The following is a 57,671-nucleotide window of genomic DNA, read 5'->3' as shown; positions in this document are numbered from 1 at the left end:
GCGGCCGGGCAAACCCATAGCGGACGGATCATTTTCGCGAGCTTCATCGGCACCGCGATCGAGTTCTACGACTTCTACGTCTATGCGACCGCCGCGGCGCTCGTCATCGGTCCGGTGTTTTTTCCGCATGGGTCGGCAACGGCTCAGGCCTTATCGGCTTTCGTCACGTTCGGCATTGCCTTTGTCGCGCGGCCCATTGGCTCGTTCCTGTTCGGCCATTTCGGCGACCGCATTGGCCGCAAGTCGACACTGGTCGCGTCGCTGCTCGTAATGGGCATTTCGACCACGCTAATCGGCTTCGTGCCTGGCTACGACTCGATCGGCAGCCTTGCGCCGATACTGCTGTGCATTCTGCGCTTTGGCCAGGGCATCGGGCTCGGCGGGGAATGGGGCGGCGCGGCACTGCTCGCCACCGAAAACGCGCCGGCCGGCAAGCGTGGCTGGTTCGGCATGTTCCCGCAACTGGGACCGTCCATCGGCTTTCTCGCGTCCAACGGACTGTTCTTCGCGCTCGCCATGTCGCTCACCGACGAACAGTTCCGTAGCTGGGGCTGGCGCGTACCGTTCCTCGTCAGCGCGGTACTGGTGGCGCTGGGCCTGTACGTGCGCCTGAAGATTGCGGAGACGCCGGCATTCCAGGCCGCTATCGAACGGCAGGAGCGTGTCAAGGTGCCCATCGCGACGCTGCTGTCGCAGCACTGGCTGCCCACGCTGCTTGGCGCACTCGCGATGGTGGTCTGCTACACGCTGTTCTACAACGCGACGACGTTCTCGCTCTCGTACGGCGTCTCGGTGCTGCATATTCCGCGGCAAACGTTCCTCGGGCTCCTCTGCATCGCCGTGGTGTTCATGGCGCTCGCTACGCCGCTCTCGGCATGGGCAAGCGACCGTTATGGCCGCAAGCCGGTGCTGATCGTGGGCATCGTCGCGGCGGTGCTGTCCGGCTTCACGATGGCGCCGCTCCTCGGCAGCGGGCAGACGCCGCTCGTGCTGCTTTTCCTCGTGATCGAGCTGTTCCTGATGGGCGTGACCTTCGCGCCAATGGGCGCGCTGCTGCCCGAGCTCTTCCCCACCAATGTGCGTTATACCGGCGCGGGCGTGTCGTACAACCTCGGCGGGATTCTGGGGGCGTCCGTTGCACCGTATATCGCGCAAATGCTGGCTGCGCGCGGCGGGTTGCCGTGGGTCGGCGCATATGTGTCGATTGCGGCGGCGGTCAGCATGGTCGGCGTGCTGTGCATGCGCGAAACGCGCGACTCGCGCATGATGTGACGGCAGCGCTGCTTGATGCTTGATGCTTGGATGCGTGATGCGCGAGCTTCGGCGGTTATCGCCGGAGTGTCGGCCTGGCGGGGCTTCTGTGAGTGAATCCCCTGCCTTGCCTGCCTTTTTGACTTGCCTATACTCGAATCGAGGAAACCCACGGCAAGCAGGGAGGCCCGGATGAACCTTCATCTTCACAATGCCGACATCGTGATGATCATTGCGCTCGCGCTGGTGTGTTCGCTGCTGCTCGCGCTGCGCTTTCGTCCCGCCAGTTGGAAGGGCATTGTCGTCGAGGCGCTGGCCGCCAATGCGGCGGCCATTACCGCCGTGGTCGCGTTTGAAATGCTGGTCGCCTGACAGGCTGAGATTCCATCCACGTCTTGTGCTGGCCGCGCTTTGCGGTACGCAAGGCCGCCCGCTCAGCGGTCGAAACTGCTGAGCGGCTGAGCGGCTGCGCGGCCCAGCGATCTCACCGATAGTAGTAACCGTGATGGTAGTAGCCGCCACCGCCGTAGTAGTAGCCCGGCGCCGGAGCGACGATACAGCCGCCCAGCATGGTGGCAAGCACAGTGCCGGCGAGCAGGGTGAGGATCAAGCGTTTCATATTGTTCTCCATCGAGTCAGTGTGTTCGAGCCGAGGTCCCGAATGACTCGATTGAACACGACCCGCGCCTGGGAGAACGTTGCCAGTTGTAAGGGAAGATCACGGCGGGGTTACACATTTGCGAAGGCGGCCCGGCCTCGCCGGTCGCGTGACGCCGGGAATTGACATTCAGCGAAACAGCAGCCGAAAACACCGCCTATACTGGCTTGCATGTGCCCGTCGCCTACACGCCTTCTGCCTGTTGCGTTGTGGCTCGACGAAGGTGCAAAGCGCGCCGCGCGTACACGCCTGGAACGCAACTGGGAAGCGGCTCCAAAGCCGCTGACAAGCAGTACGACGGGCCGGATTCATGCCCCGGGCGCGCAGGCGCGGCGGGTGCAGCGAACCTTACGACCAACCAAAAGCGACAGATTTAACAAGCGTGTAATGCATGCGCGGCGCGCAATGAATGCTCCGCTAGCCAGTTGCGAACACTTTACGCGGCATGTTTCACGCAGCAATGCGGCTTCTCTTCGCCCGACGTTCCCCGACGCGGGCGTTTACCGGGCGTCACGCGGCAGGGCCGATCACATCGGCACCGTGCGCGTCACGCCCTTTTTCTTTGAGCAAACGATTGCACCGCGCGTTGCGCTTAAGCCGCTGCCGGGCCTTGCTGCGCGGCTATAGCCTGCGGTTCGAGATGCACGTAGTCGATGGCGTCGAGCACGTCGCTGATGGGCGGCACCGAAAAGCCGTCGCCGACCGAGATCGAGCGGAACGGCGCTTCCACCCCGCAGTGCGACGGCGAAGTGGCCACGAAGACCATCACCGTGCGCTTTTGCAGTGCATGCGCGAGGTGGACGAAACCGGTGTCCGTGCCGACGACCAGCGAGCATGCGTCGATCATTTGCGCGATTTCAGTCACGCTCAGTTTCGGCAGCACCCTTGAGCCTGGCACCTGCGCTGCGATCTGCTCGGCCTCCAGCCGCTCGCTTTCGGAACCCCAAGGCAGCACCACCCGGAAGCCCCGTTCAGCCAGTTCCGCGCCGACCACGCCCCAGTGCGAGGCGGGCCATTTCTTGTCGTCTTTCGAGGTGGCGTGAAAAAGCGCTGCGACGGGCGCGCGCTCATCCGCGAACAGCGGCTTGGCCGGTTCGGGCAATTTCAAATCGTACACAGCCGGGCCTTGCACCTCATAGCCCAGAGCCTCGCCTGCGCTGATGCGCATGCCGTGCCACGCATTGCACAGCGGACGCGGACCGAAGCGCCCGGTGTACGCAAATGCGGCGCCGCGCTCGCCCAGGTCTTGCGACTGATAGCCGATGCGCCGCGACGAGCGGGCCAGAAACGCGATAATCGCGCTCTTATACACGCCGTGAATGTCGATAATGTAGTCGTAGCGATGCGCGCGCAGCTCTGAAATAGACGCCGCAATGGCCTTGAAGTCGGCCCAGCGGCGCGCTTTCTTGAAGCGGCGCAGCGGCGCGCACAGCACACGGTCTATGCCTTTGCACCATTGCGCCACTTCCGCGAATGCTTCGTCCGCGGCCCAGTCGACCTGAACGCCGGGAAATGCGCGTTTGATATCGGCCACGACGGGCAGCGCTTGCACGATATCGCCGAGTGAGGTGACCTTGACGATAAGGACTCGCTTCATTAAGGGCCTTTGGTTGTTCAGACGTCAGAACATTTTAGCCGACGAATGGAATAGTCTTTGCTGAACCGGGCAATATGGGCGCCCGGCAATAATACGGCGCCTTACAGCGAGCGCCTTACGACCTGCCTTTTTACTACATTTCACAAGGCTTTCATACCGTTTGACGGCGTCGGCACGCTTTATACTTCGTCATTTGCTTCCTCAAAGACTCATGCCCCGAGCACAACCTGTCCTTTCCTTCGGGATCGTGCGTCGAGCCAGACGCCTTTGGCGGCAATATGGCATTTTCTGGCTGGGCGCAATCGCGGTCGGGCTCATCGCGGTGCTCTATGCGCGCCTGATCGACTGGGGCTACGGCGAATTCCGCATGGTACAGCGCGAGCATGTGTGGGCGCCGCTCGTCATCACCCCCGCCGTGGCCGCCCTTGCCGTATGGCTCACGCGCAAGTTTTTCCGCGGCGCCGAGGGCAGCGGCATCCCGCAGGTGATCGCTACGCTTCATGCGAAGCCCGGCGAATACGGCGCGCGGCTGCTATCGGTGCGCATTCTGCTCGGCAAGATCGCGGTGTCTTTCCTCGCGATTCTCGGCGGCTTCACAATCGGCCGCGAAGGTCCGACCGTGCAGGTGGGCGCCGCGCTCATGTTCAATCTGCGCAGGCTTTATCCGCGTTCGAATGCGCTGATCGAACGGCAACTGGTGCTGGCCGGCGCGGCGGCGGGTTTGTCGGCGGCATTCAATACGCCGCTCGCCGGCATTGTGTTCGCCATCGAGGAGTTGACGCGCAGCTTCGAGGCGCGCGCGAGCGGCGTGCTGATCACGGCGATCATCATTGCCGGCGTTATCGCGCTCGGGCTGAACGGCAACTACACGTATTTCGGCACGATTCAGATCGGCGCGCACTTTCCCGATCTGCTCGCGCTGGCCGTTCTGCTCACGGCCATCGTCACCGGCCTCGCGGGCGGCGTGTTCGGCTGGTTACTGCTGAACACCGCGCGCTGGATTCCCGCGCCGTTGCGCCAGTTGCACGGCGAGCGGCCGGTTGCGTTTGCCGCGCTGTGCGGCCTCGTAATCGCGGCAGTCGGGCTGATTTCGGGCGGCACCACGTTCGGCAGCGGCTATGCCGAAGCGCGCGGATTGCTCGACGGCAACCAGCAGTTGTCCGTGTTCTACCCGTTCCTGAAGATGATCTCGATGGTCGGCTCGTACCTGCCCGGCATTCCGGGCGGCATCTTCGCGCCATCCCTCTCGATTGGCGCGGGCTTCGGCAATCTGCTGCACATGGTGTTCGGCTCCATGCAACTGCCGATGCTGATTGCGCTTGCCATGGTGGGCTATCTGGCGGCCGTCACGCAATCGCCTATCACGTCGTTTGTGATCGTGATGGAGATGATCAACGGGCACGCGCTCGTGATCTCACTGATGGCGACCGCGCTCATCGCGAGCCGCGTTGCACGCCTGTTTGCGCCGCCGCTTTACGAAGCGCTTTCGGAGCGCTACCTGGCGCCGCTGCCGCGGCCGGCGCCCGCCCCGGTGCCGGAAGTGCCGGAGGTCGAGGCGCCTGAAGCGGTGACGGAAGAAGCCAACGGCGATGGGCCCGAGCCGTCAGGCGACGCGCCAACTGACGCACCTGCGGATCGGCCGCGGTGATCGTTGCGGTAATCCGTTAGGCTGGCGCTATGCGCGGGTGCTTCGCGGCGGTGCTGTGCGCAGGTGCTTCGCGCTGGCGCGCTGGGCAGTGGGCTCGGGCAGGCGCGAACAGATAGATGCATCGGTCGGCCTGTCAGCGCCGCCTGCCCCGCCTGCTCTTCTGCCAGCCCCGCCCGTCAGGTCTGCGGGATCTCTATCTTGACCTCGAGCACTTCGAGATCGTCCTGGCGCTCCAGGCTCACGCGGATGTCGTCATCCGAAATCCGCACGTACTTCGAAATCACGGCCACCAGTTCGCGTTGCAACGCAGGCAGATAATCGGCGGGAGCATGGCCGCCGGCGCGCTCGTGCGCGATGATCAACTGCAGGCGTTCCTTCGCTACCGACGCGGATTTCTTCTTCTCGCCCAGCAAAAACGAAAGAATCGACATAACGTGCGCTCCCCTTACTTGGTGCCGAAGAGGCGCTGCAGCAGCCCGGGCTTCTGGTAATCGATAAAGCGAAGCGACTTCTGCTCGCCGAGGAAACGCGATACGACGTCTTTATAGGCTTCGGCGACGTCGGTGCCGTCCAGATGCACGGCCGGAAGACCCTGGTTCGACGCGTGCAGCACCGCTTCCGATTCCGGAATGACGCCGATCAGGTCGATGCGCAGAATTTCCTGAATATCCGTAAGCGACAGCATCTCGCCTTCGCTCACGCGTTTTGGGTTGTAGCGCGTGATCAGCAGGTGCTCCTTGATCGGCTCCTTGCCTTCAATGGCGCGCTTGGTCTTCGACGAAAGGATGCCCAGGATGCGGTCCGAGTCGCGCACCGACGACACTTCCGGGTTCGTCACGATCAGCGCCTCGTCGGCGAAGTGCATGGCGAGCAGCGCGCCCGATTCGATACCGGCCGGCGAATCGCACACAATGTATTCGAAGTCCATTGCGATCAGGTCGTTAATGACCTTCTCGACGCCTCCCATGGTCAGCGCGTCTTTGTCGCGCGTTTGCGAGGCCGGAAGAATAAAGAGGTTCTCGCACTTCTTGTCCTTGATGAGCGCCTGGTTCAGATTGGCTTCGCCCTGAATGACATTGATCAGGTCGTACACCACGCGGCGCTCGCAGCCCATGATGAGATCGAGGTTGCGCAGGCCGACGTCGAAGTCGATCACGGCGGTCTTGCTACCCCGCAATGCGAGGGCCGATGCAAAACTCGCGCTCGTGGTCGTCTTGCCCACGCCACCCTTGCCCGATGTCACCACAATGATTTTTGCCATTACCCTTACCTTGTGTTCGTCAAATTCGTCAATTATGTGCGGCCGTAGTTCGTGCAAAACGCCGCCTGCCGCGAAGCCTGGGCACGGCGCGCTTCGCGGCGCTTACGTGAGCCGCAATGGTTCGATCATCAACTTTTCTTCTTCGAGCCAGATCTGAACCGGCTTGCCGAGTACGTCGGCCGGCAGCGGGTTTTCGGTGGTCCGATAGATACCCGCGATCGAAATCAGTTCCGGTTCGAGACACGTGCAGAAAATGCGCGCGTCGTGATTGCCTTGCACGCCGGCGAGCGCGCGGCCGCGCAACGGCGCATAGATATGGATATTGCCTTCCGCAATGACTTCCGCGCCGTAGCTCACGAGTCCGAGCACAACCAGATCGCCCTTTGCGTAGATACGCTGGCCCGAACGCAGCGGCTTTTCGACCACCATGGTTTGCGACGAAGTGGCGAGGCGCACGGGTTCGGCGGCGGGCGCAGCTTCGGGCGAGGCGGCTGCGGTGGCGCCCGGCGCGGGGTTCGTGCTTCCCGCGGGGGCACTGCCCGGATTGTCTGCGCCGCTTGCACCGCTTGCACCGCTTGCGCCGCTTGCACCGTGCGCGGCGTCTGTCGCGGAACTTGCCGCGCCGTTCGCCATTGCGCCGCCGTTCGCTGCCGACGCGCTCGCAGCATCGTCATCAGCCGGTTTCGGCGCCGCGCCGCGACGGTCACGCGCTTCGAGAAGCGGCAAGGCCGATTCCGCCGCCCACGACTGCTGCGCCTCTGCGACCACGCCGACCGGCCGCATGCGCACGCTATCGAGCAGTTGCGCGATATCGGCGAGCGGCACACGCTCGTTCTCCGCGAGGCGGCGTACGTCGATCGCGACAACGTCGTTAGCGAAAAATTCGGGGGTCGCCTCGAAGCGCCGGGTCAGCTCGGCACGCATGGCATCGAGGTCGGTTGTCTTGACCACAAAAAGGAGCGTGTCGACGGAACCGCTGCGAAGTTCGAAAAAAGGCGATTTCTTGGGCGACATAGCGTTCGGCAAAAAATTTTGCGTATTTTACAGGCGTCCACGCGCGCGGCGAGATTTTTTGCCGGACAGCGCGGCTGATAATCGCACGCTGTCCACGCAAAAGGATCACGCAGCGCCGCACATGAACGGACGATGCACGACAGCCATCGAGCTACGGGCGCGCAGACGAAGGGAACACGCAAGACATGCAGGACGGGCGGCGAACTGCTGCGCGCCCGGTGGATCACGGGTCAACTGGCGGGGGACGTGGACGGTACGTGGCGGACCAGCAGGCTTTCGGCCTGCTCCTGAGCACGCGCCATGCGCCGATGCTCGCCGGTTGGTCCAAAACCGAGCGCTTCGTAAAAGCGCATGGCGTTGCGATTGGAGTCGGCGACCCACGCATAGATTTCCGTGGCGCCTTCGTTGGCGAGCCAGCCGCTCGCGGTGTCGACCAGCAGCTCCCCACCGCGAAGATGCCGGACCGCCGGCGCCACCCATAGCTCGCAGACAAAGGCACGGCGCCCCGGGACCTCTTCGAAATGCGCTTCGATGAGTCCTGCCGGATGACCCTCGGTATAAAGAATGAAGGTACTGACGGTGAGAGAAACCGCGTGCTTCGCGGCGATCACGTCAAAGCTGGCGGCATCCGCAGACAATGCGTCCTCCAGCGTCGCGCCAAAGGCATAGGGCGCCTCGCGCAGCGACGCAGTACGGAGTTCGCGAAAAACGGCGCCCTGATCAGCGGCGATACGGCGAACGGTCAATGACGGACTCATGCAGACGAAAACCCCTTGAAACCTTAAGGCGTAGCTTTAACCGAACCGGCGTGCGAGTCAAATCATTCTTTGCCGGGCGATCTTATCGCGCGAGCGGGTTCTCGCAAAGCGTGCGACAGGTTCGCAGCATTTGCCGCGCCCGACGCCGTGCGCATCTACCTGTTCGCGAGGAGGTCTTGCAGCCTAGGGCGCCTCGTAGTTGCCGGTGCCGTCCGGCCAGGGCGTAAGGAGTTCGTAGCCGTCGTCGGTGACGGCGATCATGTGTTCCCATTGCGCCGACAGCGAGCGGTCCTTGGTCACTACCGTCCAGCCGTCGCGCATAACGGTGGTGCCGGCGCGGCCCGCGTTGATCATGGGTTCGATGGTGAAGACCATGCCGGGCTTCAGACGCACGCCTTGCCCCGGCTGACCGTAGTGCAGCACCTGCGGCTCTTCGTGATACACCTTGCCGATGCCGTGGCCGCAATAATCACGCACGATCGAGAAACCATCGCGCTGCGCCACCTTCTGGATCGCATGACCAACATCGCCAAGCGTGGCGCCCGGCTTCACTTCGCGGATGCCCGCGAGCATCGCCTCATAGGTCGTGTCGACCAGTTGGCGAGCCACGGGACTCGGCTCGCCGACCACATACATGCGGCTCGTGTCGCCGAAATAGCCGTCCTTGATGATGGCTACGTCGATGTTGATGATGTCGCCGTCCTTCAGCACCTCGTTGCGGTTCGGAATGCCGTGGCACACCACCTGGTTGACCGACGTGCATACCGTCTTCGGAAAGCCAAGATAGCCGACGTTCGCCGGAATCGACTTCTGCGTGTTGACGATGTAGTCGTTGCACAGCGCGTCCAGTTCTTCGGTGGAGACACCGGCCTTGACGTGCTCGCCGATCATGGCCAGCACATCGGCCGCGAGGCGGCCCGAAATGCGCAGCCTGGCAATGTCGTCGGGAGTCTTGTAGGTAATGGCCATGAATTCGGTCGATGGGTTCGAAGGTGGTTCGATCTTCAATCGAACGGCCAATTGTACAGAGGATCATGGAAGGGCCGGCAGCAGGCAGGCGCAATAAGAGCGTAGGCCCGCATCCGCTTATTCGCCGTGGCGCTGTGACTGCACGGTTCGCTTAGGATCGCTTATAAAAGCGGGACACCTGCCCGACATTCAAAGGACTACCGCAATGCTCGACCAGAAACAAAAACAGGCCCCGAAGGGCCTGTTTTCAAAATCTGGCGGAAAGGGTGAGATTCGAACTCACGGTACCCCTAAAGGTACACCGGATTTCGAGTCCGGCGCATTCGACCACTCTGCCACCTTTCCGTGTTTTCCAACTTGGCGCCACTTATGAAGCCGGGCGGTTTTGTCAGATTCAAGCGGGTCGCTGCTTGAGAGAGAAAGATTATAGAACAGCTAATCTGGATTTCCAAGCCCCTCACCCAAAAATTTTCGGAGGGGGCGCGGAGCAACGCAACTCAGGCCGCCGGAACTTCCAGCCGCTCCACACCGCCCAGATACGGCCGCAATGCAGCCGGTACGGTGACCGAGCCATCGGCGTTCTGGAAGTTCTCCAGCACGGCCACGAGCGTGCGGCCGACCGCCAGCCCCGAGCCGTTCAGCGTATGCACCAGTTCCGGCTTGCCCTGGGCGTTGCGATAACGCGCCTGCATCCGGCGAGCCTGGAACGACTCGGTATTCGAGCAGCTGGAAATTTCGCGATAGGTGTTTTGCGCGGGCAACCACACCTCAAGGTCGTAAGTCTTGGTCGCCGAAAAACCCATGTCGCCCGTGCACAGCGTGATCACGCGGTACGGCAGTTCGAGCTTCTGAAGAATCGTCTCCGCGTGGCCGACCATCTGTTCCAACGCGTCGTACGACGTTTCCGGCGCCACGATCTGCACCATCTCGACCTTGTCGAACTGATGCTGACGGATCATGCCGCGCGTATCGCGTCCGTACGACCCCGCTTCCGAACGGAAGCACGGCGAATGCGCGGTCAGCTTGATAGGCAGCGCATTGCCTTCGACGATGCTCTCGCGCACCGTGTTCGTGAGCGAAATTTCCGATGTGGAAATCAGATATTGCGTCACCGTGTTTTCGCCGCCGCCCTTCTCGACGCGGAACATGTCGTCTGCGAACTTGGGCAGTTGGCCGGTGCCGTACAGAATTTCCGGATTCACGATATACGGCGTGTAAATCTCCGTATAGCCGTGCTGCTGCGTATGCGTGTCGATCATGAATTGCGCGAGCGCACGGTGCAGCCGCGCGATCTGCCCGCGCAGCATCGTGAAGCGCGCACCCGAGAGCTTTGCGCCGGTCTCGAAGTCGAGGCCGAGCGGCGCACCCACATCCACATGATCTTTTACTTCGAAGTCGAACTGACGCGGCGTGCCCCAGCGGCGCACTTCGACGTTATCGGCCTCGTCGCGTCCCACCGGCACGCTCTCATGCGGAAGATTCGGCACGCCCAGCAGCAGATCTGACAGACGCTTCTGAATATCGTCCAGCTTTGCCGCCGACGCCTTCATCTCGTCGCCAATGCCGCCTACTTCGACCATCAGCGCCGAGGTGTCCTCGCCGCGCCCTTTCATCGCGCCGATCTGCTTGGACAGGCTGTTGCGGCGTGCCTGCAGTTCTTCGGTACGGGTCTGGGTATCGCGGCGTTCCGCTTCGAGCGCGGTAAAAGCCGCGACGTCGAGGGCATAGCCGCGGTCGGCGAGGCGTTTCGCGACGCCGTCGAGGTCTTTGCGCAGCAACTGGATGTCGAGCATGGGATGGGGCGGGTATTCGTTGTGTGAAGGTGGGATTTTAGCGCACCGGCGCCGCGCGCCGGATAGTCTCAGCCCTTCTTCGGCTTGTTCTCGCTGCGCCATTGCGCGTCGAGTTCGGCAAGGCGCGCCATCTTCTCGCCAATCTTGCCTTCAAGTCCGCGCGGCGTCGGCGTGTACCAATGCGGATCGCGCATGTTGTCCGGCAGATAGGTCTCGCCGGCCGCGTAGGCGTCGGGTTCGTCGTGCGCGTAGCGATACTCGTGACCGTAGCCGAGCTCCTTCATGAGCCGTGTCGGCGCGTTGCGCAAATGCACCGGCACGCCGCGCGACTTGTCCTTGCTGACAAAGCGCCGCGCTTCGTTGTACGCGTTGTAGCCGGCATTGGACTTGGGCGCGACCGCCAGATAGATGATGGCCTGCGCAAGCGCCAGTTCGCCCTCGGGCGTGCCGAGCCGCTCGTAGGTTTCGGCGGCATCGAGTGCGATGCGCGCGGCGCGCGGGTCGGCGAGACCGATGTCCTCCCACGCCATGCGCACGATGCGGCGCGCCAGATAACGCGGGTCCGCGCCGCCGTCGAGCATCCGGCAGAACCAGTACAGCGCGCCGTCCGGACTGCTGCCGCGCACCGACTTGTGCAGCGCGCTGATCTGGTCGTAGAACGCGTCGCCGCCCTTGTCGAAGCGGCGCAGATTTTCGGCGAGCGCGCTGCCGAGCAACGCGCCGTCGATCTCCGTCGTCTTCTGCTGAGAAGCGGCGCGCGCGACGATTTCCAGGTTGTTCAGGAGCTTGCGGCCGTCGCCGTCGGCGGAGCCGATCAGCGCGTCGCGCGCTTCGTCGGTGAATGTCAGACCGCCCAGTTCGTGCTGCGCGCGCGCGAGCAGTTCGCGCAACTCGTCCTCGTCGAGACTTTTCAGCACATACACGGCGGCGCGCGAGAGCAACGCGCTGTTCACCTCGAACGACGGATTTTCCGTTGTCGCGCCGATGAACACGAAAAGCCCCGATTCCACGTGCGGCAAGAACGCGTCTTGCTGACTCTTGTTAAAGCGATGCACCTCGTCGACGAACACCAGCGTCTGATGCCCATTCGCGCGGTGGACCTGCGCGGTCTCGACCGCCTCGCGAATGTCCTTCACGCCGGAGAGCACCGCCGACAGCGCGATGAACTGCGCGTGGAACGCGTCCGCCATGAGCCGCGCGAGCGTGGTCTTGCCGACGCCGGGCGGGCCCCAGAGGATCATCGAATGCGCCTGGCCGGACTCGAATGCGACCCGCAGCGGCTTGTTCGGGCCGAGCAGGTGCTTCTGGCCGATCACTTCGTCGATATTGCGGGGCCGCAGCCGTTCGGCGAGCGGGACATTGGCACGGGTTTCTTCGAACATGACGTTTTGGGGATAATCTCGGCTTTCCGGACGCGCTTCGCGCGACGGTATCTGCGATGGGCCGTGGACGGCGTGCTGCCGGACAAGCGCCAGGCCCGCGCGACGAACACGCGGGCAACGTCCTGCATTATGACAGCCACGGCGCCTTGCGCCAGTGCAGCGCGTTTGCGGACGGCCCGCTGCGCGGCCGACGGGCCGCGCAGCAGCAACAAAACCAGCAACAAAACCAGCAACAAAACCAGCAACAAAACCAGCAACAAAACCAGCAGCGAAACCGGCAACAAAATCGGCACCAGACACACCACGCAGGGACAAGACCCGATGACACAAGCAACACCCGACCCGCTCACCGGCGACGCCGGCTCCACCTACGCACCGCTCACGCCGGTGCCCGACGCGCGGCGCGCGTTTCGCACCGGCGACGCATTTGCCCTCTGGTTCTCGCTCGGCATTGGCCTGCTCGTCGCCCAGGCCGGCGCGCTGCTGGTGCCAGGCCTGTCGCTGCCGCATGCGCTGCTCGCCATCGCGATCGGCAGCGCGATCGGCGTGGTCCTGCTCGCGCTCGCGGGCGTGATCGGCACGGACACGGGACTCGCCGCTATGTCGTCGCTGCGCCCGACGCTCGGCGTGCGCGGCGCCTCGGTGCCCGCGGTGCTGAACGCCGTGCAACTGGTCGGCTGGGGCGCGTTCGAAGTGATCGTGATGCGCGATTCCGCCGACGCCCTCGCGAAGCAGGCATTCGGTTTCTCGACGCCGCTCATCTGGACCATCGTGTTCGGTCTGCTTGCGACGCTGCTCGCGATTAGCGGTCCGCTCTCGTTTGTGAGGCGCTTTCTGCGCAGCTGGGGCATCTGGCTGCTGCTCGCGGGCGCGGCCTGGCTCACATGGAATCTGCTCGCGCAGCACGACCTCGCGGCAATGATGCGCAAGCCCGGCACCGGCGAGATGTCGTTCGGCGGCGCCATCGACCTGGTGGTCGCCATGCCGCTTTCATGGCTGCCGTTGATCGCGGATTACACACGCTTTGGCCGCCGCGCCGGGGAGACGTTTCGCGGCACGCTGCTCGGCTACGGCATCGCGAACCTATGGTTCTATGCGTTGGGCGCGGTCTACGGCCTCGCTGCGGGCGGCGGGGACGCGCTGCTCACGGGCGCGCTCGCGCAGGCGGGCGGCGGCCTCGCGCTGCTGCTGATCCTGATCGACGAAGTCGACAATGCATTTGCCGACATTCATTCGGCCGCTGTGTCGACGGGAACCTTCTGGGCGCGCGGCAGCGTGCCGATGCTCTCGGCGGCATTCGGCGCGCTCTGCACGTTGATCGCGCTGCTCGTGCCGATGGCGAAGTATCAGAACTTCCTGTTGTTGATCGGCTCGGTGTTCGCGCCGCTCTTCGGCGTGGTGCTGGTGGATCACTTCATCGTGCGCAAGCGCCGCATCGAAGCGGCCGCGCTTGCCGACGTGCGCGGCCGTTACGGCTTTTCGGGAGGCTGGCATCTGAGCGCGTTCATCGCGTGGGCGATCGGCATCGCGGCTTATCAGGCGATCAACCAATGGCTGCCAAATCTGGGCGCGACGTTGCCCTCGCTGGTGATCGGCGCGGTGTGCTATCTCGTGTTTATCTCGACGCGCAAGACGGCCTACGCGTAAGCAGTCTCTTTGCGAGCCTATGAGGAAAAGGCCTGCATTTGCAGGCCTTTTCGTTGGGCGTGACGAATTGCGCAGCTTTAGCTTCGCAAAAGGAACTCGCCTCGCGAGCCGGTTCAGCGAGCTACAGGCGTACAGGCGTCCGATATTCGACGCCCGGCAACACGCACAGCAACTCGAACGCAAGGTTGGCGCCGAGCAGCGCTGTCGTGCCGAACGGATCGTACGGCGGCGCGACCTCCACCAGATCGCACCCGACGATGTTCAATCCGCGCGCGCCGCGGATGATTTCGAGCGCCTGCGGCACCGTCAGTCCGGCGATTTCCGGCGTACCGGTGCCAGGCGCGAAAGCGGGATCGATCCCGTCGATGTCGAACGTCAGGTAGACCGGCGCATTGCCCATGCGCTCGCGCACGCGCGCCATCAGCGGCGCGAGCGACTGGTTCCAGCAGGCCTCGGCCTGCACGACCTCGAAGCCCTGGTCGCGACACCAGTCGAAGTCTTCGGCAGCGTAGCCGGTGCCGCGCAAACCGATCTGCACGACGCGCTCGCAGTCGAGCAAGCCCTCCTCCACCGCGCGACGAAACGGCGTGCCGTGGGCGATTTTCTCACCCATCATCGTGTCATTGACGTCGGCATGCGCGTCGACGTGAATCAGTCCGACCTTGCCGTGTTTGCGATGAATCGCGCGCAGGATCGGCAACGCTATCGTGTGATCGCCGCCTAACGTAACCGGCTTGCAATCGTGCTGGAGAATCTCGTCATACGCGGTTTCGATTCGCGCAATCGAGTCATGCAGGTTGTACGGGTTGATCGCCACATCGCCGAGATCGGCCACGCGCAGCGAATCGAACGGCGCCGCGCGCGTCGCCATGTTGTAGGGGCGCAGCAGCACCGACTCGCTGCGAATCTGGCGCGGCCCGAAGCGTGCGCCCGTGCGATTCGAGGTGCCCAGATCGAACGGCACACCGACGAAACAGGCATCGAATCCCGCAGCGGAGCCCACATTCGGCAAACGCATCATGGTCGCAATCCCGCCGCAACGCGGCATTGCATTGCCGGAGAGCGGCTGCGGCCGCTCGCCGGCTTCGGGGGAAATGAAGGAGGAAGTATTCATCGTGGCTCGGCAATGAAAGAAGCGCAGCAGGCGCGAAGCGCGAAACCGGCGCCGAACCGGCACGGAGCAGCGAACGGTCAGGCCGTCTGCACGCCCCTTGCCGGGTGAAGCTTCATTCTTGAGCAAGTTCGGCGATCCTCAAATAGCCGCGCAAAAACCTTCACATCGATTTCGGGCGATGTATCCTGACGCATGTTCTCCCAACTCACCGACATCGACCTGCGGCTCATCCGCGTATTTCTCGCGATTGTCGATGCGGGCGGCGTCTCGTCCGCGCAAGCCACGCTCAATGTCGGCCAGTCGACCATCAGCACGCAGCTCGCCACGCTGGAAACGCGCCTTGGTTACCGGCTATGCGAACGCGGCCGCGGCGGCTTCCGGCTGAGCCCGCGCGGCGAGCAGTTTGTCGACGCCGCTCGCGCGCTGCTCGATGCAGTGGAGAGCTTCGGCGTAGAGGCGCGCAATGTGGGCCGCAAGCTGGTCGGCACGCTGGACATTGGAATGATCGGCCATACGCCGGTGTCGGCGAGCGCGCGAATCAGCGAAGCGATTGGCCGTTTCCGCTCGCGCGATCAGTCGGTGCGATTTTCGATTCTCGTGCGCTCGCCGGGCGAGCTCGAAGAACTGCTGCTCAACGGGCGGATTCAGATCGGCATCGGCTATTTCTGGCATCGCGTGCCGTCGCTCGAATACACCGAGATATTCGCCGAAGAGCAGTTCGCGTACTGCGCGAAGGGGCATCCGCTCTTCAAGCGCGCCGGGCGCGTGACGCCCGCGCAGGCCGCGGCGCACGAATGGGCGTGGCGCAGCTATCCGTTGCCCGAAGCCGAAAATGCGGCGCCTGCCCGCAATGTCACCGCCGTCGCCGACAACATGGAAGCCGTCGCAATGCTCGTGCTTTCCGGACATCACCTCGGCTATCTGCCGGAGCACTTCGCGGCGCCGTTCGTCGAGCAAGGTCTACTGGCTGCATTGGACCCGGCGCTGATGCGCTATCGGGTCGCGTTTCATATGGTCACGCGGGCACGGCGGCAACGAACCGAGATTGTCGAAGCGTTTCTCGACGATATGAAGGCCGCGCATGCGGTGAATGCGAACAGATAGCGCGGCGAGTTTCGCGTCCCCGGTCTGGCATCCCGCCTGGCAACGACGGTTCTCGTATCGGCGTCACGCACATGAGAAAAGCCGCGCATTCAGCGCGGCTTTTTCGCTCATCGACCTCAAACCTACGGCAGCAAAACTAGCCGTTGATCACGTCGGCACCCTTGGGCACCGTGAACTTGAACGCGTCCGCAGGCAGCGGCGGATTCTTCTGGATATTGGAAAACGTCAGCAGCGTCACGTTGCCGAACACGTCGTGCAATTCCATTGCTTGCAGATTTCCGTCCTTGAAGCCGATGCCCACGCGCTGGAATTGCGTGTCCTTCGCTTTCGGCGTGAGTTCGAGCCAGTCGATGCCAGCCTTCACGCCCGCATCGCGCAGCGTGAAGTTCTTGTCCAGATCGTTGCTGCCGAACAGAATGGCCGCCGGGCTCGCGCCGAGCGCGCCGCCGAGGCTTCGCACGGTCACCTGGTTCAGGTCCTTGTCATACACGTACAGCTTGTCGCCGTCCGCTTGCAGCAACTGCGCGTAGGGCTTTTCGTATTGCCAGATGAACTTGCCCGGACGCGCAAACGTGAATGTGCCACTCGACGTGCTGTTCTTGCCGCCGCCGTTGGTAGACAGCACGCCGCTCCCGGCGCTCGGGCCACTCGCCGCCTGCGCCTTGCCCGGCGCGCGCACTTCCTGCTGCACGAAGGTGCCGCGCGCCGAGTGAACCTGCGCGACGAACGTCTTCAATTGCTCGGTACCGCTCGCGAAGGCCTGCGAAGCGACCAGCATCGACGCGCCGACCGCTGCCGCGCCAACGCTGCGCGCCACGGTGCGAGCCAGCCGGGCAAACCGGCCAGGGCCGCTTGACTGGGCATACTGCTGCGCGAATAGCTGCATATGGTTTTCTCCCTTGATTTGAATTCGTTGAACGGCCGCGGTGGTCGCGGCGCGTGGTGATAGCCGTGTTGCTTCCGGCCGCTGGCAAAGCGCGCGAAGCGTGAGGCACGGCGCGATTCGCGGACTGCGGCAGAAGCGCGTGAGACTGCAAGCGCTCGCAAGCGGTCTTAGGGTTTGGACCGCAGCTTAGGCAGCGAGTCTTAAGCGAAGCTTAGGAGCGAACTTCTGGAAACGAACGTTACAGACGGACACGAGCCCATACGCTCAGTCTGCCTCGCGCGCCGGCGCGAGAATCTCGCGATTGCCGTTCGACGACATGGCCGACACCACGCCCGAGTTTTCCATCTGCTCGAGCAAACGCGCCGCGCGGTTATAGCCGATGCGCAAATGCCGCTGCACCAGCGAAATGGACGCGCGTTTGTTCTTCAGCACCACGTCCACGGCCTGGTCGTAGAGCGGGTCCGACTCGCCGTCGCCCGAGCCGGCGCCGCCCGCGCCCGCCGAGCCTTCGTCGCCCTCGCCGGTCACGCCGCCTTCCAGAATGCCCTCGATATAGTTCGGCTCGCCCTGCTCCTTGAGCTTGTCGACGACACGGTGCACTTCCTCGTCGGACACGAACGCGCCGTGCACGCGCACCGGCAAGCCGCTGCCCGGCGGCAGATACAGCATATCGCCCATACCGAGCAGCGATTCCGCGCCCTGCTGGTCGAGAATCGTGCGCGAGTCGATTTTCGACGACACCTGGAACGCCATTCGCGTCGGCACGTTCGCCTTGATAAGACCCGTGATCACGTCGACCGACGGACGCTGCGTCGCGAGAATCAGATGGATACCCGCCGCGCGCGCCTTCTGCGCGATGCGCGCGATCAGTTCCTCGACCTTCTTGCCGACCACCATCATCAGGTCCGCGAGTTCGTCGATCACGATCACGATGTTCGGCAGGCGCGTGAGCGGTTCCGGATCGTCCGGCGTGAGACTGAACGGGTTCGGCAGCTTTTCCTCGCGCTTTGCGGCTTCGTCGATCTTGTTGTTGTAGCCCGCGAGATTGCGCACGCCGAGCTTGCTCATCAGTTTGTAGCGGCGCTCCATTTCGGCGACTGCCCAGTTGAGCGCGTGACCGGCCTGGCGCATGTCCGTGACGACCGGACAAAGCAGATGCGGAATGCCTTCGTAGACGCTCATTTCGAGCATCTTCGGATCGATCAGGATCATGCGCACCTGGTCCGCGCTCGCCTTGTACAGCAGCGACAGAATCATCGCGTTGATACCCACCGACTTGCCTGAGCCGGTGGTGCCGGCCACCAGCAGGTGCGGCATCTTCGCGAGGTCGGCGCACACAGGCTTGCCGCCGATGTCCTTGCCAAGGCCCATGGTCAGCGGCGAGGCGGCGTCCGCATAAACCGCCGAGCCGAGAATCTCCGACAGACTCACGGTCTGGCGGCGCTGGTTCGGCAACTCGAGCGCCATGTAGTTCTTGCCCGGAATGGTTTCGACCACGCGAATCGACACCAGCGACAGCGAACGCGCGAGGTCCTTCGCCAGATTCACGATCTGGCTGCCCTTCACGCCGGTGGCCGGCTCGATCTCATAGCGCGTGACGACGGGGCCAGGATAGGCAGCGACTACGCTCACATCCACTCCGAAGTCCTTGAGTTTTTTCTCGATCAGACGCGAGGTGAATTCCAGCGTATCGGCGGAGATGGTTTCCTGCGCGGCCGGCGCGGGATCCAGCAGCGAAATGGGCGGCAGTGTGGAATCGCCGGGCAGATCGGTGAAAAGCGGCACCTGCCGTTCTTTTTCGACCCGCTCCGACTTGGCCGGCGTGACGACCGGCGGCACGATCACTACCGGCTCGTGTTCCTCGATACGCACGCGGCCCTTCTCGACCTTGCCCTCGCGCTTGACGGCGGCCGCCTCGCCCAGCTTGCGGTCGCGCCCCGCCTCGCGGCGCAGCTTCGCAAAGGTGACGGCCGAGATAATCGACTCGCCGACCTTTTCCGCCACGGAGAGCCACGAGAAGCGGAAATACAGCGACAGGCCGATGGCCAGCACGATCAGCAACGCCAGCGTGCCGCCCGTGAAGCCGAGTGCATGCGACACACCGCGCGCAACAGTCTCGCCGATCACGCCGCCTGGCGCGCGCGGCAATTGCACCTTCAGCGACCACATGCGCAGCGCCTCGATACCGTCGCAGGCGAGCAGCACCAGCATGAACGCGAACGCGTCAGCGAGCCAGGTGGTGTCGCGCGGCGCGTCTTCCGGCAATTCCTCGTGACGGGTAATGCGCTTGTAGTTCGCGGAAATGTGCCGGCCGAGCAGCACGATCCACCAGTAGGCGGACAGGCCGAACAGCAGCAGAAGAATGTCCGAAGTCCACGCGCCCACGCGACCCGCCCAGTTGGCGATGTGATCGACCTGCGCGGCGTGCGTCCAGCTTGGGTCGCGCCGGCTGTAGCTGACGAGCGCCATCAGCAGGAACACGCCGAGCGCGACCTGCAGGATCCAGCGGATTTCGGTGAAGAGGCGCGACATGCGGTGCGGCAATGCCTGCGCGCTCGCGGAATAAGGAGCTTTTGCCATTGATCCTGTTGCTTGTGTGGCCAGTCCGGTGTGCCGGGCCCCGCGCTGCACGGCTGCGGGCACGGCGCCGTCGACCCGAAACTTCGATCCGGCCTATTGTAAACGCAGTGCCCCAAGGCAGGCTGTAAATGACGGTAACCTGGCCGATTGGCCACGCGCGCGCCGCGCGCAGCGATGTGCCGGGCTATCGCTGCGATGGAAAAGCTTCATGGAGCAGGCCGCCGCCCCGCCCTTTATAATGGCCGACTGATGCCCATCTACAGTTTCAGCCAAGTCGCGCTGCCCGCATGGGTGGACGGCGCGCCGTAAAAGGATTTGATCATGCCCGCAACTTCCACGAAACACGCCAAGGTTCTGATTCTCGGTTCCGGTCCCGCCGGCTACACCGCCGGGGTCTACGCAGCGCGCGCCAACCTCGCGCCGGTGCTCGTCACCGGTCTAGCGCAAGGCGGCCAGTTGATGACCACGACCGACGTCGAAAACTGGCCCGCCGACGCCAACGGCGTGCAGGGCCCGGAACTGATGGCGCGCTTCCTGGAGCACGCTGAGCGCTTCAACACCGAAATCATTTTCGACCACATTCACACGGCGAAGCTGAATGAAAAACCGATCCGCCTGATCGGCGACTCGGGTGAATACACCTGCGATTCGCTGATCATCTCGACGGGTGCGTCGGCGCAATACCTCGGCCTGCCCTCCGAAGAAGCGTTCATGGGCAAGGGCGTGTCCGCGTGCGCAACGTGCGACGGCTTTTTCTACAAGCAGCAGCACGTAGCCGTGGTCGGCGGCGGCAATACCGCGGTCGAAGAGGCACTGTACCTGTCGGGCATCGCAAAGAAGGTCACGGTGATCCATCGCCGCGACAAGTTCCGCGCGGAGCCGATCCTGATCGACCGCCTGCTTGCGAAAGAGAAGGAAGGCGTCGTCGAGATCAAATGGAACCATACGCTCGACGAAGTGACGGGCGACCAGTCGGGCGTGACCGGCGTGCGCATCAAGCATACGCAAACCGGCGAGACGACGGACATCGCGTTGCAGGGCCTTTTCGTCGCGATCGGCCACAAGCCGAACACGGACATTTTCGAAGGCCAGTTGGAGATGAAGAACGGCTACATCATCACCAGGGGCGGCCTGAACGGCTTTGCCACGGCCACCAGCGTGCCGGGCGTGTTCGCGGCCGGCGACGTGCAGGACCACGTGTACCGTCAGGCGATCACCAGCGCGGGCACCGGCTGTATGGCCGCGCTCGACGCACAGCGCTATCTGGAAACCATCAACGAGATGGCCGGCGAGCATGCGATGAGCCAGGAAGCCGAGCGTTGATGCGGAGCGCCTGCGCGCCAACGCAACGGTAAAATGGCGGCTGGGCCTGGCCCGGCTGCTCGCTGAATGAAAGGCCGCGGCTCACTCGCCGGCGGCCTTTTTTCATGCGAAGCCGCAGCATGGTTGCGCGAGGCGCCGCGTGACCGGCTTGCCGGCCGATCAGCTCGTTTAGGCCGTTTTTTTCGCGTTTTCCGCGTCCACTATCGCTATGCCGAAGAACCACCCTCATCCGAACGAGCCGAAGCGCGCACGCGCCGCCGCGCCGGCCGCGCGCGAACCGGCGACGCCCGCCGCGAAGCCTGCCATCGAGCCGGCTGCGGGGCTCGCGGGCCTCTCCGCGCTGCGCGACGCATTGAAGATCGACGCGCAAAAACGCGAGCGCGAACGCGCGGCGGCCGCCGCCGCACAGCGCGAAGCAGCCGCGGACGCCGACCTGTTTCGCCGCGAGATCGGCGAGGTTGCGCCTCTCGCGGTGCCGCCGCGTGCATCGTTGCCGCGCAATCCTCCGCCGCCGCTGCCGGTGCAAACCCTCCTCGACGAGGAAGCGGTGCTGCACGAAGCAATCTCCGACGAGTACGACCCGGAAGTACTGCTCGACACCGACGAAACGCTCTCCTATTGCCGCCCCGGCGTGAGCCAGGAAGTCGTGCGCAAACTGCGGCGCGGCGACTGGATCGTGCAGGCGCAGATCGATCTGCACGGCATGCGGCGCGAGGAAGCGCGCGAGGCGCTGGCCGAGTTCATCCGCGAGTCGGTCAAGCGCGGCTTGCGCTGTCTGCGCGTGATTCACGGCAAGGGCTTGGGGTCGATCGGCAAGGAACCTGTGCTGAAGGGCAAAGTGCGTGCGTGGCTCGTGCAAAAGAACGAGGTGATCGCGTTTTGCCAGGCCCGCCCGCATGACGGCGGCGCCGGCGCCGTGGTGGTGCTGCTTCAGCCGGGTGCGGCACCGGCTTCCGCCCGACCTTCGACGGAGCCGCGGTGATCCACCCCAGACTTACGCTCGCGCTTTCCATCATGGAGGCGCTGGCCATCTTCGCGTACGCCATTTCCGGCTTCATCGAGGCAAGGACACGGCGCCTTGACGCGGTCGGCACGTTTCTCGTCGCAATCGCCACGGCTTTCGGCGGCGGCACGCTGCGCGACGTGCTGCTGGAGCGCCGGCCGTTCTACTGGGTCGAGCACCAGGACTACCTGATTGCGATCTTCGCGATGTCGCTATTCGCGCCCACGCTGCTCAAGATGACCTCGCGCCTCTTGTCCGAGCGCGTGCTGCTGGTGGCCGATGCGATCGGCCTTGGCCTTTTCAGCATTGCGGGCACCTCCATCGCGCACGACGCGCAAATGCCCTGGTTCACGTCCGTGATGATGGGCGTAGCCACGGGCGTGTTCGGCGGCGTGATCCGCGACGTGCTGTGCAACGAGGTGCCGCTCATTCTGCGCGATTCGCGGCCCTACGCGACCTGTGCTTTTGTCGGCTGCTGGCTGTATGTGTTGCTGGATTACGTGAACTTCGACACGGTGTATAGCGTGCTGATCGCCACCGGCTTCATTCTGCTCTCGCGCCTCGCGACGTACCGTCTCGACGTGCGCCTGCCGCATTAGCAGGGTTTGGCTTTGCCGGGTGAGCGACCGACTGGGCGACGGACCAAGCGACGAACGCATTCACGCCCGGCGCGGCGTGTCGATTTTCACCGCGCCCGTTCGTCGTGTGTGGACGCCGTGACCTGAGCGGCCCGACCGGGCCGCAGCACACGTCGAACCGTCGAAGGTGATTACGATGAGCCTCAAGCTATACGCCCACCCGTTCTCCTCATACTGCCAGAAGGCGCTGATCGCGCTCTACGAGAACGGTACGCCGTTCGAGTTCCGCATGCTCGCGCATGATAATCCGCAGATCATGGCCGAATTCGCCGAACTGTGGCCAATCAAGCGCTTTCCAGTTCTGGTCGACAGCGGGCGCACGGTGATGGAGGCGAGCATCATCATCGAATATCTTGGGCTCCACTACCCGGGCCCGGTGGCGCTCCTGCCCGCCGACGCCCGCGCGGCGCTCGAGGTGCGCAGCATGGACCGCTTCTTCGACAACTATATTTCGACGCCGCAGCAAAAGGTGGTGTTCGACAGCCTGCGCCCCGAAGCCGAACGCGACAAGCGCGGGGTCGCCGAAGCCCGCGCGATGCTCGATACAGCCTATGCATGGCTCGACAAGACCATGGCGGGCCGCCAATGGGCTGCGGGCGGCACGTTCAGCCTTGCGGATTGCGCTGCCGCGCCCGCGCTCTTCTACGCCGACTGGACTCACCCAATCGACGCACGCTTCGCGCAGGTGCGGGCCTATCGCGAGCGTCTACTGGCGCGTCCGTCGTTTGCCCGTGCGGTGGACGAAGCACGGCCATATCGCCCGCTGTTCCCGCTCGGCGCGCCGGATCGGGACTGAGCACAGCCAAACCCGGCCTGAACGGACATGGCGGGAACGCGCGCGGTGCCGCCGCGGCGCCCACTTGCGGACAACATTAATTCGAGCCTATACACTTCACGTCGAAACCTATTTCCAGCAATTACACATAAGGCCAAACATGGACCGTTTCGAAGCGATGGAGATATTTACGCGTGTGGTCGAGGCGAACAGCTTCACGAAAGTATCCGAGTCGCTCGACCTGCCACGCGCCAAGGTGAGCCGCACGATCCAGGCGCTCGAAGAACACGTCGGCGTACGCCTGTTGAACCGCTCGACGCGCCAGGTCAGCGTCACCGAAGACGGCGCGCTGTTCTACGACCGCTGCGTGCGCATTCTCGCGGAAGTGGCGGACGCGGAGTCGTCGCTGTCTAACAAGCGCGAAAACCCGGTGGGCACGATTCGCGTGGACACCTCGGGCACGCTCGCCCGCGCGCTGCTGTTGCCCGCGCTCGACGACTTCTACCGCCGCTACCCTGAAATCGACGTGCGGCTCGGCCTCGCGGACCGCAACATCGACCTGATTCAGGACGCGGTGGACTGCGTGATCCGCATGGGCACGCCGGAGGAATCGAGCCTCGTTGCGCGGCGCATTGGCCATGCGCGGATCGTGACGTGCGCGTCGCCGGCTTATCTGGAAAAATACGGCACGCCGACCACGCTCGATCAATTGAGCGAGCACCGCGCGGTCAACTATGTGTCGGCACGCACCGGCAAGACTTTTCCGTTCGAGTACGAAGTGAACGGCGAGATCGCGAAGGTCACGATGAAAAGCGTGCTCGCGGTGAACGACGGCTCGGTCTACATTCGCGCGGGCGCGCTCGGCCACGGCATCATCCAGCCGTCGCGCTTCATGGTTGCGCATCTGATCGAGCGCGGCGTGCTGAAGGAGATCCTCACCGACTACACGAGTCCGGGCACGCCGTTGTCGATCCTCTACGCGCATCGCCGCAATCTCAGCTCGCGGCTGCGCGCATTCACCGAATGGGTCACGGAACTCGTGCGCAACAATCCGGACCTGCGCATTCCGGACGCTTGACGCGCGGGGAGCGGGTTCTTCCGAAGCAAACGCACGAGCAAAAGCAAAAAGAAAAAGCCCCTTGTCTCTCGCGAGCCAAGGGGCTTTTCGTTGCACGAACAGACAGTGCGAAATTGAGTCAGAAGTCTCGCCTTAAGCGATCCGTTCTTCGTTCGACGGATCGAACAGCACCGCCTTCGACGTATCGAACAGCAGCGTGGTGTTCGTCAACGGCTGCGGATTCGAGGCCGGGTGCACGCGGCTCACCACGCGCTTGCCGTTGACCTGCGCGAACACCAGCGTGTCCGGACCGGTCGGCTCGATCACGTCGACCTTCACGTCGATCTGCTGCAGCTTGCCGTGGTCGCCATGCGCGCCGCGCGAATCGGTAATGCGCTCCGGCCGCAAGCCGAGAATCACTTCACGGCCGATGTGCGACTTGACCTTGGCCGAGTCGAACGGCAGCAGGAGCGCGGTGCGCGCCACGCCGGTATCCAGTTCGAGGCCCACGCCCGCGCCCTGCTCGACCAGCTTGCCCTGAATGAAGTTCATGGGGGGCGCGCCGATAAAGCCCGCCACGAACAGGTTCGACGGCGAGTCGTAGATTTCCTGCGGCGCGCCGAATTGCTGGACGATGCCGTCTTTCATCACGGCGATGCGGTCGCCGAGCGTCATCGCCTCGATCTGGTCGTGCGTCACGTAGACAATCGTCGTGCCGAGGCGCTGATGCAGCAGCTTGATTTCCGAGCGCATCTCGATACGCAGCTTGGCGTCCAGGTTCGACAGCGGCTCGTCGAACAGGAACATCACCGGGTCGCGCGCGAGCGCACGGCCCATTGCCACGCGCTGACGCTGGCCACCGGACAGTTGCCCCGGCTTGCGATCCAGCAGATGCGTGATCTGCAGCGTGTTCGACACGCGGTCGACAATCTGCGCCTGCTCGCTCTTAGGCACCTTGCGGATGTTCAGGCCGAAGGAGATGTTCTCGCGCACGGTCATCGACGGATAAAGCGCGTACGACTGGAACACCATTGCGATGTCGCGGTCTTTCGGCGACAGGTTATTCACCGTCTTGCCGTCGATCTGGATCTCGCCCTTGGTCACCGTTTCGAGGCCGGCAATCATGTTGAGCAGCGTCGACTTGCCGCAGCCCGAGCCGCCGACGAGAATCAGGAACTGGCCGTCTTCGATGTCGATGTTGACACCCTTCAGAACCGGCACCCCATTCGGGTAAGTCTTGTACACGTCACGGATAGAAAGGCTTGCCATGCTGTGAATCCTCTAGTCTCTGGTACTGCTTGAAAGCGTCTTGTCGGATGGCGGCGGTGCTCATGTGCCCATACGTGCGATGCACGAAGCGCCGCCGCGCTCGGATGTTCTGGCGAGGCGTTAGCCCTTCACGGCGCCGGCCGTCAGGCCGCGCACGAAATAGCGTCCGGCCACGATGTAGACAAGCAGGGTCGGCAGTGCGGCGATGATCGCGCCGGCCATGTCCACGTTGTATTCCTTCACGCCGGTCGATGTGTTCACGAGGTTGTTCAGCGCCACGGTGATCGGCATGGAATCCACGCCGGAGAACACGATACCGAACAGGAAGTCATTCCAGATCTGCGTGAATTGCCAGATCAGACACACCATGAAAATCGGCAGGGACACCGGCAGCAGAATCTTCGTGAAGATCGTGAAGAAACCCGCGCCGTCGATCCGCGCCGCCTTCACCAGTTCAGCCGGAATGCTGACGTAGAAGTTGCGGAAGAACATGGTCGTGAACGCGATACCGTAGATCACGTGCACCACCACCAGACCGGTCGTGGTGTTCGAGAGGCCGAGCGCGCCTTCGAAACGCGCCATCGGCAGCAGGATCGCCTGGAACGGAATGAAGCAGCCGACCAGCAGCATCGTGAAGATCGGATCGGCGCCGCGAAAACGCCAGTGCGTGAGCACATAACCGTTGAACGCGCCGATGATCGACGAAATCAGCACCGCCGGAATCACCATGCGCACCGAGTTCATGAAGAACGGTTGCATGCCGTCGCAGCGCACGCCCGTGCAGGCGCCGCTCCATGCCTTGATCCACGGATCCACGGTCCAGTGCGTCGGCGGCGTGAGCAGGTTGCCGGTGCGCAACTGGTCGATGTCCTTGAACGACGTGGACAGCATCACGTACAGCGGAAACAGGAAGTACAGGGCAAACAGAACCAGGGCCGCGTAAATGACGGCACGGCTGATCGTCATCTTAGGCTGCATTGCGGGTGCTCCTCGATTCCAGATACATGAGCGGCACGAGCACGGCCACGACGGTGGCCAGCATCATCATCGACGATGCCGCGCCGACGCCGAGCTGCCCGCGATTGAACGAAAAGGTGTACATGAAAATCGCCGGCAGCGACGACGAAGTGCCCGGACCGCCCGCCGTCAATGCGACGACGAGGTCGAAGGTCTTGATCGTGATGTGGCAAAGAATCAGCAGCACGGAGAAGAACACCGGGCGCATGCTTGGAATCACGATCTTGCGGTAGATGGTGGGCAGGTTCGCGCCGTCCATCTGCGCGGCCTTGAAAATCTCGCCGTCCACGCCGCGTAAGCCGGCGAGAAACAGCGCCATGACGAAACCGGTGGATTGCCACACTGCCGCGATCACCACGCAGAAAATCGCCTTGTCGGGGTCGCCCAGCCAGCCGAACGAGAAGCTCGTCCAGCCCCAGTCGTGAAAGACTTTTTCGAGGCCGATGCTCGGCGTCATGATCCATTGCCACGCCGTGCCGGTCACGATGAACGACAGCGCCATCGGATACAGGAACACGGCGCGCAGCGCGCCTTCGTTGCGGATCTGCTGATCGAGCAGGATCGCGAGAAAGAGACCCAGGCCAATGCAGATGCCGATGAACGGAATGCCGAACCAGCCGAGATTCGCGGCCGAGGTCCAGAACACGTCGTTGTCGAACAGTTCGCGGTAACGGTCGAGACCGACGAAATCGTAGCGCGGCATGAGCCGCGAGTTCGACATGGACAGATAGCCCGTGATGGCAATGAAGCCGTACACGAAGATCAGGCTGATCACGACGCTGGGTGCGAGCACCAGCTTCGGAATCCAGCGATCGGCAAGGGCCGCCATGGGCGACGCGCGGCGGGCGACGGTAGCCGTTTTCCCGTTTCCGCTGATAGAAGCAGTCACTACTCGACTCCTGCTGAAACTGTCAGGTGAAGCCGCGTGTATCCGTATGCGCGAAGTGCAGGCACCCCACCGCATGGCGCGAATTCACGCGATCAACGGCGCGAAGGGCGCGCCGATACACCGGCGCGCCCTTCGCAACTTCACTTACTTGGTCTTCGCTGCCTTCGCGAGCGCTGCAACCGCGCTCTTCGAGTCCTGCTGCGAGTTCATGAACTTCGTGACGACGTCGGAGATCGCGCCGGCAGCTGCATCCGGCTGAGCCATGCCGTGAGCCAGCGAGGGCACATAGCCGCCCGACTTGATCGCGGTTTGCTCATCCGCGTACGACTTCTTCGCACAGTCGTCGAACTTCGCCATCGACACGCCGAGGCGCACCGGAATCGAGCCCTTGTTCAGGCTGAACTGCTCCTGAAATTCCGGCGACATGATGGTCTTCGCGAGCGCGAGCTGACCCGGCGTGGCCGCCTTCTGGCCTTTCTGCTGGAAGAACACGAACGAGTCGACGTTGAACGTGTACGACTTCTCGGTGCCCGGCACGGCGGCGCAGACATAGTCGGCACCGGACTTCTTGCCTGCGTTGGCAAATTCGCCCTTCGCCCAGTCGCCCATGAACTGCATGCCTGCCTTGCCGTTGATGACCATGGCGGTGGCGAGGTTCCAGTCGCGACCGGTGCGGCCGGTGTCGAAGTAGCCCTGAATCTTGCGGACCGTGTCGAACACGCCGACCATCTTGTCCGAAGTCAGCGTCTTTTCATCGAGGTCGACCAGCGCCTTCTTGTAGAAGTCCGCGCCTTGCGACAGCACGACGTCTTCCCACAGCGTCAGGTCTTGCCACGGCTGGCCGCCCATCGCGATCGGCTGGATGCCCGCGGCCTTCATCTTGTCGGCAACCGCGAAGAACTCCGGCCACGTGGTCGGCACCTTGCCGCCAGCCTTGTCGAGCGCAGCCTTGTTGATGTACAGCCAGTTCACGCGATGCACCGAGAACGGCGCCGCGACGTAGTGGCCGTCCGCGTGCATGATCTTGTCGATTTCCGGCGGCAGGTTCTTCTTCCATTCGCCCGCGACAGAGTCGATCGGCACCAGCACGCCCTGCGAGGCCCAGTCCTGGATCAGCGGGCCCTTGATTTGCGCCGCGCTCGGCGCATTGCCCGAGATCACCTGCGTCTTGAGTGCCGTCATGGCAGCCGCGCCGGCGCCGCCCGCAACCGCGAAGTCCTTCCACGTGTAACCTTGCTTCGTCATGTCGTCCTTGAGGACGCCGACGGCTTTCGATTCGCCGCCCGAGGTCCACCAGTGCAACACTTCGACCGACTCGGCAGCCTGCGCAGCCGACACGCCACACATCAGACCTGCGGCGCACAGAGCGCCCATGATCGCGCGAAATTTCATTGCTTATCTCCTCCAGACACCTGAACAAAAAACAAATGGCCCCTGATGTCGCCAGGGTGCAGTGGTTGGTTCAAAACAGGCAAAACACTGGGCGATCGAGCATGGTCGGGCGCATGCGCAGAGCATGTGCCGGCGGCCGATGTCCGGTCGCTGGAAGCTCAAGAGATGAGTGGTTCGGGATGCAACTGACTGTCTCCTCTTTTGATTTTTGCCCGCCCGCGTCGCGCGGCAGACTCGAGGTGCCTTGCACGTCAACGAGGGGACCGCTCGCCGATGCCGCCATGCGTTGTCCGCCACTTGTCGTTAACATGCAGGGGGCGCCTGCCGATTCGCGAAACGCGCAACCTGCCTGCCAGCGCACGCTTTTTTCATCGAATTAGCGCTACCTCTTGATTTGGATTGTAGTTAAACTACAATTCAGTGTCAAAAAATATTTGATCGGACTACGGTCGCCCTTCCGCGAGCAGTGCGCGGTCCGCGCGGCGGCCTCAGGACATCGACGGAGACTCATGCAAACCGATTCAAGCTTCACCTTCGTTCTCTTCGGCGGAACCGGCGATCTGTCGATGCGCAAGATTCTCCCCGCCCTCTTCGAAGCACATCGTGCGGGCGGCATGCTGGCCGACAGCGGCAAGATCGTCGCGGTTGCGCGGCACGTCGGCGATCGCGGCGAATACCTCCAGTGGGTGAACGGGCACGTCAAGCCGCATGTGTCGAAGAACGGTGTCGACGAAACGGCGTGGGCCAGTTTTCTGGAACGCATCGAGTTCGTGAAGCTCGACCTCGGCAATCCCGAAGACTTCGTGCTGCTGCGCGATGCAGTGCAGGCACTGCCTGGCATCCGCGTGTTTTATCTGGCCACCGGTCCGTCGCTGTTCGTACCGATCTGCCGTGCGCTCGCGTCAGTGGGGCTGAACGAAAACGCGCGCATCGTGCTCGAGAAGCCGCTCGGCTACGACCTGAAGTCGTCCAATGCGATCAACGACGCGGTCGGCGAAATCTTCGCGGAAGAGCAGATCTACCGTATCGACCACTACCTCGGCAAAGAGCCCGTGCAGAACCTGCTCGCGCTGCGTTTCGGCAACGCGCTGTTCGAGCCGCTGTGGCGCCGCGAGTGGGTCGAGAGCATCCAGATCACCATCGCTGAAGAACTCGGTGTCGAAGCGCGCGGCGATTTCTACGACAATACGGGTGCGCTGCGCGACATGGTGCAGAACCATTTGTTGCAACTGCTTTCCATCGTTGCGATGGAGCCGCCTCACTCGATGGATTCCGACTCGGTGCGCGACGAGAAGCTGCGCGTGCTGCGTGCGCTAAAGCCCATCGATCCGCTCGACATCGGCAAGGTTGCGGTGCGCGGCCAGTATCATTCGGGCGTGATTCGCGGCACCTCGGTGCCCGCCTACGCCACTGAACCTGGCGTGAAGCAGAACAGCACGACGGAGACCTTCGTCGCGCTGAAGGTGGAGATAGAGAACTGGCGCTGGGCGGGCGTGCCGTTTTTCCTGCGCACCGGCAAACGGCTGGCCGATCGCGTGGCGGAAATCGTGGTGAATTTCCGCGCGGTGCCGCATTCGGCGCTGGGCGCCTCTGCGTTGCGCGCGGGCGCCAATCGGCTGGTGATCCGTTTGCAGCCGAACGAGACCATTCGCCTCTACTGTCTCGCGAAGCAGCCGGGCGAAGGCATGAACCTCGCAAGCGTTCACCTTGATCTCGCGTTCGACCAGTTCTTCCGCGAAGGGCAGATGGAAGCGTATCAACGTCTTCTGCTCGACGTGATCAACGGTCGTCTCGCGCTCTTCGTGCGACGCGACGAACAGGAAGCGGCATGGAAATGGGTCGAGCCGATCCTGAACGAATGGAAGGCTTCGAACCGACCGCCCAAGCCGTATGCGGCGGGCACGTGGGGTCCCGCGGCCGCCAGCGCGATGCTCGCGCAGCACGGCACCTGCTGGCTCGAAGAAGAGAATTGATTCGCGGCGGTCTTGCGCCGCGCTAACAAAAAAGCAGCACGGAGGAGAAGTGATCGAGCTTCACGCTTTCGACGATCAACGCGCCCAATCCGACGCGTTGGCGAAGGCAGTCGGCGACGCGTTACATGCATCGCTGGCCGCACAGGCGGCAACGTCGGACGCCGGTATTGCCGGCGCATCCACGGCCGGTAACGCAACCGCCGGCGCGCGCCCGGCCCTGCTCGCCGTGTCCGGCGGCAGCAGTCCGCGCCCGTTCCTGCAGACGTTGTCCACGCACAGCTTCGACTGGCCGCGCATAGCCGTGACGCTGGTCGACGACCGCTGGGTGCCCGAGACGGACAGCGCGAGCAATGCGCAACTGGTGCGCGCCACGCTGTTGCAGAGTGCGGCGCAGAACGCGACCTTCTGGCCGCTTGCGGACACGACCCAGGATCTGCATTCGCACGTCGCCACGCTCAACGGCGACCCGCGCTTTGCGAACGTGCCCGACGTCGCGATTCTCGGCATGGGCGAAGACGGCCACACCGCGTCGATTTTCGCGGATGCTCCCGAATGGGACCACGCCATCACGACCGCCGAGCGCTTTGTCGCCGTGCATCCCGGCAGCGCGCCGCATGCACGCGTGAGCTGGTCGCTTTCGGCGTTGAAGGAAATCAGGCATCTGTTTCTGCTGATCGCAGGACCGCGCAAGATGGACGTGCTGAACGCCGCCGCCTCTTCGCTACAAAAAAATGCCATCTCGCAGCTGGCAAACGACAAGGGAGTGAGACTCGATGTCTACTGGTGTGCAAACTAAGGCTGTTCCGGGCGCGGGCCAGCACGCCGACGGACCGAGGCTGCTCGCCGACATCGGCGGCACGAATGCGCGCTTCGCGCTCGAAACCGGACCGGGCGAGATCGGCTCGGTGCAGGTCTACCCTTGCGCGGATTACCCCGGCGTGGCGGACGTCATCAAGAAGTATCTGAAGGACACGAAGATCGGCCGCGTCAATCACGCGGCAATTGCAATTGCGAACCCGGTCGACGGCGATCAGGTCAGCATGACCAATCACGACTGGACGTTTTCGATCGAAGCCACGCGCCGCGCGCTCGGCTTCGACACCCTGCTGGTGGTGAACGACTTCACCGCGCTTGCCATGGCCCTGCCCGGCCTGACGGACGCGCAGCGCGTACAGGTGGGCGGCGGCACGCGCAGGCCGAACAGCGTAATCGGCCTGCTCGGCCCGGGCACCGGCATGGGCGTATCCGGCCTCATTCCCGCCGACGACCGCTGGATCGCGCTCGGCAGCGAAGGCGGCCATGCCACGTTCGCGCCGGCCGACGAACGCGAGGACATCGTGCTGCAGTACGCGCGCAAGAAGTGGTCGCATGTGTCGTTCGAACGTGTGGCCGCGGGCCCCGGCATCGAAGTGATCTACCGCGCGCTTGCGGGCCGCGACAAGAAACGCGTGGCCGCCACCGTCGACACGCGTGAAATCGTCAAGCGTGCGCTCGAGGGCGAGCCGCTCGCGGCCGAATCCGTCGACGTGTTCTGCGGCATTCTTGGCACCTTTGCCGGCAATATCGCGGTGACGCTCGGTGCGCTTGGCGGCATCTATATCGGCGGCGGCGTGGTGCCGCGGCTCGGTGAATTCTTCGCGCGCTCGTCGTTTCGCAAGCGCTTCGAGGCGAAGGGCCGTTTCGAGGCGTACTTGCAGAACGTGCCGACCTACGTGATTACCGCGGAATATCCGGCTTTTCTGGGGGTTTCCGCGATTCTTGCGGAGCAATTGTCGAATCGCGCGGGCGGCAGCTCGTCCGCGGTATTCGAGCGGATCCGTCAGATGCGCGACGCGTTGACGCCGGCCGAGCGCCGCGTCGCCGATCTCGCGCTGAATCATCCGCGCTCCATCATCAACGACCCGATCGTCGACATCGCGCGCAAAGCCGACGTGAGCCAGCCGACCGTGATCCGCTTCTGCCGCTCGCTCGGCTGCCAGGGCTTGTCGGATTTCAAGCTGAAGCTCGCCACCGGTTTGACCGGCACGATCCCGGTCAGCCATAGCCAGGTGCACCTCGGCGACACGGCGACGGACTTCGGCGCGAAGGTGCTGGACAACACTGTCTCGGCGATCCTGCAGTTGCGTGAGCATCTGAACTTCGAACACGTGGAGCGCGCCATCGACCTGCTGAACGGCGCACGTCGCATCGAGTTCTACGGGCTCGGCAATTCGAATATCGTCGCGCAGGACGCGCACTACAAGTTCTTTCGCTTCGGCATTCCGACCATCGCGTACGGCGATCTGTACATGCAGGCCGCGTCGGCTGCGTTGCTCGGCAAGGGCGATGTGATCGTGGCGGTGTCGAAGTCCGGCCGCGCACCCGAACTGCTGCGTGTGCTGGACGTCGCGATGCAGGCCGGTGCGAAGGTCATCGCGATCACGTCGAGCAATACGCCTTTGGCCAAGCGCGCCACGGTCGCGCTGGAAACGGATCACATCGAGATTCGCGAGTCGCAGCTCTCGATGATTTCGCGCATCCTGCATCTGGTGATGATCGACATTCTGGCGGTAGGCGTGGCGATTCGTCGCGCGGCGCCGAGCGCGGACGTCGCGGAGACGGTCGCCAAAGCACGTCAAGGCGCCGACGACGACGCGAGCGCCGTGCTCGACTGGCTCAGTCACGGCGCGGCTTCATCGGCGCGCGACTGAGTCCGCCCGAAGCCTGACCGAGGTCGACATGAAGGCCACGCTGCGGCGTGGCCTTTTCATTGCAACCGACGAAGCACGAGACCGGCCGTCTGTTGAAGCGATAATAGAAACCCCATCGCTCACGGCCAGGCACACCGATGATCATCCGCCCGCACCTCCACTGGTTCCGCATGCTGCTCGCCTGGCGGGGCTCGGTCCTTCCGCAGTTGCTGCCACGGCTCGCGCTCATTTTCGCTATTTCGGTGGTCGCGGTCGCGGCGCACGATCATCTGTTGCCGATCTCGCTGAACCTGAACACCACCGCGCCGTTCTCGCTGGTCGGCATCGCACTCGCGGTGTTTCTCGGCTTTCGCAATAACGCGAGCTACGACCGCTGGTGGGAAGCGCGCAAGCTGTGGGGCCAGTTGCTCAACGACTCGCGTTCGCTGACCCGGCAGGCGCTCACGTTGCGAACGCGGCAGTTGCCGCAAGAAGAACTGATCGAGTTTTGCGCGGCGCTCGGCGCGCTTGCGCATGCGCTGCGCCATCAGCTTCGCAGAACCGATGAGCGCGACGATCTGGCCGCGCGTCTGCCGCCCGCGCTGTTGGAACGCGTGATGGCGTCGCGCTATAAACCGGCTACGCTAATGCTGATTCTCGGCGAATGGGTGCAGCGCCACGCGCAGAGCGGCGCAATTGATCCAATGGCGGTGCTCGCCTTCGACCGCAATCTGAATGGCTTGTCGGATGTGATTGGCGGATGCGAGCGCATTGCGTCCACGCCGCTGCCGTTTGCGTACTCGGTGATGATCCATCGCACCGTGTACTTCTTCTGTGCGTCGCTGCCGTTCGGGCTGGTCGACAGCATCGGCATTTTCACACCGGTGTTCGCGGTGTTCGTTGCGTACACGTTCATGGCGCACGAAGCGATCGCCTCGCAAATCGAAGAGCCGTTCGGCACCGACGACAACGACCTCGCGCTCACCACGATGTCCATGATTATCGAAGACGCGATGCGCGATCTGCGCGGCGAACCGCCGCTTGCGCTGCCGGGTCCGCAGCCGGAGAGCTTTGCGCTCACCTGAGCCTGAACGGAAATGCCGGCATCCGGCATGACGTCGTGCCCGCCGCGGCTCAGGTGTCTAGTCGTTGCCGGCCGTTTCGGCGAGGCGCTTGAGCGTTGCAACCCGCGCGCCGATGATATCGATGCGGCCGCGCTCGTCGACAAGCGGCGTGGCCGCATTCAGATACGCAGTCCACGCCTTCTGCGCGCGCACCAGCGTGGCACGGGAGCGCACCGGCAACTTCGCCCGCAGACGGCGGTAGTAGCGGTTCATGTCGAACATGGCGTGTTCGCAGCGAGCGTCGGCAGTACAGGCGCGCAGACGCTTGGGGCGCGCCGGCTGGCCGGGGCGTGCGTCGGCCACCGCGCCGCGCAGCACGAGCGCACGGTCACGCACCGGCTGCAGTTGCATGTCGGCTTCGGCCAGCACATACATCGTGCCGCGCGTGGTGGCGAAGACCGCCGCGAGCAGTTGTTTGTCGGCGTCGCGCAAAGCCTCCCAGCTTGCCTGACTTTTCTGCCACTGCTTGCGCCGCGCCGGCGGCAACTCCGGCTGCAACTGCTGCCATGCGTTGTCGAGCGCGGTCTTCCAGCCGATGCGCGCCGTCTCCATGCACTGCACCTGCCCCGCTGTCGACGACATATCGCTGCGCGCAAGACACGTGCGCATCGCCGCGTCGATCGGATCGGCAGCGGCGACTTCGGCGCGCGCCGCAAGCGGCGCGGTGCCGAGCACGCACGTGAGCGCGAGTACAAGAAACCTCGTCAGCCGCATTGTCAGACGCGCACGCAATCGACGAAATACTCGATGCGGCCGTTGATCATTTCGCCGACGAGCCCGTGGATGTCCGTGTGGAAGCCCGGGAAGCGCTCGTTGAACTCGCGCGCAAAGCGCAGGTAGTTGACGATGGTCTTGTTGAAACGCTCGCCGGGAATCAGCAGCGGAATGCCCGGCGGATACGGCGTCAACAGAATGGACGTGACGCGGCCTTCCAGCTCGTCAATGGGCACGCGGTCGATCTCGCGATGCGCGAGCTTTGCGAATGCGTCCGACGGCTTCATCGCCGGTTCCATGCTCGAGAGGTACATCTCGGTCGTGAGGCGCGCAATATCGTTCGCGCGGTACACGCTGTGAATCTGCTGGCACAGGTCGCGCAATCCGACGCGCTCATACGTGGGGTGCAGCGCGACGAAGTCCGGCAGCACGCGCCACAGCGGCTGGTTGTTGTCGTAGTCGTCCTTGAACTGCTGGAGCTCGGTCACCATCGAGTTCCAGCGGCCCTTCGTGATGCCGATCGTGAACATGATGAAGAACGAATACAGCCCGGTCTTCTCGACGATGATGCCGTGCTCGGCCAGATACTTCGTGACGATCGCGGCCGGAATGCCCGACTCGCCGAAATCGCCGTTCATGTCCAGACCCGGCGTGACGATGGTCGCCTTGATCGGGTCGAGCATGTTGAAGCCCTCGGCGAGCGGACCGAAGCCGTGCCACGAATCGTCCGGGCGCAGCATCCAGTCTTCACGCGAGCCAATGCCTTCTTCGGCGAACTGCTCCGGGCCCCAGACCTTGAAGAACCAGTCGTCGCCGTATTCCGCGTCGACCTTCGCCATGGCGCGACGGAAGTCGAGCGCTTCCGCAATCGATTCTTCGACGAGCGCGGTGCCGCCGGGCGCTTCCATCATCGCCGCCGCCACGTCGCACGAGGCGATGATCGCGTATTGCGGGCTTGTCGACGTGTGCATCAGGTACGCCTCATTGAAGCGATGCTTGTCGAAGCGGCTGTTCTTCGAATCCTGCACGACGATCTGCGAAGCCTGCGAGATGCCGGCCAGCAGCTTGTGCGTGGAGTGCGTCGCGTACACCATCGCGCCGATGCGCGGGCGGCCCGCGCCGATCGCATGCATGTCCTGATAGAACTCGTGAAACTCCGCGTGCGGCAGCCACGCTTCGTCGAAATGGAGCGTGTCGAGCCATTCGCCCAGCATCTCCTTGATCATTTCGACGTTGTAGATCACGCCGTCGTAGGTGCTTTGCGTGATGGTCAGAATGCGCGGCTTGAGGTTCGGGTTGTTCGCGAGCGCTTCGCGTGCGAACGGATTCGCCGCGATCTTCTTGCGGATGTTTTCCGGCTCGAACTCCGAGCGCGGAATCGGACCGATAATCCCGAAGTTGTTGCGTGTGGGCGTGAGGAACACGGGAATCGCGCCGGTCATCGTGATCGCGTGCAGGATCGACTTGTGGCAGTTGCGGTCCACCAGCACGATGTCGCCCGGCGCCACCGTGCCGTGCCAGACGATCTTGTTCGAGGTGGAAGTGCCGTTGGTCACGAAGAACACGTGGTCCGCGCTGAAAATGCGCGCGGCGTTGCGCTCCGAAGCCGCCACTGGCCCGGTGTGATCGAGCAGTTGCCCGAGTTCGTCCACTGCGTTGCAAACGTCGGCGCGCAACATGTTCTCGCCGAAGAACTGGTGGAACATCTGCCCGAGCGGGCTCTTCAGAAACGCAACGCCGCCCGAATGGCCCGGGCAGTGCCACGAGTACGAACCTTCGTCCGCGTACTTCACGAGCTCCTTGAAGAACGGCGGCGCGAGCGAGTCGAGATACACCTTCGTCTCGCGAATGATATGGCGCGCAACGAACTCCGGTGTGTCCTCGAACATGTGGATGAAGCCGTGCAGCTCGCGCAGAATATCGTTCGGCAGGTGGCGCGAGGTGCGCGTCTCGCCGTACAGGAAAATAGGAATGTCCGCGTTGCGGCGGCGCACTTCGGTCACGAACGCGCGCAGCGCGACGATCGCGGCCGCGAGCTCGGGCGTTTCGCCTTCCACCACGACGTTTTCGACGTAGGGCAGGAGTTCGTCGTCGTCAATGGACAGGATGAAGCACGACGCGCGGCTCGACTGCTGCGCGAACGAAGTCAGATCGCCGTAGCTCGTCAACCCGAGCACTTCCGCGCCTTCTTTCTCGATTGCTTCGGCCAAAGCCCGGATGCCGGAACCCGAGATGTTCTCGGAGCGGAAATCTTCGTCGATGATGACGACGGGAAAACGGAACTTCATGGGCGATTCTCCAAAAAGAACGACCGCTGCATTCTGAAAATTGCAGCGGTCACCCGAATAGCTGGTGGGTCAATGCGCTGCCGACGTCACGTCTTCGGCAACGTGACGCCGTGCTGACCTTGATATTTGCCGCCGCGATCCGCGTACGACGTTTCACAAATCTCGTCGCTTTCAAAGAAGAGCACTTGAGCGACGCCTTCGTTCGCGTAGATTTTGGCAGGCAAAGGTGTCGTATTCGAGAATTCGAGCGTGACGTGGCCTTCCCATTCCGGCTCGAACGGCGTGACGTTCACGATAATCCCGCAGCGCGCGTAAGTGGACTTGCCGAGACACACGGTCAGCACCGAGCGCGGAATGCGGAAATACTCGACCGTACGGGCAAGCGCGAACGAATTGGGCGGAATGATGCAGACGTCGCCCTTGAAGTCCACGAACGATTTTTCGTCGAAGTTTTTCGGGTCGACAATCGTCGAGTTGATGTTCGTGAAGATCTTGAATTCGTCGGCGCAGCGAATGTCGTAGCCGTAGCTCGAAGTGCCGTAGCTGACAATCTTCCGGCCGTCTTCGGAGACGCGAATCTGATCGGGCACGAACGGCTCGATCATTTTGTGCGACTCGGCCATGCGCCGGATCCACTTGTCGGATTTGATGGTCATAGGTGAACGCTGCTCGACGTAATAACAGATGGGTGACGGATAACCGACAGGTAACTGGGTGATCGCTGCGCGGTGTGCGCCGGGGCGCCTGGGTCCAGCCCGCGTGCTCAGGTGTACATGACGGTGCGCCGCATGAAAGGCGCTTATTTTACGCGATAGCGAAGATACTGCCGCAGATCTGCGCCGCGAGCGCCGCCTTAAGCGGGCCGCTCGACGGCAAAGCCCGTGGCGCTTGCGCTCATTGCCCGCTCATCGCCGGATCATTGCCGGATCACGCCGCAAGCGAGCGCCAAACCCGCGCCGTGCTGCGGATACGCGTAGGGGTCGGTGGCGTCGTGATGCAGCAGAACCGCGCGCTGCAGGACCGAACGGATACCGTCGAGCGAAACGTCCGGTGCCACGATGAAGCCGCTTGCCACGCCGTTGGCGTCCGCATGGATGTTGCCGAGATCGCCTTCCACACGAGCACCTGTTTTCAGACGCTCCGCTGCGGGCGAGAACACCTGGCCGGCGCTGGAGGCGTCGGCGGCATTGCAGTCGCCGCGCTCGTGCACTTGCAGCGCGTGATCGCTATTGGGCGGCAAGCCCGCGAGATTGTAGGTGACCTGCACTCCGTCAGAGCGCTCGATGAACGTCACGAGGCCGCGCGCCTGATTGCCCACGGTGGGCAGCAACTGCGCGTCGGCGCGCTTTTCCTGTGGTCTCAGGAAGGCGGTGCAGCCACACAACAGCACACTGCTGGCAGTCAGGACGATGAACGCATGCACCGCCTGCCCGTCGATTCGTTTTCCCATGCGATCCTCTTGCCGGCCTGGCAGCCGCCCCTGCGGCCGCCGAGCCGAACCCGTGAAGTCGACATGATACCGCGAGACATGGCGAAAACAGACGCTTGCGCCCGCCTGCCGCGCCCGGCCGGGCTGCCGCAGTGCGCCGCCCAGCCGATTCGCACGACCTGTCAGGTGTTCTGCACGACGATGTTGGGGAACTTCGAGCTCATGTCGCGCGCCCGCTCGGCGATATGCACCGCCACCTTGCGCGCAATCGTGCGATACGTTTCCGCGATGCGCCCTTGCGGGTCCGCCACCACCGTCGGCCGGCCGGAATCGGCCTGCTCGCGGATCGCAATGTCGAGCGGCAGGCTGCCGAGCAGGTCGACGCCGTACTCCTTGCCCATCCGCTCGCCGCCTCCCGCGCCGAAGATATGTTCTTCGTGCCCGCAGTTCGAGCAGATATGCATGGCCATGTTCTCGACGACGCCGAGAATCGGAATGCCCACTTTCTCGAACATTTTCAGGCCCTTGCGCGCGTCCAGCAGGGCAATGTCCTGCGGCGTGGTGACGATCACGGCGCCCGTCACCGGCACCCGCTGGGAGAGCGTCAACTGGATGTCGCCGGTGCCCGGCGGCATATCGACAATCAGGTAGTCGAGATCGCGCCAGTTGGTCTGCCGCAGCAATTGTTCGAGCGCCGACGTGGCCATTGGGCCGCGCCACACCATCGGGTTGTCCTGCTCGATCAGAAAGCCGATGGAGTTGGCCTGCAGGCCGTGACCCGTCATCGGGTTCATGGTCTTTTCGTCCGGCGACTCCGGGCGCCCCTCGATGCCAAGCATCAAGGGCAGCGACGGGCCGTAGATGTCCGCGTCGAGTATGCCGACCGACGCGCCCTCGCTCGCCAGCGCGAGCGCAAGATTGACGGCGGTCGTGCTCTTGCCGACGCCGCCCTTGCCCGACGCCACCGCGACGATGTTTTTAACGTTCGGCAAAAGTTTCACGCCGCGCTGCACCGTATGCGCGGCGATTTCCTGCGACACCTGCACGCTGGTCTGGGCCACGCCCGGCACGGCGCGCAGCGCGTCGTCGAACTGTTTGCGGATCGCGTCGAACTGACGCATGGCCGGATAGCCGACTACCACTGCGACGCTGACCGTGTCACCCTGCACGACCACGTTCTTCACGTTTCTGGCAGCCGCATACGGCCGGCCGGTGTTGGGGTCAGTGACGGCTGCGAGCGCAGCGTCGACCAATGCCCGATCGATACTCATTGACACTCCGAGGGGAACACCTGCGTCGCGGCGGGATCGAAATCTCGGCCACGCGCCGGAATTTGCAAGAAATTGTTAGTCAGCATTGCGAAAACCATGCATGCCGGGCACGCTTCCGGCAGGCGGATTGCCTTGGGGCCGCATCGCTGCGCGCCAGCCTTCATTGTAGTGGCTAGGGTGAAGCGATGCCGGAAGACCCTTCTTCACTGTCGGACCGGGACGGGCGAGGAAGTCTCTGGGTTCCGCCCAGATCTGCCGGCGGGTTATCCGGCCTGACGGCACAAGGCTGTTGCTGTAGCGAGCGACGCTCGCTGTCAAGGCACAACGTCGCGCAATGCTTTACCTGCGCGCTTTATGCGCGTCATTCGCATCAATCGAGAGGAATCAAAAATGAACGCAAGACTCATGACTCGCCTGGCCGCTTTCGCCGTTGCCGGCTCCGTGCTGGCTGGTTGCGCCAGCCAACAGGGTACTAACACGGCTGTCGGCACGGGCGTGGGCGCCGGCACCGGCGCGGCGCTCGGCGCGATTTTCGGCGGCGGCAAGGGCGCGGCAATCGGCGCGGGGGTCGGCGCTGCGGTGGGTGGCATTACCGGCTACAACTGGCAGGCAATTCACAACAAGCTGTCGGGCGCAACCAAGGGCACCGGTACGCAGATCACCGAGCAGCCGGACGGCTCGCTCAAGCTGAACATTCCAAGCTCCGTGACGTTCGACACGAACAGCTACGCGATCAAGCCGTCGTTCGCGCCGGTGCTCGATCAACTGACGCAGACGCTGCAGCAGAATCCGGAAGTGATCGCGCAAGTGGTCGGCCATACTGACAGCACCGGACAACCGGCCTATAACCAGACGCTGTCGGTCAATCGCGCACAGAGCGTGGTGGGCTTCCTCGAGCAGCGCGGCGTTGCGGCGCAGCGCCTGTCGGCACAAGGCATGGGCCAGAACCAGCCGATCGCCGACAACAACACGGAAGCCGGCCGCGCCGCCAACCGTCGCGTGGAAATCTACCTGCGCGCCACGGCTCAGCACGCCACGCAGTAAGCACGGCGCGCGACAGTACGGAGAAAGGCGGGCGCGCGCAGCGCCCCGCTCGGCGCAGGGTGCTCAGGGTGGTCTGAAGGCGCGGTTTATCGCGCCAGAGCCAGCTCTGGGCCCGTCAATCAGCCTTGCAACATCGTTGCGGTCGGCCTGCGGCGCAGCGTGAAAAATGCGCCGTGGGAATTCTCGTACGGGAACGAAAAAAATTTCGAACTCTCACGAAAATCCGCTGTCTGTCTTTACGGTACGTGGCTGGCGAAGCCGCCGCGTCACCATTCTCCTCTTGTCGTTGTTGCTCCGGGGTTAATCGCCCCGGTTTTTTTTGGGCGCTCGCTTTTCGTATCGTCCAATGCCGCGCGGCTGCACCAGTCCCGCGCGGGCCCGCGCCCGCGGGCGTCCGCCCTGCTAGAATCGATCTTTCGTCCCACCGCAGGCTCCCACCATCCTTATGTCAGCACCCGCAACCGATCTCACCGCAGGCGCGCCGTCGGGCCGCCGTCAGATTCTCGTCACGTCGGCCCTTCCGTATGCGAACGGGCAAATCCATATTGGCCATCTGGTCGAATATATCCAGACGGACATCTGGGTCCGCGCGCTGCGAATGCACGGGCACGAGGTCTATTACGTGGGCGCCGACGACACACACGGCACGCCGATCATGCTGCGCGCGGAAATGGAAGGTCTGACGCCGAAGCAGCTGATCGACCGCGTCTGGCAGGAGCACAAGCGCGACTTCGACAGCTTCGGCATTTCGTTCGACAACTATTATTCGACCGATTCGGAAGAGAACCGCGTCCTGAGCGAGAACGTCTATCTTGCGCTGAAGGAAGCCGGTCTGATCGAGGCGCGCGACATCGAACAGGCATACGACCCGGTGAAGGAAATGTTCCTGCCGGACCGCTTCATCAAGGGCGAATGCCCGAAATGCGGCGCGAAAGACCAGTACGGCGACAGTTGCGAAGTCTGCGGCTCGACCTATCAGCCAACCGAGCTCGTCAATCCCTATTCGGTCGTCTCGGGCGCCACGCCGGTTCGCAAGACCTCCACGCATTACTTTTTCCGCCTTTCGGACCCCCGTTGCGAGAACTTCCTGCGCGAGTGGGTCGGCGGTCTTGCTCAGCCCGAGGCGACCAACAAGATGCGCGAGTGGCTGGGCGACGCTGGCGAAGCCAAGCTCGCCGACTGGGACATCTCGCGCGACGCGCCGTACTTCGGCTTCGAAATTCCGGGCGCGCCGGGCAAGTATTTCTACGTGTGGCTGGATGCACCGGTCGGCTACTACGCCAGCTTCAAGAATCTCGCGCAAAAGCGCGGCCTCGACTTCGACGCATGGGTTCGCCCCGGCTCGAAGGCTGAGCAGTATCACTTCATCGGCAAAGACATTCTGTATTTCCACACACTGTTCTGGCCGGCCATGCTCGAATTTTCAGGTCACCGCACGCCGACCAACGTGTTCGCACACGGCTTTTTGACCGTGGACGGCGCGAAGATGTCGAAGTCGCGCGGCACCTTCATCACCGCGCAGAGCGTGATCGACACCGGGCTGAATCCCGAATGGCTGCGCTACTACTTCGCCGCCAAGCTGAACAGCACAATGGAAGACCTCGACCTGAACCTCGACGACTTCCAGGCGCGCGTGAACAGCGATCTGGTCGGCAAGTACGTGAATATCGCAAGCCGTGCCGCGGGCTTTCTGATCAAGCGCTTTGACGGCCGCGTGCAGGACAGCGCGATGCAGCATCCGCTGCTCGTCACGCTGCGTGCCGCGATCGGACAGATCGCCGCGAACTACGAGGCGCGCGAGTACAACCGCGCGCTGCGCCAGACCATGGAACTGGCCGACGCGGTCAACGCGTACGTCGACACGGCCAAGCCGTGGGACCAGGCGAAAGATCCGGCCAACGCCGTCGCGCTGCACGAAACCTGCAGCGTGAGCATCGAGGCGTTCAGGCTGCTGTCGATCGCGCTCAAGCCCGTGTTGCCGAAGCTGGCCGAAGCGGTCGAAGCGTTCCTCGGCGTCGAACCGCTGCAATGGGCCGATGCGAACCTGCCGCTCAGTTCGGCGCGCCCGATCAACGCCTACAAGCATCTGATGACGCGCGTCGATCCGAAGCAGATCGAAGCGCTGCTCGCGGCCAATCGCGAGTCGCTGCAAGCCACGCCGCAAGCCACGCCACAAACGGCGGCGCCTGCGGCGGACGCGAAGGCGAAAATCAAAGCCGCCAAGGCTGCCACTGCCGCTGCTCCCGGCGCGAGCGACGAAACATCCAGCGTCATTTCGATCGACGACTTCGCGAAGATCGATCTGCGCGTCGCAAAAATTGTCGACTGCAAAGCGGTGGAAGGCTCGGACAAGCTGCTGCAACTCACGCTGGATGTCGGCGAGGAGAAAACCCGCAACGTGTTCTCCGGCATCAAGTCCGCGTATCAGCCTGAGCAACTGATCGGCAAGCTCACGGTGATGGTCGCAAACCTCGCGCCGCGCAAGATGAAGTTCGGTCTGTCGGAAGGGATGGTGCTGGCGGCGTCGGCGGCGGACGAGAAAGCCGAGCCGGGCCTGTACGTGCTCGAGCCGCACAGCGGCGCGAAGCCCGGTATGCGTGTGAAGTAAGCGCGGGGTTGACGCGGCGAGTTTCGCGCTTGGCTTAAGCCCGACGCGGCACCTGGCACCTGGCACCTGGCTCTGCACCACAAAAACGGCACGCCCTGCAAAGGCGCGCCGTTTTTTCATAGCCGCAACCATCACCACTTGATCCGGTCGTAACGCCGCGTATAGAGCAGCGTGATGCCGTCGAAAGTGCCGCCGTAAGCCGCCACCGACCAGTAGCGCGTCAGGTTGACGGTCGCCTTGATTGCATTGCTCGCGGACTGCAAGCCCTGCTCGTAGCCGATCACAAGCCATTCGTTGATCGCCTTCGACACCATTACCACCTGCGGATCGGTCAGCCCGACTTCGCTGCGGCCAATCGAAAACTCGTCCAGACCAAAGGTCTGCGCGATCCGCTTGCCGCTGGCGCTGCCGAGCAGCGCCAGCGCCGTCGTCATGGTGCTCTGCTGGCCGAGGTTGTTGCCCTGGTCGGTGCCGTGGCCGAACAGCAGCCACGAAAGCTTTTCGTTGTCCGGCACGTTCGGCTCGGACACGAGTTTCGCGACCGGAAACTGCACCGTGCCGGTCACCTGCACGCCTGCCTCGACCTGCTGATTGCGGCGCATCGCCAGAATGTTGATACCGGGATTCGCCACCGGCCCGTTGAACGTGAAGAAGCCGTTCTCGATGTTCAGCTTGCGGCCAAACGCGGTGTAGGTCGAGCCCGGCGTCACGCGCACATTGCCGACCGCACGCAGCGGCAGGTTCGGCGCGCTCATCGCCGTGATCGTGCCGGTCAGGCCGAGATCGGCGCCTTGCCCGCGGAAGCGGAAGCTGTTGCCGAGACTGATGTCGATGTTCGCGCGCGGCGCAAATGGGCCGACCGGCTTGTTGCTGCCGGGCACCGGCCGCGGCCGTTCGCCGGCCACGGTGCCGTCCGGGCGCACCACGACGACGTCGTCGCCGAGCTTGGGCGCCGACTGTTCCGGCATATCGAAGAGCGCGTGATCGACCACGAACTTGCCGTTGATCGCCATGCCGCCCTGCGCGCCCGCGTTCGCCACCGTCGCGCTGCCGGTCAGCGACAGGTTGCGGTCCGGCGCGGCAAAAAGCTCGAGCTTGTCCGCGACGATGCTTGCCGTCAGGTCCGGCTCCGCGCCGTCCAGGCGCACGCGGCCGGTGGCGCGCAAGGTGCCGCTCGCGCCATGGAACTCGACCTGCTGGAAGTCCACGAGATTGTGCGACAGCGCGATGCGCACCACGCCGTCCTTCAACTGCACGCCCTGATCGACGAGAGTGGCCGAAAGCTCGTCGCCGAGCAGCGAGCCGGTCAGATTGGGCCGCGCGACGGTGCCGCCGAGCGCGAGCTTGAGCGCCAGATGGCCGTCGAGCAGGTAACTCGGGCCGAACAGCCCGCCGGTCGTTTTCAGCGACGGCACATTGGCGCTCACATTGCCGGTGAGAGCGCTCTCCTCGTCGACGGTCAGAAAGCCGTCGCGGGCGACGAGCAGCGTATGGGCGTCGGCGTCGATCACGCCGATGCGGCTTGCCTGCGCATGCAGCGTCGCATTCAGCCGATTGCCACCGCTAAATTCGGCACGCGCGGCGATATCGGTAATGCCGAGCGACGCGAGCCCCCGGCCTATCTCGACGGTAGCGTCGCCGCTGCGGCGCTTCAACTGGATATGCCCGCTCGCGCTGCTGCCGAGCGCGAAGTCCCAATCGCCGTCGAAGATCAGGTCGGTCTTGACCGCCGGCGGCACGCCGGTAATCTCGCGCCGCAGATCCTGAAGACGCGCGAGCGAAATGCCGGTCAGACTGCCCGCCGATTGCACCCGGCCGTGGTCGAAGGCGAACGATTTCAGGCTCAGCACCGCGCCTTCCAGCGTGAGGCGCGTCGCGCCGAGCGTCAGGCGGCGCGGGCCGGCGCTCACGGCGAGCGGCGAGTCGAGATTCAGCGCCGGTGTGCCGCGGTTTTGCAGACGGGTCACCGTGCCGTCCCAGCGCGTGCCGTCGCGCGCCTCGGTGAGCTTGCCGTTGGCCGCGAGCGTCAGATCGAGCGGCCGCTCCTGCAGCTTGCCGGTGGCGGCCGCTTCGAGCGAATGATTGGCGCGCGTGCCGGTCAGACGCGCGGTGAGCGTGGCCAGATCGACACCGCCTGCGCTGACGTTGCGCGCGTCGGTGGTGAAAACCAGCGCACCGTTCGCACCGTCGCGCAGTTCCGCGTGGCCTTCCGCATGGCCGATGCGGTTGCTGCTCAGCACGACGCTGTCGGCCTTGTAATTCAGCACCACGTTCGGATGATCGAAGGTGCCGGTCAGATCGCCGTCGGCGGCAATCAGGCCGGCGAGACCGAAGCCGAGGCGCTCAAGCGCGGGGGCGTCGACGTGAAAGCGCAAGCGGTCGCCGCGCGCGCCGAAGCTGCCTTGCAGGTCGACCTGGTTGCCGGCCACGGAGAGGTTCGCGCGGCTCGGCAAAATTCGCGAGCCCGCCAGTTGCACGGTGCCGCCGCCCGTTAGCGGCAGGCCGTCGTAGACGCTCGGGCCGAGCCTGAATTCGGCCTTGGTGGTGAACACCGGTGCCAGCATGCCGGTCGCGGACAACGTGCCGTTGACCTTCGCCTCGATCTTGCGCGCGGGCGGCGCGGCGCGTTTCGGCGCGGGACTCTTGCGCTGCAGCACCTCGGTTTTCACCACGGCCTTGCCGGTGTTCTTGACCGCCGCCGCCGCTTTGTCGGCCGGAGCCGCGCTTTTCGCGCCGGCGGTGCTGCCCGCCTGCGCAGCGGCCTCGGCGGCGAGCTTGCCGTTCGCGGCACTCTGCGCCACGGCGGGCCCTTTGACCGGCGTGCGCGACGGCATTTGCGAGGTCAGCGTCAACGGGTCGAAGTCGGTCAGTTGCGCTTTCAGGTTGTAGCTGGAATTCGCATCGTGCTTGAGCGCGCCGGACAGCTCGATGCGGCCTTGGCCCGACGTGACGCGCACGTCGTTGAAGCTGAGCCGCGCGGGGTCCATCGTCAGCTTGCCTTGCGCGCGCAGCGCGGCTTTCGGATCGGCAAGATCGAGCGTGACAGTCTGAATATCGTCGTTCAACCGGATCGCGATGGGACCGGAAAGCTGCGTCGGACGCACCGCCGCCTCCAGCGCGTTCAGGTCGAGCCCGGCCACCTGCAGATCGAACTGCCCGCGCTTGCCGGCGAGCGCGCCGCCGCCTGTCAGCGTGGCGTTTTTCACGAGCCGCACGGCGAGATTCGAGATGCGCTGCGCCTGGGCGTCGAGGCGCACATCGGCGTTGGCGTCGATAAGCGGCAGCAGGTTTTGATCGATTGCGCCGGGACGTGCGTTCACTATCGAGATATGGCCTGTCACGGCGAACGGGCTGGTCTTCGCAGAGTTGCTCGGGGGGGCGGGGACTTCTGGCGCCGCCGCGCTTGCGTGCCGCGCAGCGGAGCTGGCCGGATGCGCCGGGGCGCGACGCCCGGCCGCGCCGGCAGGTGCGCTTGCGGTGGACGCGGAACTGGCGTCGCCACTCTCGTTGCGGCTGGTGTCCGCCGGGCGGCCCGCGCCGTCGCCACCCGCCTGGTCAACCTCGTGCCCCACCGGCTGCAACTCCGCTCTCACCGCCAGATCGGCGAGCGGCGCGCCCGGCGCAAATGCCTGCGGATTGACGTGGTCGAAGGTCAGCGTGGCACGTTTGAGCGGCACCTGGGCGAACGGTGTGGCCTCGACGCGCGCGTGCCCCGCGAGCTTCATCCCGCTCGCGTCGAGCTCCGCGATCAAATTTTCAAGCGATCCGCTTATCTGCCCGCCCACCTGCACGGCCTCGTCGCGGACCTTGCCGAAATAAGCAAGGTCGCCCCCGAGCGCAAACGGCTTCACGCCGTCGAGCTTCGCCGACGCCGTCACCGCACCGAACTGCGTATCCAGCCGCTGGATCGCGGCCTCGTGATGACGTCCGTCGCTGCGTCCATGAAAAGCGAAGTGCGCAAATTCGCTGGTCGAGGTGCCCTGACGCAGCAACAGCCTGTCCACCTGCACGTCGCGGATCTCTAGCTGCATTGGCAAACGCAGGTCTTGCGGCAGCTTCAGCGGCTCATTGCTGCGCGACGACGAGGTGCCAATGCGGGCGTCGACGGTGCCGACATGCAGATAGTCGACCGTGAAACGCCACGGCTCGCGCGTCAGCCCCCAGCGGCCCGCCACCCGGTCGACCTGGATGTCGGTGCCGCTGCCGTCGAGCGCGCGCCAGCGCACGCCGCGCAGCCGCACGCCGTTTGCCAGCGCGCCGCCTTCCAGAGTGCCGCTCAGCTTGCCGTTCAACAGCCGGACTGCCGCTTGCCAGGCGTATGCGGTACCACGCTCGGTGGTCAGTGCTCCGTAGACGAGACCGAGCGCCAGCACGACCAGCAAAACCAGCACGACCACCGCCCAGCCGAGCGTTTTCACCAGCAGCCGACCCGCGCGGCGGCGCCGCGGCGGCGGACCCGGCGGCCCGGGTTGCCGGTCGCCGCGAGGCTGGTCGCCGGGGGGCGGCGCGGGAGGTTGGGCGGAAACGTCCGTGGTCATGCGCGGTTTGGGAAAGAGGAGGTTTCCATCAGAAGGCGATCCCGAGCGTCAGATAGGGCCGCACGCTGCGGTTGCGAATGCCGTACGCGAGGTCGACGTTGACCGGCCCGACCGGGCTGCGCCAGCGCGCGCCGATCCCTACGCCCGGATAGAACACGCGCTCGCCCCAGGTGTCGGTGGCGGTGCCGACGTCGAAAAACGCCGCCCCGCCCCAGTCGTGCGTGAACCAGTGCTGGTATTCCGCCGACGCCGTGACAAGGTATTTGGTCGGCAGCACGGAGCCTTGAACGTTGTTACCGATGCTCTGGTAACCATAGCCGCGCACCGAGTTCGAGCCGCCTGCGCGAAACAGCAGCGAAGCCGGAATGCCGCTCGAACTGCCGCTCGTGAACACGCCGCCCAGCTCCGCGCGAAACACCACGAGGTCCTGCTTGCCGATGGGCAGATACTGTTGGCCGCGCGCGTAGCCGCGAATGAACGTCTGGTCGGTCAGCGCGCCTTTCACCGCAAAACCGGCCTCCACGTGAATCAGGTTGCCTTTGCGCGGGAACAGCGGGTCGTCGGTATTGCGGCGGGTCCACGACCATGAAGGCACGAGCGCGCGGCTGGTGGTGGGCGCGCCGACGTTCTGGTCGAGCCGGTCCTGGTAGAACAGGATCGCGTAGGTGTAGTCGATGAATTGCGACGTACGCGTGCGCTGCACGCCGCCGCGAATGCTGTAGATGCGCGTGTCGGAAACGTCGGTGGTGGTGTAGGAAGCAAGCACGCTGTTGGTCCACGCGCGCGGCCCCGGCGGCATCGCGAGCTGCACCTGGCCATATTGCTGGACCTGATCCAGACGTCCGTCGATAGTGAACGGCCACGCCTTGCCGAACGTGTTCAGATACGAATACGCGCCCTGCACGAGCGCACCGTTGTCGGTCGAATAGCCGACGCCACCGCGAATGCTGTTGTACGGATACTCCGACACCTTAACGTGCAGCGGCGTTTCGACCGGCTTTGCCGGGTCGCTGTCCACGTCGATCGCGACGCTCGCGTAGTAAGGCGTGTTCTGCAACTGCCGCTGCAATTCGGTGATGCGCTGCACGTCGTAAATGTCGCCCACCGAAATCGGATTGACGTTATCGACGATCTGCTCCGGGTAGCGCCGCGTGCCCGACACGTCTAGCTTGCCCATCGTGAAAGTCGGCCCGCTTTCGAACGCGACCGAGAGCTTCGCCTCGTGCGTGCGCGGATCGACGCGCGCCTCCGAGTGGTAGATCTTCGCGCCGAGATAGCGGCGCGCCTGGAGCGCCTTCAGCGACGCGTTTTTCGCGTCGTCCCACCCGCCCTGGGAGAACGGATCGCCTTCGTGCAGCGTGAAGGCGAAGCGCGCCGCGTTTTCCTGCGCCGGATCCTCGGTCAGCACCGGGCCGCGAAACGACAGCGAGATCGAGCTGACAATGGTTTGCGGCCCCGGATCCACGCTTACCGTGACGTGTTTCGTCTTGTCCACGGAACGCACGTCGGTACGGACCACCGGCGTGAAGTAGCCTTGCGTGGCCGCCAGGTCGCGCACCTGCTGGGGTGTGGCCGTGATCAGAAATTCGAACTGGTCGTCGCTGATGTCGGGACGTTTCGCGAAGCGCGCAATGTCGAGATGCTCGTCGAGCAGCTTGCGCAGCGAACGCGGCGAGGCTTGCACGTCGACCTTGTAGCTCGCCGCCGCGCGCGCCGCATAAGCCGGACCGCCCGCGAGGGTCAGCAGCATGCCGACGGCGAACGCCACGTGCAGCCAGCGCAGCCAATGCCGCCGCCCTGCGGCGTTGACTGCGGCCCGCTGCGGCGCTGCGCCCCGCGCGCCGGCTCCGCCGCGCCGCTCGTGCGGCTTTTCGATCACACACCCCGCCAAGCAGGACCTCCGGCCATGGTTGATTGAATTTGTCGTTCGGGCGCGCAGTGCCGCCGAAGCTCGCTATTTGACCACATCGGCGCAGCCGCGCTATCTCAAAACGCATCCGCGAATGCACCGTCGAACGCGCCGTCGAATGCGCACTCGCACGCACGTCCAGAAAGACGCTCAGCCCCACACCGCGCGCCTGATGCGGGACGCACGCGCCCGCCTTTGACGCGCCGTGCGGCGCGCGGGTTCCAGCCCCGGGCAGCGATGCGGAAGATAGACACTCCCGCGCGGCCCGCCCGCCGCAGTTTTTCGACCGCGCGCGGCGCATGAGCTAAAATTGCGAAATCGAGTAGCGGCACGCGCGCAGAGCAGCGAAGCCGCCATTTCCCCAACTACGGACGTCGAGCCATGTATCAATCGGACATCACCCAGTTCCTGAACCAGCTCAAGCAGCAAAAGCCCAACCTGGAAGCCGAGCAACGCCGCGGCCGGGCGCTTCTGTGGGACAAGCAGCCGATCGACCTGGAAGAGCGCGCCGAACAGAAGGCTTCGCGCGTCGAACAGACGCCTTACCAGTACTACCAGAACTTCTGAGCGCCGCGCCGCCACCAATGAGTCACGCCGACGAGGCTCACGGCGCACCGCCGGCGTCGCCCGACGCCGCGCTTGCCACGCCCGCTACCGATTCGACGCCGGACACCGTCGACGGCATTGCGTTCGCGCGCCTGTACGGCGAGCCGCTCTTCAAGCTGCCCACCGACCTGTACATTCCGCCGGACGCGCTCGAGGTATTTCTCGAAACGTTCGAGGGACCGCTGGATCTGTTGCTCTACCTGATCCGCAAGCAGAACTTCAACGTGCTCGACATCCCGATGGCGGACGTCACCGTGCAGTACCTGGGCTACGTTGACCAGTTGCGCCAGACCAATCTCGAACTCGCCTCCGAATATCTGCTGATGGCGGCCATGCTGATCGAGATCAAGTCGCGCATGCTGCTGCCCGTCAAGAAGGTCGACAGCGGCGAGGAAGCCGAAGACCCGCGCGCCGAACTCGTGCGGCGCCTGCTCGAGTACGAGCAGATGAAGCTGGCCGCGCAGCGCATCGACCAGTTGCCGCAACTCGGGCGCGACTTCCTGCGCGCCGAAGTCTATATCGAGCAAAGCATCACGCCGCGCTTTCCGGACGTGAACAGCGAAGACCTGCGCGCCGCGTGGGCCGACGTGATCAAGCGCGCGAAGCTGGTGCAGCATCACAAGATTTCGCGCGAGGAACTGTCGGTGCGCGAGCACATGAGCACGATCCTGCGGCAGTTGCAGAACGCCCGTTTCATGGAATTTTCCGAGCTCTTCGATACCAGCAAGGGCGTGCCCGTCGTGGTGGTGAATTTCATCGCCGTGCTGGAGTTGTGCCGGGAATCGCTCGTAGAAATCACTCAGGCCGAGCCGTTCGCACCGATTTATGTGCGCCTCGCCTACTTGCCGGCCTGAAGTTCCGAAGCTCGAACTGGGCCAATGGCCGCCGGCTTCGGCGGTCCCGCCGCAATGCCGGCGCGCCCGCTTTCGAGGCGCAGCTCAGGCCTCATTTCGGTGCAACCGGCCGCCAAATCCACTACAATCCCGCGCTTCGAACCTGTCATTACCAGTGAGGCCGCGGGCCGCGCTACCGGCCAGAGCCGTTGCGTCAACCCAGTCTCGCGCCGCGCGAGGAATCCCCGTCCGATCATGAAAGTCATCAGCTCGATCCATGAATTGCGCGACCAGTTGCGCGGCCAGAATCGCACCGCCTTCGTGCCGACGATGGGCAACCTGCACGAGGGCCATCTGTCGCTGATGCGCCTCGCGCGCCAGCACGGCGATCCCGTGGTGGCGAGTATCTTCGTCAATCGTCTGCAGTTCGGGCCCAACGAGGATTTCGACAAATACCCGCGCACGCTCGAAGCCGATATCGAGAAGCTGCAGAAAGAGAACGTCTACGTGCTGTTCGCGCCGACCGAGCGTGATCTGTACCCGGAGCCGCAGGAGTATCGCGTGCATCCGCCGCACGACCTGGGCGACATTCTGGAGGGCGAATTCCGGCCGGGCTTCTTCCAGGGCGTGTGCACCGTCGTGATGAAGCTGATGTCGTGCGTGCAGCCGCGCGTCGCGGTGTTCGGCAAGAAGGACTACCAGCAGTTGATGATCGTGCGCCGCATGTGCCACCAGTTCGCGCTGCCTACCGACATCGTGGCCGCGGAAACCGTGCGCGATACCGACGGCCTCGCGCTCAGCTCGCGCAACCGCTACCTGGAGCCGGCTGAGCGCGCCGAAGCGCCGATGCTGGCGGCCGAACTGAATCGCGTGCGCGACGCGGTGCTCGCGGGCGAGCGCGACTTTGCGGCGCTGGAGCGCGCGGCAATGGCATCGCTCAGCACGCGCGGCTGGCAACCCGACTACGTTGCGGTGCGCAAGCGCTCGAATCTGCTGCCGCCCGGTCCGCAGGACGCGAACGCCGAACTCGTCGTGCTGGCAGCGGCCAAGCTTGGCGCAACCCGTCTTATCGACAACCTCGAAATCTGAACTTGCTTGAGGCGATCCGCACGGCATCCGGGAATCGCCACGAATCAAAGGATTGGCCAGCCATGCAACGCAACATGCTCAAGTCGAAGATCCACCGCGTCGCGGTCACGCATTGCGAGCTGCACTACGAAGGCTCCTGCGCGATCGACGAAGACCTGCTGGAAGCGGCGAACATTGTCGAAAACGAACGCATCGACATCTGGAACATCAACAACGGCGAGCGGTTCTCGACTTACGCGATCAAGGGCGAGCGCGGCAGCGGCATGATTTCGCTGAACGGCTCCGCGGCCCGGCGCGCGCAACTCGGCGATCTGGTGATCATTGCGGCTTTCGCGATGGTCGAAGAGGCGGAACTCAAGGCGGGCTGGAAGCCGGATCTGGTTTTTGTCGACGAAAACAACAAGATCAAGGGCAGCCGCGACCACGTGCCCACCCAGAACTGGACCTGAGCCGACCCAGGCCGGGAGTCGCATGGGAGTCGGCCGGTATTAGGCCCGTATCAGGTCGGTATTCGGCCCATATTAGCCCGAATTAGGCCGGTATTCGGCCAGTACCTGAAGCCTGTGTTCGGCCGGTCCCTCGGCGGCCGGTCCCAAGGGCCAGTATTCGGCCGGCTCCCTCCCGAACTGCCGCCCGCATGGCAGCCCCAGGCGTCGCTCGCCGCCCGCTCAGCCTTTCTTCACGGCGCCGTTCGTCCACTGGATGATCGGCTCCCACTGCTCCAGGTCCTTCTCCACGCGGCTTTTCGCGACGTCCCACAGCGTCAGGCCATGTGCTGCGAGCTGCACGTAGTTCTGCGTGTCCCGCAAGTAACCGAGCACGGGCAGCTTCAGCCCCTCCACGAAACGATGCAGTTGCTCGGCCGAGCGCGTGCGTGCGTCCACTCGCATGCCGACCACGCCGATCTCGATTGCCCCTTTTCTGACCGCCTTTTCCTTAGCCAGCCGCTCCAGGAAGTCCTGGGTGGCGAGGATGTCGAACATGGACGGCTGCAGCGGCACGATCACCTTGTCCGCCAGTTCCAGCGCGACGTTCATGCGATTGCCGTGCAATCCGGCGGGCGTGTCGATGATGGCGTGCTCCAGTCCCTTCGGCGGTTTGACGGGCGTCTCGGGGTTGACATCCCACGTTTCGATGGCGGGCAACGTCTCGGGCCGCAACGACAGCCACGCGTGCGCCGACTGCTGCTTGTCAAGATCGGCGAGCGCCACCCACTCGCCGCTTGCGGCGAAATAGCCGGCCAGATTCGTCGACAGCGTGCTCTTGCCCACGCCGCCCTTCGGATTCGCCACCACGATTACCGTCATGAATACTCCCGGAAAGAAGGCTGGGCGGTGCCAGCCGGTTTGCCGCTTTCTGCTTCGGGCTTGCTGCCCAGTTGTCGCGCCGGCGCGCCGCTTTGCCAGGCTGCCGATGCGCGCGCGCCGATCCAGCCGTTGATAATATCGACAAATCCAGCGAGGCCGAAGCCCCCGAACGGCTAATCGGCCGTCGTCCGTCAGCGAATCCATCTTTCGAGGAAGCAGATCAATGAGCAAGCTCCGCCCGGAATACACCGTCGAACGCCTGCACGAACGCCAGAAGGGCAAGCTGCCGGGCTTGCTGGGCGTGCATGTGCTGTCGCTGGACGAAGGCATGCTCAGCGCGGAACTGACCGTGCGCGAAGAACTGCTCGCCCCCAACGGCTTCTTGCACGCGGCCACGGTAATCGGTCTCGCGGACACCGCCTGCGGCTACGCGTGCCTCGCTCATCTGCCGGAAACGGCGCGCAATTTCACGACGGTCGAGCTGAAAAGCAACTTCGTCGGCACGGCGACCGAGGGCACGATTCGCGCCGTCGCGAAAGCCGTGCACCTCGGCCGCAGTACGCAGGTGTGGGACGCAACCGTCACTGATCCAGCGGGCAAGACCATTGCGCTCTTTCGTTGCACGCAAATCGTGTTGTATTGAGGCGCTGGAAAAGTGGAACAGGCGACCGGCCGAAAACCTGCCGGTTGCGTTTTCCCCTGTTCTTCCAGCAATCCAATCAACGGCTGGTCCGCCGCGCACTCAGCTCACCGCCGCCACCAATGCGGCGAGGTCTAGATGCTCCGCGAGCGTGTCGGCCAGCCGATCCAGCGACGCTTCGCGTAACGCGGGGTAGTCGATCGCTTCGGCGTCGCTCAGTCCGGCCCACGCCAGCAGCGCCGCGCAGGCGGCCGGCGTGTCGAACAGACCGTGCACGTAAGTCGTGAGAATTTGCCCATCGGCCGAAATAGCGCCGTCCGGGCGTGCGGCGGCGGGTTGGCCTGCTTGGCCTGCTTGGCCTGCTTGGCCTGCTTGGCCTGCTTGGCCTGCTTGGCCTCCTTGGCCTCCTTGGCCTCCTTGGCCTGCCTCGCCCGCCTGTGCCACGGAGCCCTTCGTACCCGCTTCACTCATCCGGCCCGCCTCGCCTCCTTCCGCGAGACGCAGGGCCGGCGATTCGAGCGCCGGCCCCCGCGTCTCGCCCATATGAATCTCGTAGCCGGCCACTTCCGGCAAGCCGGGCAGCGTGAGCCGGCCGGTCACGTTCACGAGCGTCTTCTCGCGCGTCAGCACGGTCGAGTAGTCGAGCCAGCCGAGCCCCGCCGACGCACCGGGCGCACCTTCCACGCCGTGCGGGTCGGCTACCTCGCGGCCCAGCATCTGCATGCCGCCGCAGATGCCGATCACCCGCCCGCCATAGCGCAGGTGCCGTTGCAGCACCCCGTCCCAGCCGTTCGCACGCAGGAACGCGAGGTCGCCCCGCACATTCTTCGAGCCCGGCAGGATGATCAGATCGGCGGGCGGCGGCGTCATGCCGCTGCGCACGTAGTGGAAATCGACTTGCGGATGGGCGCGCAGCGCGTCGAAATCCGTGTGGTTGCTGATGTGCGGCAACACCGGCACCACCACCCGCAGGGTGCGCGCGGCGTCGCCGCGCTGCGCCGCGCGCAGCTCGGGCGGCAGCATGTCCTCGGCGTCGAGCGTGAGCCCGTGCAGATAGGGAATCACGCCGAGCACCGGCTTGCCGGTCTTCGCTTCGAGCCAGTCGAGGCCCGGTTTCAGCAACCCGATATCGCCGCGAAAACGGTTGATGACGAAGCCGCGCACGCGCGCCTGCTCGCTTGCCGACAGGCAGGCGAGCGTGCCCGTCAGATGCGCGAACACCCCGCCCCGGTCGATGTCCGCCACCAGCACCACCGGACAGTCCACCGCCTCGGCAAACCCCATGTTCGCGATATCGCGCTCGCGCAGGTTGATCTCGGCCGGGCTGCCCGCGCCCTCCACAAAAATCGTGTCGTACGCCGCTTGCAGCCGCGCATACGATTGCAGCACCGCCTCGAAGGCGACCGGCTTGTAGTCGTGATAGGCGCGGGCGTCGAGATTCATGCGCGCCTTGCCGTGAATGATCACCTGCGCGCCGCGATCGCTTGTCGGCTTGAGCAGCACGGGGTTCAGGTCGGTGTGCGCGGCGATCCCGGCGGCCACCGCCTGGAGGGCTTGCGCGCGCCCGATTTCGCCGCCGTCCACGGTGACCGCGCTGTTGAGCGCCATGTTCTGCGGCTTGAACGGCGCGACGCGCACGCCGGCGCGCCGCGCGAGCCGGCATAAACCGGCGACGAGCGTGCTTTTGCCGGCATCGGACGTGGTGCCCTGGATCATCAGCGTGCCGCGCGGCACGGCTGGCGCGTCGAGCGGAATCTGCGGCGGGATCGGTTGGGTGCTCACGGAAACCTTGGACTCGACGATGAAAAGGAATGGTGGGCCGCATTATCCCATCGCGCCGGCCCGCTCTGCACGCGGCACGCCGGTACAATCACGCGATGATTTCCCGCGACCTCACCTTCGTTCTCGGCGGCGCGCGCTCGGGCAAGAGCGTATACGCCGAGCGGCTCGCCAGCCAAAGCGCGCTGCCCGTCACCTACATTGCGACGGCGCGCGTTGCCGGCGACGCCGAGTTCAACGCGCGCATCGCGCATCATCGCGCGCGGCGCCCCGCGCACTGGCGCCTTCTGGAAGCGGACCTCGACCTCGCGGGCGCAGTAGCGCAAGCGGACGCGCCGGGACACTGCACGCTGATCGACTGTCTGACCTTGTGGCTTGCCAATCTGCTGTGCCCCGCCGACGGCGAGCCGCTGCCGCCGGCTGAATATCAGGCGCGCATCGAGGCGCTCGAGACGGCGCTCGCCACCTCGCGCGGCAAGATCATCGCGGTCAGCAACGAGATCGGCCTCGGCGTCGTGCCGCTCGGCGCGGCCACGCGTCTTTACGTCGACGAACTCGGGCGGCTCAATCAGCGCATTGCGGCGCTCTCAAGCCAGGCCACGATGATGGTCGCGGGCCTGCCGCTCGCTCTCAAAACCGCAGGCGCCGCGTGATGCTGACGCTTCCCCTCATCGTGACGCTCGCCACCGCGGGCGTGGCCGTTGACCGTTGGCTGGGCGAGCCGCGCGGCGCGCATCCGCTGGTGGGCTTCGGCAAGTGGGCGGCGCGTCTCGAAGCGCACTACAACCGCGGCCGGCGCCTGCGGCTAAAGGGGCTGCTCGCGTG

General features: G+C 64.3%; 50 protein-coding genes and 1 tRNA gene (2 of these 51 running past the window's edge). 24 read left to right on the top strand and 27 right to left on the bottom strand.

Annotated features, from left to right (window positions below):
* Both F757_RS0103575 and F757_RS0103570 read left to right on the top strand, forming a co-directional pair.
* Positions 1-1,272, top strand: partial view of an MFS transporter gene (locus F757_RS0103575; protein ID WP_027210202.1) — the 3' portion only. Its footprint begins 36 nt before the window's first position; 1,272 of the gene's 1,308 nt are visible here — the last part of the coding sequence; its start codon lies off the left edge, out of view; it ends in the stop codon at positions 1,270-1,272.
* 171 nt (positions 1,273-1,443) lie between these two features.
* Positions 1,444-1,623 carry a hypothetical protein gene (locus F757_RS0103570; protein WP_027210201.1) on the top strand — a complete coding sequence of 60 codons (180 nt, stop codon included), beginning with the start codon at positions 1,444-1,446 and terminating at the stop codon, positions 1,621-1,623.
* 112 nt (positions 1,624-1,735) lie between these two features.
* On the opposite strand, the gene F757_RS36785 is transcribed toward F757_RS0103570, so the two are convergent.
* Together F757_RS36785 and waaC are read right to left on the bottom strand one after the other, a co-directional pair.
* A complete protein-coding gene (locus F757_RS36785; protein WP_013338519.1) occupies positions 1,736-1,870 on the bottom strand; it encodes a hypothetical protein in 135 nt (44 codons plus the stop codon).
* A gap of 631 nt (positions 1,871-2,501) precedes the next feature.
* Complete coding sequence (waaC, locus tag F757_RS0103560; RefSeq protein WP_027210200.1) at positions 2,502-3,506, bottom strand: lipopolysaccharide heptosyltransferase I; 1,005 nt, start codon at positions 3,504-3,506, stop codon at positions 2,502-2,504.
* A 211-nt stretch (positions 3,507-3,717) separates the two neighbouring features.
* Between waaC and F757_RS0103555 the strand changes: the two genes are divergently transcribed.
* Entirely contained in the window at positions 3,718-5,154 is a 1,437-nt protein-coding gene (locus tag F757_RS0103555; protein WP_027210199.1) for a chloride channel protein, read from the top strand.
* A gap of 176 nt (positions 5,155-5,330) precedes the next feature.
* Here the strand turns inward: F757_RS0103555 and minE are convergent, their stop codons facing one another.
* From minE to F757_RS35635, 9 genes are all read right to left on the bottom strand, one after another.
* A complete protein-coding gene (minE, locus tag F757_RS0103550) occupies positions 5,331-5,585 on the bottom strand; it encodes a cell division topological specificity factor MinE (protein WP_006048489.1) in 255 nt (84 codons plus the stop codon).
* A 14-nt stretch (positions 5,586-5,599) separates the two neighbouring features.
* Complete coding sequence (gene minD / locus F757_RS0103545; RefSeq protein ID WP_027210198.1) at positions 5,600-6,415, bottom strand: septum site-determining protein MinD; 816 nt, start codon at positions 6,413-6,415, stop codon at positions 5,600-5,602.
* 102 nt (positions 6,416-6,517) lie between these two features.
* A complete protein-coding gene (minC, locus tag F757_RS0103540; RefSeq protein ID WP_027210197.1) occupies positions 6,518-7,429 on the bottom strand; it encodes a septum site-determining protein MinC in 912 nt (303 codons plus the stop codon).
* A 230-nt stretch (positions 7,430-7,659) separates the two neighbouring features.
* Complete coding sequence (locus tag F757_RS0103535) at positions 7,660-8,187, bottom strand: GNAT family N-acetyltransferase (RefSeq protein ID WP_027210196.1); 528 nt, start codon at positions 8,185-8,187, stop codon at positions 7,660-7,662.
* 183 nt (positions 8,188-8,370) lie between these two features.
* Complete coding sequence (map, locus tag F757_RS0103530) at positions 8,371-9,156, bottom strand: type I methionyl aminopeptidase (RefSeq protein ID WP_027210195.1); 786 nt, start codon at positions 9,154-9,156, stop codon at positions 8,371-8,373.
* Positions 9,157-9,411: 255 nt separating this feature from the next.
* A tRNA-Ser gene (locus F757_RS0103525) sits at positions 9,412-9,501 on the bottom strand.
* Between the two features lie 152 nt (positions 9,502-9,653).
* A complete protein-coding gene (gene serS, locus F757_RS0103520; RefSeq protein WP_027210194.1) occupies positions 9,654-10,949 on the bottom strand; it encodes a serine--tRNA ligase in 1,296 nt (431 codons plus the stop codon).
* Between the two features lie 68 nt (positions 10,950-11,017).
* Positions 11,018-12,331: a replication-associated recombination protein A gene (locus F757_RS0103515; protein ID WP_027210193.1), complete on the bottom strand. Its 1,314-nt coding sequence runs from the start codon at positions 12,329-12,331 to the stop codon at positions 11,018-11,020.
* Positions 12,262-12,624, bottom strand: coding sequence for a hypothetical protein (locus tag F757_RS35635; RefSeq protein ID WP_156923502.1), 363 nt, complete (start codon positions 12,622-12,624; stop codon positions 12,262-12,264). Before F757_RS35635 ends, F757_RS0103515 begins: the two co-directional genes overlap by 70 nt.
* 28 nt (positions 12,625-12,652) lie before the next feature.
* Here F757_RS35635 and cytX point away from each other — a divergent pair, with 28 nt between their 5' ends.
* Positions 12,653-13,978, top strand: coding sequence for a putative hydroxymethylpyrimidine transporter CytX (gene cytX, locus F757_RS0103510; RefSeq protein ID WP_027210192.1), 1,326 nt, complete (start codon positions 12,653-12,655; stop codon positions 13,976-13,978).
* 121 nt (positions 13,979-14,099) lie between these two features.
* Here cytX and speB read toward each other — a convergent pair whose 3' ends face one another.
* Positions 14,100-15,092 carry an agmatinase gene (gene speB / locus F757_RS0103505; RefSeq protein ID WP_035466157.1) on the bottom strand — a complete coding sequence of 331 codons (993 nt, stop codon included), beginning with the start codon at positions 15,090-15,092 and terminating at the stop codon, positions 14,100-14,102.
* A 192-nt stretch (positions 15,093-15,284) separates the two neighbouring features.
* On the opposite strand from speB, the gene F757_RS0103500 reads away from it, so the two are divergent.
* Positions 15,285-16,196 (top strand): LysR family transcriptional regulator, encoded by a 912-nt coding sequence (locus F757_RS0103500; protein WP_027210190.1) that lies wholly within the window; start codon positions 15,285-15,287, stop codon positions 16,194-16,196.
* Positions 16,197-16,332: 136 nt separating this feature from the next.
* On the opposite strand, the gene lolA is transcribed toward F757_RS0103500, so the two are convergent.
* Positions 16,333-17,082 carry an outer membrane lipoprotein chaperone LolA gene (gene lolA, locus F757_RS0103495; protein WP_027210189.1) on the bottom strand — a complete coding sequence of 250 codons (750 nt, stop codon included), beginning with the start codon at positions 17,080-17,082 and terminating at the stop codon, positions 16,333-16,335.
* A 40-nt stretch (positions 17,083-17,122) separates the two neighbouring features.
* Between lolA and F757_RS36985 the strand changes: the two genes are divergently transcribed.
* On the top strand, positions 17,123-17,272 hold the full coding sequence (locus F757_RS36985; protein WP_442856622.1) for a type II toxin-antitoxin system ParD family antitoxin: 150 nt from the start codon (positions 17,123-17,125) through the stop codon (positions 17,270-17,272).
* A gap of 74 nt (positions 17,273-17,346) precedes the next feature.
* Here the strand turns inward: F757_RS36985 and F757_RS0103490 are convergent, their stop codons facing one another.
* Positions 17,347-19,662 (bottom strand): DNA translocase FtsK, encoded by a 2,316-nt coding sequence (locus tag F757_RS0103490; protein ID WP_027210188.1) that lies wholly within the window; start codon positions 19,660-19,662, stop codon positions 17,347-17,349.
* A 321-nt stretch (positions 19,663-19,983) separates the two neighbouring features.
* On the opposite strand from F757_RS0103490, the gene trxB reads away from it, so the two are divergent.
* From trxB to F757_RS0103465, 5 genes are all read left to right on the top strand, one after another.
* A complete protein-coding gene (gene trxB, locus F757_RS0103485) occupies positions 19,984-20,985 on the top strand; it encodes a thioredoxin-disulfide reductase (RefSeq protein ID WP_027210187.1) in 1,002 nt (333 codons plus the stop codon).
* Positions 20,986-21,193: 208 nt separating this feature from the next.
* Positions 21,194-21,967: a Smr/MutS family protein gene (locus F757_RS0103480; RefSeq protein WP_027210186.1), complete on the top strand. Its 774-nt coding sequence runs from the start codon at positions 21,194-21,196 to the stop codon at positions 21,965-21,967.
* Positions 21,967-22,587, top strand: a complete 621-nt coding sequence (locus F757_RS0103475; protein ID WP_027210185.1) for a trimeric intracellular cation channel family protein — start codon at positions 21,967-21,969, stop codon at positions 22,585-22,587. The genes F757_RS0103480 and F757_RS0103475 overlap by 1 nt, the downstream gene beginning before the upstream one ends.
* A 175-nt stretch (positions 22,588-22,762) precedes the next feature.
* Complete coding sequence (locus tag F757_RS0103470; RefSeq protein WP_027210184.1) at positions 22,763-23,422, top strand: glutathione S-transferase family protein; 660 nt, start codon at positions 22,763-22,765, stop codon at positions 23,420-23,422.
* 139 nt (positions 23,423-23,561) lie between these two features.
* Positions 23,562-24,479 (top strand): LysR family transcriptional regulator, encoded by a 918-nt coding sequence (locus tag F757_RS0103465; RefSeq protein ID WP_013338501.1) that lies wholly within the window; start codon positions 23,562-23,564, stop codon positions 24,477-24,479.
* A gap of 132 nt (positions 24,480-24,611) precedes the next feature.
* Here the strand turns inward: F757_RS0103465 and F757_RS0103460 are convergent, their stop codons facing one another.
* From F757_RS0103460 to F757_RS0103445, 4 genes are all read right to left on the bottom strand, one after another.
* Positions 24,612-25,727 carry an ABC transporter ATP-binding protein gene (locus F757_RS0103460; protein WP_027210183.1) on the bottom strand — a complete coding sequence of 372 codons (1,116 nt, stop codon included), beginning with the start codon at positions 25,725-25,727 and terminating at the stop codon, positions 24,612-24,614.
* 120 nt (positions 25,728-25,847) lie between these two features.
* Positions 25,848-26,705 carry a carbohydrate ABC transporter permease gene (locus F757_RS0103455; RefSeq protein ID WP_027210182.1) on the bottom strand — a complete coding sequence of 286 codons (858 nt, stop codon included), beginning with the start codon at positions 26,703-26,705 and terminating at the stop codon, positions 25,848-25,850.
* Entirely contained in the window at positions 26,695-27,633 is a 939-nt protein-coding gene (locus tag F757_RS0103450) for a carbohydrate ABC transporter permease (RefSeq protein ID WP_027210181.1), read from the bottom strand. Before F757_RS0103450 ends, F757_RS0103455 begins: the two co-directional genes overlap by 11 nt.
* 144 nt (positions 27,634-27,777) lie before the next feature.
* Positions 27,778-29,025 carry an ABC transporter substrate-binding protein gene (locus F757_RS0103445; RefSeq protein WP_027210180.1) on the bottom strand — a complete coding sequence of 416 codons (1,248 nt, stop codon included), beginning with the start codon at positions 29,023-29,025 and terminating at the stop codon, positions 27,778-27,780.
* Positions 29,026-29,534: 509 nt separating this feature from the next.
* Between F757_RS0103445 and zwf the strand changes: the two genes are divergently transcribed.
* The 4 genes from zwf to F757_RS0103425 all read left to right on the top strand — a co-directional run bounded on the left by zwf (position 29,535) and on the right by F757_RS0103425 (position 34,752).
* Positions 29,535-30,998 carry a glucose-6-phosphate dehydrogenase gene (gene zwf, locus F757_RS0103440; protein ID WP_027210179.1) on the top strand — a complete coding sequence of 488 codons (1,464 nt, stop codon included), beginning with the start codon at positions 29,535-29,537 and terminating at the stop codon, positions 30,996-30,998.
* Positions 30,999-31,047: 49 nt separating this feature from the next.
* Positions 31,048-31,794: a 6-phosphogluconolactonase gene (gene pgl / locus F757_RS0103435; protein ID WP_027210178.1), complete on the top strand. Its 747-nt coding sequence runs from the start codon at positions 31,048-31,050 to the stop codon at positions 31,792-31,794.
* Entirely contained in the window at positions 31,772-33,688 is a 1,917-nt protein-coding gene (locus F757_RS0103430) for a bifunctional transcriptional regulator/glucokinase (RefSeq protein WP_027210177.1), read from the top strand. The genes pgl and F757_RS0103430 overlap by 23 nt, the downstream gene beginning before the upstream one ends.
* A 137-nt stretch (positions 33,689-33,825) precedes the next feature.
* Complete coding sequence (locus F757_RS0103425; RefSeq protein WP_027210176.1) at positions 33,826-34,752, top strand: bestrophin family protein; 927 nt, start codon at positions 33,826-33,828, stop codon at positions 34,750-34,752.
* 57 nt (positions 34,753-34,809) lie between these two features.
* Here the strand turns inward: F757_RS0103425 and F757_RS0103420 are convergent, their stop codons facing one another.
* The 5 genes from F757_RS0103420 to apbC form a co-directional block, all read right to left on the bottom strand.
* Positions 34,810-35,505, bottom strand: coding sequence for a lysozyme inhibitor LprI family protein (locus F757_RS0103420; RefSeq protein WP_027210175.1), 696 nt, complete (start codon positions 35,503-35,505; stop codon positions 34,810-34,812).
* A gap of 2 nt (positions 35,506-35,507) precedes the next feature.
* The gene (locus tag F757_RS0103415; protein WP_027210174.1) at positions 35,508-37,793 is read right to left on the bottom strand and encodes an arginine/lysine/ornithine decarboxylase; all 2,286 of its coding nucleotides are present in this window, start codon (positions 37,791-37,793) and stop codon (positions 35,508-35,510) included.
* Between the two features lie 86 nt (positions 37,794-37,879).
* Positions 37,880-38,449, bottom strand: a complete 570-nt coding sequence (dcd, locus tag F757_RS0103410; protein ID WP_013338490.1) for a dCTP deaminase — start codon at positions 38,447-38,449, stop codon at positions 37,880-37,882.
* Between the two features lie 260 nt (positions 38,450-38,709).
* A complete protein-coding gene (locus F757_RS0103405) occupies positions 38,710-39,243 on the bottom strand; it encodes a superoxide dismutase family protein (protein WP_027210173.1) in 534 nt (177 codons plus the stop codon).
* A 161-nt stretch (positions 39,244-39,404) separates the two neighbouring features.
* Positions 39,405-40,493, bottom strand: a complete 1,089-nt coding sequence (gene apbC / locus F757_RS0103400; protein ID WP_027210172.1) for an iron-sulfur cluster carrier protein ApbC — start codon at positions 40,491-40,493, stop codon at positions 39,405-39,407.
* A gap of 390 nt (positions 40,494-40,883) precedes the next feature.
* On the opposite strand from apbC, the gene F757_RS0103390 reads away from it, so the two are divergent.
* Positions 40,884-41,537, top strand: a complete 654-nt coding sequence (locus F757_RS0103390) for an OmpA family protein (RefSeq protein WP_027210171.1) — start codon at positions 40,884-40,886, stop codon at positions 41,535-41,537.
* Positions 41,538-41,982: 445 nt separating this feature from the next.
* Positions 41,983-44,145 carry a methionine--tRNA ligase gene (metG, locus tag F757_RS0103385; protein ID WP_027210170.1) on the top strand — a complete coding sequence of 721 codons (2,163 nt, stop codon included), beginning with the start codon at positions 41,983-41,985 and terminating at the stop codon, positions 44,143-44,145.
* A 131-nt stretch (positions 44,146-44,276) separates the two neighbouring features.
* On the opposite strand, the gene F757_RS0103380 is transcribed toward metG, so the two are convergent.
* Together F757_RS0103380 and F757_RS0103375 are read right to left on the bottom strand one after the other, a co-directional pair.
* Positions 44,277-48,683: a translocation/assembly module TamB domain-containing protein gene (locus F757_RS0103380; RefSeq protein WP_027210169.1), complete on the bottom strand. Its 4,407-nt coding sequence runs from the start codon at positions 48,681-48,683 to the stop codon at positions 44,277-44,279.
* A 28-nt stretch (positions 48,684-48,711) separates the two neighbouring features.
* Positions 48,712-50,574 carry an autotransporter assembly complex protein TamA gene (locus F757_RS0103375; RefSeq protein WP_027210168.1) on the bottom strand — a complete coding sequence of 621 codons (1,863 nt, stop codon included), beginning with the start codon at positions 50,572-50,574 and terminating at the stop codon, positions 48,712-48,714.
* Positions 50,575-50,973: 399 nt separating this feature from the next.
* Here F757_RS0103375 and F757_RS0103370 point away from each other — a divergent pair, with 399 nt between their 5' ends.
* From F757_RS0103370 to panD, 4 genes are all read left to right on the top strand, one after another.
* Positions 50,974-51,159, top strand: coding sequence for a DUF3460 family protein (locus F757_RS0103370; protein WP_013338483.1), 186 nt, complete (start codon positions 50,974-50,976; stop codon positions 51,157-51,159).
* 17 nt (positions 51,160-51,176) lie between these two features.
* Entirely contained in the window at positions 51,177-52,052 is an 876-nt protein-coding gene (locus F757_RS0103365; protein ID WP_013338482.1) for a segregation and condensation protein A, read from the top strand.
* 234 nt (positions 52,053-52,286) lie between these two features.
* Positions 52,287-53,120 (top strand): pantoate--beta-alanine ligase, encoded by an 834-nt coding sequence (panC, locus tag F757_RS0103355; protein ID WP_027210166.1) that lies wholly within the window; start codon positions 52,287-52,289, stop codon positions 53,118-53,120.
* Between the two features lie 62 nt (positions 53,121-53,182).
* Positions 53,183-53,569: an aspartate 1-decarboxylase gene (gene panD / locus F757_RS0103350; protein WP_013338480.1), complete on the top strand. Its 387-nt coding sequence runs from the start codon at positions 53,183-53,185 to the stop codon at positions 53,567-53,569.
* Between the two features lie 219 nt (positions 53,570-53,788).
* Here the strand turns inward: panD and F757_RS0103345 are convergent, their stop codons facing one another.
* The gene (locus F757_RS0103345; protein WP_027210165.1) at positions 53,789-54,427 is read right to left on the bottom strand and encodes a ParA family protein; all 639 of its coding nucleotides are present in this window, start codon (positions 54,425-54,427) and stop codon (positions 53,789-53,791) included.
* A 223-nt stretch (positions 54,428-54,650) separates the two neighbouring features.
* On the opposite strand from F757_RS0103345, the gene F757_RS0103340 reads away from it, so the two are divergent.
* Entirely contained in the window at positions 54,651-55,070 is a 420-nt protein-coding gene (locus F757_RS0103340; protein WP_013338478.1) for a PaaI family thioesterase, read from the top strand.
* A 99-nt stretch (positions 55,071-55,169) separates the two neighbouring features.
* Here the strand turns inward: F757_RS0103340 and F757_RS0103335 are convergent, their stop codons facing one another.
* The gene (locus tag F757_RS0103335; protein WP_156923512.1) at positions 55,170-56,783 is read right to left on the bottom strand and encodes a cobyric acid synthase; all 1,614 of its coding nucleotides are present in this window, start codon (positions 56,781-56,783) and stop codon (positions 55,170-55,172) included.
* A gap of 161 nt (positions 56,784-56,944) precedes the next feature.
* Between F757_RS0103335 and cobU the strand changes: the two genes are divergently transcribed.
* Positions 56,945-57,499 (top strand): bifunctional adenosylcobinamide kinase/adenosylcobinamide-phosphate guanylyltransferase, encoded by a 555-nt coding sequence (gene cobU, locus F757_RS0103330; RefSeq protein WP_027210163.1) that lies wholly within the window; start codon positions 56,945-56,947, stop codon positions 57,497-57,499.
* Positions 57,499-57,671, top strand: partial view of an adenosylcobinamide-phosphate synthase CbiB gene (gene cbiB / locus F757_RS0103325; protein ID WP_027210162.1) — the 5' end (the start) only. 763 nt of this gene lie beyond the right edge of the window; the window shows 173 of its 936 coding nt (coding positions 1-173); it begins with the start codon at positions 57,499-57,501; its stop codon lies beyond the right edge, outside the window. The genes cobU and cbiB overlap by 1 nt, the downstream gene beginning before the upstream one ends.

It is taken from the genome of Burkholderia sp. WSM2232, from assembly GCF_000472545.1.
In the GTDB taxonomy this organism is placed as follows: domain Bacteria; phylum Pseudomonadota; class Gammaproteobacteria; order Burkholderiales; family Burkholderiaceae; genus Paraburkholderia.
Note: the sequence above shows the minus strand (reverse complement) of the source record. Positions and strands in the feature narration are given on the sequence as shown.

Coding starts and splice junctions, on each gene's coding strand:
- F757_RS0103555 (WP_027210199.1), top strand. CDS start 3,718: ATGCCCCGAGCACAACCTGTCCTTTCCTTCGGGATCGTGCGTCGAGCC.
- F757_RS36785 (WP_013338519.1), bottom strand. CDS start 1,870: ATGAAACGCTTGATCCTCACCCTGCTCGCCGGCACTGTGCTTGCCACC.
- metG (WP_027210170.1), top strand. CDS start 41,983: ATGTCAGCACCCGCAACCGATCTCACCGCAGGCGCGCCGTCGGGCCGC.
- F757_RS0103425 (WP_027210176.1), top strand. CDS start 33,826: ATGATCATCCGCCCGCACCTCCACTGGTTCCGCATGCTGCTCGCCTGG.
- F757_RS0103390 (WP_027210171.1), top strand. CDS start 40,884: ATGAACGCAAGACTCATGACTCGCCTGGCCGCTTTCGCCGTTGCCGGC.
- F757_RS0103445 (WP_027210180.1), bottom strand. CDS start 29,025: ATGAAATTTCGCGCGATCATGGGCGCTCTGTGCGCCGCAGGTCTGATG.
- F757_RS0103430 (WP_027210177.1), top strand. CDS start 31,772: ATGTCTACTGGTGTGCAAACTAAGGCTGTTCCGGGCGCGGGCCAGCAC.
- waaC (WP_027210200.1), bottom strand. CDS start 3,506: ATGAAGCGAGTCCTTATCGTCAAGGTCACCTCACTCGGCGATATCGTG.
- panD (WP_013338480.1), top strand. CDS start 53,183: ATGCAACGCAACATGCTCAAGTCGAAGATCCACCGCGTCGCGGTCACG.
- zwf (WP_027210179.1), top strand. CDS start 29,535: ATGCAAACCGATTCAAGCTTCACCTTCGTTCTCTTCGGCGGAACCGGC.
- F757_RS0103405 (WP_027210173.1), bottom strand. CDS start 39,243: ATGGGAAAACGAATCGACGGGCAGGCGGTGCATGCGTTCATCGTCCTG.
- F757_RS0103460 (WP_027210183.1), bottom strand. CDS start 25,727: ATGGCAAGCCTTTCTATCCGTGACGTGTACAAGACTTACCCGAATGGG.
- apbC (WP_027210172.1), bottom strand. CDS start 40,493: ATGAGTATCGATCGGGCATTGGTCGACGCTGCGCTCGCAGCCGTCACT.
- F757_RS0103365 (WP_013338482.1), top strand. CDS start 51,177: ATGAGTCACGCCGACGAGGCTCACGGCGCACCGCCGGCGTCGCCCGAC.
- F757_RS0103340 (WP_013338478.1), top strand. CDS start 54,651: ATGAGCAAGCTCCGCCCGGAATACACCGTCGAACGCCTGCACGAACGC.
- F757_RS0103490 (WP_027210188.1), bottom strand. CDS start 19,662: ATGGCAAAAGCTCCTTATTCCGCGAGCGCGCAGGCATTGCCGCACCGC.
- F757_RS0103515 (WP_027210193.1), bottom strand. CDS start 12,331: ATGTTCGAAGAAACCCGTGCCAATGTCCCGCTCGCCGAACGGCTGCGG.
- F757_RS0103535 (WP_027210196.1), bottom strand. CDS start 8,187: ATGAGTCCGTCATTGACCGTTCGCCGTATCGCCGCTGATCAGGGCGCC.
- lolA (WP_027210189.1), bottom strand. CDS start 17,082: ATGCAGCTATTCGCGCAGCAGTATGCCCAGTCAAGCGGCCCTGGCCGG.
- serS (WP_027210194.1), bottom strand. CDS start 10,949: ATGCTCGACATCCAGTTGCTGCGCAAAGACCTCGACGGCGTCGCGAAA.
- cytX (WP_027210192.1), top strand. CDS start 12,653: ATGACACAAGCAACACCCGACCCGCTCACCGGCGACGCCGGCTCCACC.
- F757_RS0103455 (WP_027210182.1), bottom strand. CDS start 26,705: ATGCAGCCTAAGATGACGATCAGCCGTGCCGTCATTTACGCGGCCCTG.
- minE (WP_006048489.1), bottom strand. CDS start 5,585: ATGTCGATTCTTTCGTTTTTGCTGGGCGAGAAGAAGAAATCCGCGTCG.
- F757_RS0103470 (WP_027210184.1), top strand. CDS start 22,763: ATGAGCCTCAAGCTATACGCCCACCCGTTCTCCTCATACTGCCAGAAG.
- F757_RS0103570 (WP_027210201.1), top strand. CDS start 1,444: ATGAACCTTCATCTTCACAATGCCGACATCGTGATGATCATTGCGCTC.
- cobU (WP_027210163.1), top strand. CDS start 56,945: ATGATTTCCCGCGACCTCACCTTCGTTCTCGGCGGCGCGCGCTCGGGC.
- F757_RS0103345 (WP_027210165.1), bottom strand. CDS start 54,427: ATGACGGTAATCGTGGTGGCGAATCCGAAGGGCGGCGTGGGCAAGAGC.
- F757_RS0103465 (WP_013338501.1), top strand. CDS start 23,562: ATGGACCGTTTCGAAGCGATGGAGATATTTACGCGTGTGGTCGAGGCG.
- F757_RS0103335 (WP_156923512.1), bottom strand. CDS start 56,783: ATGATCCAGGGCACCACGTCCGATGCCGGCAAAAGCACGCTCGTCGCC.
- speB (WP_035466157.1), bottom strand. CDS start 15,092: ATGAATACTTCCTCCTTCATTTCCCCCGAAGCCGGCGAGCGGCCGCAG.
- F757_RS0103420 (WP_027210175.1), bottom strand. CDS start 35,505: ATGCGGCTGACGAGGTTTCTTGTACTCGCGCTCACGTGCGTGCTCGGC.
- F757_RS0103380 (WP_027210169.1), bottom strand. CDS start 48,683: ATGACCACGGACGTTTCCGCCCAACCTCCCGCGCCGCCCCCCGGCGAC.
- F757_RS0103500 (WP_027210190.1), top strand. CDS start 15,285: ATGTTCTCCCAACTCACCGACATCGACCTGCGGCTCATCCGCGTATTT.
- map (WP_027210195.1), bottom strand. CDS start 9,156: ATGGCCATTACCTACAAGACTCCCGACGACATTGCCAGGCTGCGCATT.
- panC (WP_027210166.1), top strand. CDS start 52,287: ATGAAAGTCATCAGCTCGATCCATGAATTGCGCGACCAGTTGCGCGGC.
- minC (WP_027210197.1), bottom strand. CDS start 7,429: ATGTCGCCCAAGAAATCGCCTTTTTTCGAACTTCGCAGCGGTTCCGTC.
- trxB (WP_027210187.1), top strand. CDS start 19,984: ATGCCCGCAACTTCCACGAAACACGCCAAGGTTCTGATTCTCGGTTCC.
- F757_RS0103415 (WP_027210174.1), bottom strand. CDS start 37,793: ATGAAGTTCCGTTTTCCCGTCGTCATCATCGACGAAGATTTCCGCTCC.
- F757_RS0103480 (WP_027210186.1), top strand. CDS start 21,194: ATGCCGAAGAACCACCCTCATCCGAACGAGCCGAAGCGCGCACGCGCC.
- F757_RS0103370 (WP_013338483.1), top strand. CDS start 50,974: ATGTATCAATCGGACATCACCCAGTTCCTGAACCAGCTCAAGCAGCAA.
- dcd (WP_013338490.1), bottom strand. CDS start 38,449: ATGACCATCAAATCCGACAAGTGGATCCGGCGCATGGCCGAGTCGCAC.
- minD (WP_027210198.1), bottom strand. CDS start 6,415: ATGGCAAAAATCATTGTGGTGACATCGGGCAAGGGTGGCGTGGGCAAG.